The organism is Kribbella sp. NPDC023972, assembly GCF_040639075.1.
Lineage (GTDB): Bacteria > Actinomycetota > Actinomycetes > Propionibacteriales > Kribbellaceae > Kribbella.
Map to the genome: position 1 here is coordinate 112301 of NZ_JBEZZH010000011.1, position 54520 is coordinate 166820.

The 54520-nt window shown below is 68.2% G+C and carries 58 protein-coding genes and 3 tRNA genes (1 of these 61 only partly in view); 22 read left to right on the top strand and 39 right to left on the bottom strand.

What is annotated here, in order from left to right; translation table 11 throughout:
- The 6 genes in view from AB0F43_RS32660 to AB0F43_RS32685 are tightly spaced (at most 4 nt apart) and all read right to left on the bottom strand, a layout consistent with a single transcriptional unit that may run on beyond the window.
- On the bottom strand, positions 1 to 649 hold the 5' portion of the coding sequence (locus AB0F43_RS32660) for an MCE family protein (protein WP_360485716.1). The gene continues 365 nt to the left of window position 1, outside the view; 649 of the gene's 1014 nt are visible here — the first part of the coding sequence; it begins with the start codon at positions 647 to 649; its stop codon lies off the left edge, out of view.
- A complete protein-coding gene (locus AB0F43_RS32665; RefSeq protein ID WP_360485719.1) occupies positions 646 to 1680 on the bottom strand; it encodes an MCE family protein in 1035 nt (344 codons plus the stop codon). Before AB0F43_RS32665 ends, AB0F43_RS32660 begins: the two co-directional genes overlap by 4 nt.
- The gene (locus tag AB0F43_RS32670; RefSeq protein ID WP_360485722.1) at positions 1677 to 3005 is read right to left on the bottom strand and encodes an MCE family protein; all 1329 of its coding nucleotides are present in this window, start codon (positions 3003 to 3005) and stop codon (positions 1677 to 1679) included. The genes AB0F43_RS32665 and AB0F43_RS32670 overlap by 4 nt, the downstream gene beginning before the upstream one ends.
- A 4-nt stretch (positions 3006 to 3009) precedes the next feature.
- Positions 3010 to 3840: an ABC transporter permease gene (locus AB0F43_RS32675; protein WP_360485725.1), complete on the bottom strand. Its 831-nt coding sequence runs from the start codon at positions 3838 to 3840 to the stop codon at positions 3010 to 3012.
- Between the two features lie 2 nt (positions 3841 to 3842).
- Positions 3843 to 4616 (bottom strand): ABC transporter permease, encoded by a 774-nt coding sequence (locus AB0F43_RS32680; protein ID WP_360485728.1) that lies wholly within the window; start codon positions 4614 to 4616, stop codon positions 3843 to 3845.
- Positions 4613 to 5560 (bottom strand): ABC transporter ATP-binding protein, encoded by a 948-nt coding sequence (locus tag AB0F43_RS32685; protein WP_360485731.1) that lies wholly within the window; start codon positions 5558 to 5560, stop codon positions 4613 to 4615. The genes AB0F43_RS32680 and AB0F43_RS32685 overlap by 4 nt, the downstream gene beginning before the upstream one ends.
- Positions 5561 to 5955: 395 nt before the next feature.
- Between AB0F43_RS32685 and AB0F43_RS32690 the strand changes: the two genes are divergently transcribed.
- On the top strand, positions 5956 to 7413 hold the full coding sequence (locus AB0F43_RS32690; RefSeq protein WP_360485733.1) for an alkaline phosphatase PhoX: 1458 nt from the start codon (positions 5956 to 5958) through the stop codon (positions 7411 to 7413).
- On the top strand, positions 7392 to 7916 hold the full coding sequence (locus tag AB0F43_RS32695; RefSeq protein WP_360485736.1) for a phosphatase PAP2 family protein: 525 nt from the start codon (positions 7392 to 7394) through the stop codon (positions 7914 to 7916). The genes AB0F43_RS32690 and AB0F43_RS32695 overlap by 22 nt, the downstream gene beginning before the upstream one ends.
- 49 nt (positions 7917 to 7965) lie before the next feature.
- On the opposite strand, the gene rplL is transcribed toward AB0F43_RS32695, so the two are convergent.
- From rplL to AB0F43_RS32715, 4 genes are all read right to left on the bottom strand, one after another.
- Positions 7966 to 8352, bottom strand: a complete 387-nt coding sequence (gene rplL, locus AB0F43_RS32700) for a 50S ribosomal protein L7/L12 (RefSeq protein ID WP_360485739.1) — start codon at positions 8350 to 8352, stop codon at positions 7966 to 7968.
- A gap of 66 nt (positions 8353 to 8418) precedes the next feature.
- Entirely contained in the window at positions 8419 to 9042 is a 624-nt protein-coding gene (rplJ, locus tag AB0F43_RS32705) for a 50S ribosomal protein L10 (protein WP_360485742.1), read from the bottom strand.
- A gap of 251 nt (positions 9043 to 9293) precedes the next feature.
- Positions 9294 to 10487: an MFS transporter gene (locus AB0F43_RS32710; protein WP_360485745.1), complete on the bottom strand. Its 1194-nt coding sequence runs from the start codon at positions 10485 to 10487 to the stop codon at positions 9294 to 9296.
- The gene (locus tag AB0F43_RS32715; RefSeq protein ID WP_360485748.1) at positions 10487 to 11305 is read right to left on the bottom strand and encodes an IclR family transcriptional regulator; all 819 of its coding nucleotides are present in this window, start codon (positions 11303 to 11305) and stop codon (positions 10487 to 10489) included. The genes AB0F43_RS32710 and AB0F43_RS32715 overlap by 1 nt, the downstream gene beginning before the upstream one ends.
- Positions 11306 to 11324: 19 nt before the next feature.
- Between AB0F43_RS32715 and AB0F43_RS32720 the strand changes: the two genes are divergently transcribed.
- Positions 11325 to 11531 carry a fumarylacetoacetate hydrolase family protein gene (locus tag AB0F43_RS32720; RefSeq protein ID WP_360485752.1) on the top strand — a complete coding sequence of 69 codons (207 nt, stop codon included), beginning with the start codon at positions 11325 to 11327 and terminating at the stop codon, positions 11529 to 11531.
- Between the two features lie 49 nt (positions 11532 to 11580).
- Positions 11581 to 12192, top strand: a complete 612-nt coding sequence (locus AB0F43_RS32725; RefSeq protein WP_360485755.1) for an SMI1/KNR4 family protein — start codon at positions 11581 to 11583, stop codon at positions 12190 to 12192.
- Here the strand turns inward: AB0F43_RS32725 and AB0F43_RS32730 are convergent.
- The 5 genes from AB0F43_RS32730 to AB0F43_RS32750 form a co-directional block, all read right to left on the bottom strand.
- Positions 12149 to 12619: a type II toxin-antitoxin system VapC family toxin gene (locus AB0F43_RS32730; protein ID WP_360485757.1), complete on the bottom strand. Its 471-nt coding sequence runs from the start codon at positions 12617 to 12619 to the stop codon at positions 12149 to 12151. The genes AB0F43_RS32725 and AB0F43_RS32730 overlap by 44 nt on opposite strands.
- On the bottom strand, positions 12609 to 12878 hold the full coding sequence (locus AB0F43_RS32735; RefSeq protein ID WP_360485760.1) for a type II toxin-antitoxin system prevent-host-death family antitoxin: 270 nt from the start codon (positions 12876 to 12878) through the stop codon (positions 12609 to 12611). The genes AB0F43_RS32730 and AB0F43_RS32735 overlap by 11 nt, the downstream gene beginning before the upstream one ends.
- Before the next feature lie 62 nt (positions 12879 to 12940).
- A complete protein-coding gene (locus AB0F43_RS32740; RefSeq protein ID WP_360485763.1) occupies positions 12941 to 13345 on the bottom strand; it encodes a Rid family detoxifying hydrolase in 405 nt (134 codons plus the stop codon).
- Positions 13346 to 13359: 14 nt separating this feature from the next.
- Complete coding sequence (locus AB0F43_RS32745; RefSeq protein WP_360485766.1) at positions 13360 to 14094, bottom strand: IclR family transcriptional regulator; 735 nt, start codon at positions 14092 to 14094, stop codon at positions 13360 to 13362.
- Positions 14091 to 15089 carry a sugar kinase gene (locus AB0F43_RS32750; RefSeq protein ID WP_360485769.1) on the bottom strand — a complete coding sequence of 333 codons (999 nt, stop codon included), beginning with the start codon at positions 15087 to 15089 and terminating at the stop codon, positions 14091 to 14093. The genes AB0F43_RS32745 and AB0F43_RS32750 overlap by 4 nt, the downstream gene beginning before the upstream one ends.
- A gap of 117 nt (positions 15090 to 15206) precedes the next feature.
- Between AB0F43_RS32750 and AB0F43_RS32755 the strand changes: the two genes are divergently transcribed.
- Genes AB0F43_RS32755 through AB0F43_RS32765 form a run of 3 tightly spaced genes read left to right on the top strand, consistent with a single transcriptional unit; the run spans position 15207 to position 18740 of the window.
- The gene (locus AB0F43_RS32755) at positions 15207 to 16511 is read left to right on the top strand and encodes an amino acid deaminase (RefSeq protein ID WP_360485772.1); all 1305 of its coding nucleotides are present in this window, start codon (positions 15207 to 15209) and stop codon (positions 16509 to 16511) included.
- A 1-nt stretch (position 16512) separates the two neighbouring features.
- Positions 16513 to 18099, top strand: coding sequence for a D-aminoacylase (locus AB0F43_RS32760; RefSeq protein ID WP_360485775.1), 1587 nt, complete (start codon positions 16513 to 16515; stop codon positions 18097 to 18099).
- An 11-nt stretch (positions 18100 to 18110) separates the two neighbouring features.
- The gene (locus AB0F43_RS32765) at positions 18111 to 18740 is read left to right on the top strand and encodes a bifunctional 4-hydroxy-2-oxoglutarate aldolase/2-dehydro-3-deoxy-phosphogluconate aldolase (protein WP_360485778.1); all 630 of its coding nucleotides are present in this window, start codon (positions 18111 to 18113) and stop codon (positions 18738 to 18740) included.
- Positions 18741 to 18751: 11 nt separating this feature from the next.
- On the opposite strand, the gene AB0F43_RS32770 is transcribed toward AB0F43_RS32765, so the two are convergent.
- A complete protein-coding gene (locus AB0F43_RS32770; protein WP_360485781.1) occupies positions 18752 to 19867 on the bottom strand; it encodes a hypothetical protein in 1116 nt (371 codons plus the stop codon).
- Positions 19868 to 20176: 309 nt separating this feature from the next.
- Between AB0F43_RS32770 and AB0F43_RS32775 the strand changes: the two genes are divergently transcribed.
- Both AB0F43_RS32775 and AB0F43_RS32780 read left to right on the top strand, forming a co-directional pair.
- Complete coding sequence (locus tag AB0F43_RS32775) at positions 20177 to 21220, top strand: alpha-hydroxy acid oxidase (protein WP_360485784.1); 1044 nt, start codon at positions 20177 to 20179, stop codon at positions 21218 to 21220.
- A 110-nt stretch (positions 21221 to 21330) separates the two neighbouring features.
- Complete coding sequence (locus AB0F43_RS32780; protein ID WP_360485787.1) at positions 21331 to 22209, top strand: formyltransferase family protein; 879 nt, start codon at positions 21331 to 21333, stop codon at positions 22207 to 22209.
- A gap of 195 nt (positions 22210 to 22404) precedes the next feature.
- Here the strand turns inward: AB0F43_RS32780 and rplA are convergent, their stop codons facing one another.
- The 5 genes from rplA to AB0F43_RS32805 form a co-directional block, all read right to left on the bottom strand.
- A complete protein-coding gene (gene rplA, locus AB0F43_RS32785; RefSeq protein WP_360485790.1) occupies positions 22405 to 23127 on the bottom strand; it encodes a 50S ribosomal protein L1 in 723 nt (240 codons plus the stop codon).
- 139 nt (positions 23128 to 23266) lie between these two features.
- Entirely contained in the window at positions 23267 to 23698 is a 432-nt protein-coding gene (rplK, locus tag AB0F43_RS32790; RefSeq protein WP_355699415.1) for a 50S ribosomal protein L11, read from the bottom strand.
- 12 nt (positions 23699 to 23710) lie between these two features.
- Positions 23711 to 24547 carry a transcription termination/antitermination protein NusG gene (nusG, locus tag AB0F43_RS32795; protein WP_360486065.1) on the bottom strand — a complete coding sequence of 279 codons (837 nt, stop codon included), beginning with the start codon at positions 24545 to 24547 and terminating at the stop codon, positions 23711 to 23713.
- Between the two features lie 401 nt (positions 24548 to 24948).
- Positions 24949 to 25191 carry a preprotein translocase subunit SecE gene (gene secE / locus AB0F43_RS32800; protein WP_360485793.1) on the bottom strand — a complete coding sequence of 81 codons (243 nt, stop codon included), beginning with the start codon at positions 25189 to 25191 and terminating at the stop codon, positions 24949 to 24951.
- Between the two features lie 55 nt (positions 25192 to 25246).
- Positions 25247 to 25319, bottom strand: a tRNA-Trp gene (locus tag AB0F43_RS32805).
- A gap of 350 nt (positions 25320 to 25669) precedes the next feature.
- Here AB0F43_RS32805 and AB0F43_RS32810 point away from each other — a divergent pair.
- The 3 genes from AB0F43_RS32810 to AB0F43_RS32820 all read left to right on the top strand — a co-directional run bounded on the left by AB0F43_RS32810 (position 25670) and on the right by AB0F43_RS32820 (position 29429).
- A complete protein-coding gene (locus tag AB0F43_RS32810) occupies positions 25670 to 26863 on the top strand; it encodes a pyridoxal phosphate-dependent aminotransferase (protein ID WP_360485797.1) in 1194 nt (397 codons plus the stop codon).
- Positions 26864 to 26936: 73 nt separating this feature from the next.
- A complete protein-coding gene (locus tag AB0F43_RS32815) occupies positions 26937 to 27980 on the top strand; it encodes an adenosine deaminase (RefSeq protein ID WP_360485800.1) in 1044 nt (347 codons plus the stop codon).
- Positions 27981 to 28058: 78 nt separating this feature from the next.
- On the top strand, positions 28059 to 29429 hold the full coding sequence (locus AB0F43_RS32820) for a TrpB-like pyridoxal phosphate-dependent enzyme (protein WP_360485803.1): 1371 nt from the start codon (positions 28059 to 28061) through the stop codon (positions 29427 to 29429).
- Here AB0F43_RS32820 and AB0F43_RS32825 read toward each other — a convergent pair.
- Entirely contained in the window at positions 29422 to 29937 is a 516-nt protein-coding gene (locus AB0F43_RS32825) for a hypothetical protein (protein ID WP_360485806.1), read from the bottom strand. The genes AB0F43_RS32820 and AB0F43_RS32825 overlap by 8 nt on opposite strands.
- Positions 29938 to 30255: 318 nt before the next feature.
- On the opposite strand from AB0F43_RS32825, the gene AB0F43_RS32830 reads away from it, so the two are divergent.
- From AB0F43_RS32830 to AB0F43_RS32840, 3 genes are read left to right on the top strand one after another with little or no spacing between them, the layout of a single operon-like run.
- Complete coding sequence (locus AB0F43_RS32830; protein ID WP_360485809.1) at positions 30256 to 31572, top strand: hypothetical protein; 1317 nt, start codon at positions 30256 to 30258, stop codon at positions 31570 to 31572.
- 11 nt (positions 31573 to 31583) lie between these two features.
- On the top strand, positions 31584 to 32198 hold the full coding sequence (locus AB0F43_RS32835; RefSeq protein ID WP_360485812.1) for a 2'-5' RNA ligase family protein: 615 nt from the start codon (positions 31584 to 31586) through the stop codon (positions 32196 to 32198).
- A gap of 21 nt (positions 32199 to 32219) precedes the next feature.
- Entirely contained in the window at positions 32220 to 32753 is a 534-nt protein-coding gene (locus tag AB0F43_RS32840; RefSeq protein ID WP_360485815.1) for a hypothetical protein, read from the top strand.
- 508 nt (positions 32754 to 33261) lie between these two features.
- Here AB0F43_RS32840 and AB0F43_RS32845 read toward each other — a convergent pair.
- From AB0F43_RS32845 to AB0F43_RS32860, 4 genes are all read right to left on the bottom strand, one after another.
- Positions 33262 to 34824: an alkaline phosphatase D family protein gene (locus AB0F43_RS32845; RefSeq protein ID WP_360485818.1), complete on the bottom strand. Its 1563-nt coding sequence runs from the start codon at positions 34822 to 34824 to the stop codon at positions 33262 to 33264.
- A gap of 86 nt (positions 34825 to 34910) precedes the next feature.
- Positions 34911 to 35936, bottom strand: coding sequence for a UDP-N-acetylmuramate dehydrogenase (locus tag AB0F43_RS32850; RefSeq protein ID WP_360485821.1), 1026 nt, complete (start codon positions 35934 to 35936; stop codon positions 34911 to 34913).
- Positions 35933 to 36340 carry a MaoC family dehydratase gene (locus AB0F43_RS32855; protein ID WP_360485824.1) on the bottom strand — a complete coding sequence of 136 codons (408 nt, stop codon included), beginning with the start codon at positions 36338 to 36340 and terminating at the stop codon, positions 35933 to 35935. The genes AB0F43_RS32850 and AB0F43_RS32855 overlap by 4 nt, the downstream gene beginning before the upstream one ends.
- Positions 36337 to 36759, bottom strand: a complete 423-nt coding sequence (locus tag AB0F43_RS32860) for a MaoC family dehydratase N-terminal domain-containing protein (RefSeq protein ID WP_360485827.1) — start codon at positions 36757 to 36759, stop codon at positions 36337 to 36339. Before AB0F43_RS32860 ends, AB0F43_RS32855 begins: the two co-directional genes overlap by 4 nt.
- Before the next feature lie 83 nt (positions 36760 to 36842).
- Between AB0F43_RS32860 and AB0F43_RS32865 the strand changes: the two genes are divergently transcribed.
- A complete protein-coding gene (locus AB0F43_RS32865; protein WP_360486068.1) occupies positions 36843 to 37589 on the top strand; it encodes a (2Fe-2S)-binding protein in 747 nt (248 codons plus the stop codon).
- A 96-nt stretch (positions 37590 to 37685) separates the two neighbouring features.
- Here AB0F43_RS32865 and rpmG read toward each other — a convergent pair whose 3' ends face one another.
- The 4 genes from rpmG to AB0F43_RS32885 all read right to left on the bottom strand — a co-directional run bounded on the left by rpmG (position 37686) and on the right by AB0F43_RS32885 (position 39179).
- A complete protein-coding gene (rpmG, locus tag AB0F43_RS32870; RefSeq protein WP_133800754.1) occupies positions 37686 to 37853 on the bottom strand; it encodes a 50S ribosomal protein L33 in 168 nt (55 codons plus the stop codon).
- 61 nt (positions 37854 to 37914) lie between these two features.
- A tRNA-Met gene (locus tag AB0F43_RS32875) sits at positions 37915 to 37988 on the bottom strand.
- A gap of 50 nt (positions 37989 to 38038) precedes the next feature.
- Positions 38039 to 38111 (bottom strand) — tRNA-Thr (locus AB0F43_RS32880).
- A gap of 123 nt (positions 38112 to 38234) precedes the next feature.
- Positions 38235 to 39179 (bottom strand): NAD-dependent epimerase/dehydratase family protein, encoded by a 945-nt coding sequence (locus tag AB0F43_RS32885; protein ID WP_360485830.1) that lies wholly within the window; start codon positions 39177 to 39179, stop codon positions 38235 to 38237.
- A gap of 308 nt (positions 39180 to 39487) precedes the next feature.
- Between AB0F43_RS32885 and AB0F43_RS32890 the strand changes: the two genes are divergently transcribed.
- The gene (locus tag AB0F43_RS32890) at positions 39488 to 40366 is read left to right on the top strand and encodes a M23 family metallopeptidase (RefSeq protein WP_360485833.1); all 879 of its coding nucleotides are present in this window, start codon (positions 39488 to 39490) and stop codon (positions 40364 to 40366) included.
- On the opposite strand, the gene AB0F43_RS32895 is transcribed toward AB0F43_RS32890, so the two are convergent.
- From AB0F43_RS32895 to AB0F43_RS32905, 3 genes are all read right to left on the bottom strand, one after another.
- Complete coding sequence (locus AB0F43_RS32895; protein WP_360485836.1) at positions 40356 to 41195, bottom strand: alpha/beta hydrolase; 840 nt, start codon at positions 41193 to 41195, stop codon at positions 40356 to 40358. The two genes, AB0F43_RS32890 and AB0F43_RS32895, sit on opposite strands and share 11 nt — an antisense overlap.
- Positions 41196 to 41242: 47 nt before the next feature.
- A complete protein-coding gene (locus AB0F43_RS32900) occupies positions 41243 to 41734 on the bottom strand; it encodes a GNAT family N-acetyltransferase (RefSeq protein ID WP_360485839.1) in 492 nt (163 codons plus the stop codon).
- A gap of 162 nt (positions 41735 to 41896) precedes the next feature.
- Positions 41897 to 42418, bottom strand: coding sequence for an N-acetyltransferase family protein (locus AB0F43_RS32905; protein ID WP_360485842.1), 522 nt, complete (start codon positions 42416 to 42418; stop codon positions 41897 to 41899).
- A 39-nt stretch (positions 42419 to 42457) separates the two neighbouring features.
- On the opposite strand from AB0F43_RS32905, the gene AB0F43_RS32910 reads away from it, so the two are divergent.
- The 3 genes from AB0F43_RS32910 (at position 42458) to AB0F43_RS32920 (ending at position 44761) form a co-directional block, all read left to right on the top strand.
- A complete protein-coding gene (locus AB0F43_RS32910) occupies positions 42458 to 43021 on the top strand; it encodes an XRE family transcriptional regulator (protein ID WP_360485845.1) in 564 nt (187 codons plus the stop codon).
- Between the two features lie 50 nt (positions 43022 to 43071).
- Positions 43072 to 43443, top strand: coding sequence for a VOC family protein (locus AB0F43_RS32915; protein ID WP_360485848.1), 372 nt, complete (start codon positions 43072 to 43074; stop codon positions 43441 to 43443).
- A 109-nt stretch (positions 43444 to 43552) separates the two neighbouring features.
- Complete coding sequence (locus AB0F43_RS32920; RefSeq protein WP_360485851.1) at positions 43553 to 44761, top strand: TerC family protein; 1209 nt, start codon at positions 43553 to 43555, stop codon at positions 44759 to 44761.
- A gap of 501 nt (positions 44762 to 45262) precedes the next feature.
- On the opposite strand, the gene AB0F43_RS32925 is transcribed toward AB0F43_RS32920, so the two are convergent.
- The 4 genes from AB0F43_RS32925 to AB0F43_RS32940 form a co-directional block, all read right to left on the bottom strand.
- Complete coding sequence (locus AB0F43_RS32925) at positions 45263 to 46093, bottom strand: carbohydrate ABC transporter permease (protein WP_360485854.1); 831 nt, start codon at positions 46091 to 46093, stop codon at positions 45263 to 45265.
- Positions 46094 to 46096: 3 nt separating this feature from the next.
- Complete coding sequence (locus AB0F43_RS32930; RefSeq protein ID WP_360485857.1) at positions 46097 to 46927, bottom strand: sugar ABC transporter permease; 831 nt, start codon at positions 46925 to 46927, stop codon at positions 46097 to 46099.
- A gap of 193 nt (positions 46928 to 47120) precedes the next feature.
- Positions 47121 to 48434, bottom strand: coding sequence for an extracellular solute-binding protein (locus AB0F43_RS32935; protein ID WP_360485860.1), 1314 nt, complete (start codon positions 48432 to 48434; stop codon positions 47121 to 47123).
- Positions 48434 to 50299, bottom strand: a complete 1866-nt coding sequence (locus AB0F43_RS32940; protein WP_360485863.1) for a beta-L-arabinofuranosidase domain-containing protein — start codon at positions 50297 to 50299, stop codon at positions 48434 to 48436. The genes AB0F43_RS32935 and AB0F43_RS32940 overlap by 1 nt, the downstream gene beginning before the upstream one ends.
- 158 nt (positions 50300 to 50457) lie before the next feature.
- Between AB0F43_RS32940 and AB0F43_RS32945 the strand changes: the two genes are divergently transcribed.
- On the top strand, positions 50458 to 51456 hold the full coding sequence (locus AB0F43_RS32945; RefSeq protein WP_360485866.1) for a LacI family DNA-binding transcriptional regulator: 999 nt from the start codon (positions 50458 to 50460) through the stop codon (positions 51454 to 51456).
- A gap of 54 nt (positions 51457 to 51510) precedes the next feature.
- Here the strand turns inward: AB0F43_RS32945 and AB0F43_RS32950 are convergent, their stop codons facing one another.
- Both AB0F43_RS32950 and AB0F43_RS32955 read right to left on the bottom strand, forming a co-directional pair.
- On the bottom strand, positions 51511 to 52011 hold the full coding sequence (locus tag AB0F43_RS32950; protein WP_360485869.1) for a class F sortase: 501 nt from the start codon (positions 52009 to 52011) through the stop codon (positions 51511 to 51513).
- A gap of 140 nt (positions 52012 to 52151) precedes the next feature.
- Positions 52152 to 53219 carry an ice-binding family protein gene (locus AB0F43_RS32955; RefSeq protein ID WP_360485872.1) on the bottom strand — a complete coding sequence of 356 codons (1068 nt, stop codon included), beginning with the start codon at positions 53217 to 53219 and terminating at the stop codon, positions 52152 to 52154.
- A 477-nt stretch (positions 53220 to 53696) separates the two neighbouring features.
- Here AB0F43_RS32955 and AB0F43_RS32960 point away from each other — a divergent pair, with 477 nt between their 5' ends.
- A complete protein-coding gene (locus AB0F43_RS32960) occupies positions 53697 to 54512 on the top strand; it encodes a TrmH family RNA methyltransferase (protein ID WP_360485875.1) in 816 nt (271 codons plus the stop codon).
- Positions 54513 to 54520: the final 8 nt, after the last annotated feature.

Consider the following 54520-nt stretch of genomic DNA (forward strand, 5'->3'; position numbering starts at 1 on the left):
TGATCAGCTGCTGGTTGCGGTCGGCAAGGACTTTGGTGACCACGTTCGAGTGCTGCAGCAACAGCTTCAGCTGCTCGTCGCGCTTGGCCACGTTCCGGGACAGCCGGGACAGGCCGGTCAGCGACGCCTGCACCTCTTCGGGCGTGTTCTGGAAGGTGGTCGACAGCGTGTCCAGGGCCTTGGCCAGCTGGGCGGTGTCGATCCGCTCGGTGGTGTTCGCGAGATCGCTGAACGCGTCCACCACGTCGTACGCCGAGATGGTCCGGGCCAGCGGGATCTCGGCGCCGGCCTTGAGCTGACCGGAGCCGGCCGGGTTCAGCTTGAGGTACTTCTGCCCGAGCAAGGTCTTGATCTTCATCTCCGCGCCGGTCTGGTCGCCGAGTTTCACACCCTTGTCCACCACGAAGTCGACCCGGACATGGGTGCCATCGAGCTCGACCTTGCGGACCTGCCCGACCCGGACGCCGGCCACCCGGATCTCGTCATTCGGCTTCAGCCCGCCGGCCTCGGAGAACTGCGCGGAGTACTTCGTCCCGCCACCGATCAGCGGCAGGTCCTGCGCCTTGAACGCGGCCAGCATGATCAGGCCGAGCACCGTCAGGCCGATCACGCCGACGGTCACCTGGTTCTGTTCGCGGAACGGCTTCACGGCTTCCTGCACCTCGCCGAGTTGTTGTCGTAGGCGACCGGGACGCGGGTCCCGGTCGGCAGCGTGACGTTGCCGTCGAAGTTGCACAGGTAGAAGTTGAACCAGGAGCCGTACGTCGCGGTCCGGGTCATCGTGTTCAGCTTTTCCGGCATGTTCTGCAGCGTCTTCACCCAGATCCCCTGGGTGTCGTCCAGCGTGGTCGCGACCGTGCGGAGCCGGGCCAGGTCGGCCTTGAGCGGCACCCGGGTCTGCTGCAGCAGGCCGGCCGTCTTGGTGTTCAGCGAGTTGATCGAGCCGACCGAGTTCAGGATCGGGTTGATGTCCTGGCTGAGCCCGGTGATGAACTGCTGCAGGTTCACCAGCAGCTGGGAGAAGTTCTGCTGCCGCTGGGAGACGATCTGCAGGGTCGAGGTCAGGTTGGTGATCAGGTCGCCGATCACCTGGTCCGCGTCGGCCAGGGTCGTGGTCAGCGACGCCGTCTTGGCCAGCAGCGACTCGATCGTGCCGCCTTCGCCTTGCAGCACCTTGATCACCTCGAACGCGAACTGGTTCACGTCCGCCGGGGTGAGCGCGGTGAACAGCGGCTTGAACCCGTTGAACAGCACGGACAGATCCAGCGCCGGCGCGGTCCGCTCCTTCGGGATCACGCCATTCGCCTTCAGCCGCTCACCGCCACCGACACCGTCGGTGAGCGCGATGTAGCGGTTGCCGACCAGGTTCCGGTACCGCAGCGTGGCGCGGGTCGACGTGTCCAGGACCTGGTCGGAGTCGACGCTGAACGTCACCATCGCCAAGGTGTCCTGGTAGAGCGCGATCTTGTCGACCTGGCCGACCTTCACACCGGCGATCCGGATGTCGTCACCCTTGTTCAGCCCGACCGCGTCGGTGAAGACGGCCTTGTACTTCGTCGTCGGGTTGAAACTGATGTTCCCGATCGTCACCGCCAGCAGCGCGGTCGCGACCGTGGTGACCACGATGAAGATCGCCAGCCGCACGGTGTCGAACGTCGTCTTCCGGTCCAGGATCTTCACTTCAGGTTCACCTGTCCTCCGCGAAGCAGCGGGCCGACCATCAGGGTGGTCAGATCCGGTACGTCGGACGGCGCCACGCCCAGCTCCGGAGCGACGACCGAGTCGATCACCTTCTGCTCGGCCGGCGTACCGACGCCTTGGGTGTCCATGTCGAAGCCTGGCATCGCGCGGTTCAGCTGCAGGTTCAGCGGGAATCGCTCGTTCTTGTTGTGATCGCCGATCACGCCGTCCTCACCGGTGATGTACGGCGCCGGGTTCTGCTGGTTGTACGGACCCGGCTTCGCGCCCGGGTGGCTGTAGTTCTTCCCAACACAGACGGGCCCGCGGCGGTCCTTGTACGCCGGCAGCTCGTTCGGCTGGTACGGCGTCGGCTGGTTGGTGATCAGCTCCAGGTTGATGTTCAGCCGGCCGTCGCGGAACGTGTCGTTCAGGATCGGCGCGGTGTCGGTCATCACCTTGAGGAAGCACGGGAACTCCGGCGAGTACCGCTCCAGCAGGTCGAGCACCGGCCGGCTCACCTCGCCGAGCCGGATCACCCGGTCCTCGTTCTCCTTCAGGAACGTGTTCGTCGTCCCCGACAAGGTCTGGACGTCGACGAAGAACTTCTGGAGTTGCACCTCCTTCTCCACCACCGTGTTGCCGGTGATGGTCAGGTTGCGCAGCGCCCGGACCAGGTCGGGTGTCGCGTCGCCGTACAGCTGGGAGACCTGGGTGAGCTTGGTCAGCGCGGCCATCAGCTTCGGGACGTTCGGGTTCAGCTTCTTCAGGTACGCGTCCAGCTGGGTCAGCGTGCCGGCGATCTCGGCACCACGGCCCTCGAGTGCGGTGGCCAGCGTGTTCAGGGTGGCGTTCAGGTCGGCCGGGTCGACCGCCTGCAGCAGCGGCAGCGCGTCGTTCAGCACCTTCTCGATCTCGATGCCGACCGCGGTCTTGTCCCGCGAGATCACGTCACCGGCCTTGATGTGCCGGCCCCGCGGTCCGGTCGGCGGGACCAGCGAGACGTACTTCTCGCCGAACAGCGTCTTCGGCAGGATCCGGGCGCTGACCGCGCTGGAGATCTCGTCCACCTGGTCCGGCTTGAGCGCCAGCTCGACCGTCGCCTCGTTGCCGTCGGTGGACACGCTGCGCACCTCGCCGACGATGATGCCGCGCAGCTTCACGTCGGCATGCCTGTTCAGCTGCAGGCCGATGTGGCTGGTCTTCAGCTTCACGTCGACGGTGTCGGTGAAGACCTTGGCGTAGAAGGCGTAGGTCAGCCAGAGCAGGAAGCACAGTACGCCGATGAACGCGACGCCCAGCACCTTGTGCGGCATGGCTCTCCTCATGGCGCTACCCCGCCAGCCTGACCGTGGTCGTCGTACCCCAGATCGCCATCGACAGCAGCAGGTCGACGACGTTGATGACGACGATGGAGGTCCGGACCGCACGGCCGACCGCGACGCCCACACCGGCCGGGCCGCCGGTCGCGTGGTAGCCGTGGTAGCAGTGAACCAGGATCACCAGGACGGAGAAGACGAGGACCTTCCCGAACGACCACAGCACGTCCCCGGGTGGCAGGAAGAGATGGAAGTAGTGGTCGTACGTGCCGGTGCTCTGGCCGTAGAACATGGTCACGGTGAGCCGGGTGGCGAAGTACGACGCGAGCAGGCCGACGACGTACAGCGGGATGACGGCGACCAGGCCGGCGATGATCCGGGTGGTGACCAGGAACGGCAGCGACGGGATCGCCATCACCTCGAGGGCGTCGATCTCCTCGCTGATCCGCATCGCGCCGAGCTGGGCGGTGAAGCCGCAGCCGACCGTCGCGGCCAGCGCGATGCCGGCGATCAGCGGGCCGATCTCGCGGGTGTTGATGTACGCGCTGACGAACCCCGCGAAGGCCGAGGTGCCGATCTGGTTCAGTGCCGAGTAGCCCTGCAGGCCGACCTCGGTGCCGGTGAAGAAGGCCAGGAAGGTGATCACGCCGACGGTCCCGCCGATCACCGCGAGGGCACCGGTGCCGAGCGTCACCTCGGCCAGCAGCCGGAGGATCTCCTTGCGGTACCGGGTGATCGACTTGCCGGACCAGGCAAGTGCCTTGAGATAGAAGGCGAGCTGCTCGCCGAGCCGATCGAGTGAGTTGAGCGGCTTCTTGACGAAGGTGTCGACGAGGGCTGACACGGTCAGGCCCCCTTCGGCGGGACGAGCTGGAAGTAGATCGCCGTCATCGCGAAGTTCGCGACGAACAGCAGCATGAAGGTGATGACGACGGACTGGTTCACCGCGTCGCCGACCCCCTTCGGCCCGCCACCGGCGTTCACACCCTTGTACGACGCCACGACCGCGGCGATGAACCCGAACACCAGGGCCTTCGCCTGTCCCTGCCACAGATCGGGCAGATGGGCGAGCGCGGTGAAGGACGCTATGTAACTGCCTGGCGTCCCGTCCTGGAGTACGACGTTGAAGACGTAGCCCCCCATCACGCCTACGACGCTGACGAAGCCGTTCAGGAAGAACGCGACCAGCATCGTCGCCAGCACCCGCGGCACCACCAGCCGCTGGATCGGGTCGATGCCGAGCACCATCATCGCGTCCAGTTCCTCGCGGATCTTGCGCGCGCCCAGGTCGGCACAGATCGCCGAGCCTCCGGCGCCCGCGATCAGCAGCGCGGTCGCGATCGGCGACGCCTCCCGGACCACGGCCAGCACGGCGGCCGAGCCGGTGAACGCCTGGGCGCCGAACTGCTTGATCAGGCCGCCGACCTGCAGCGCGATCACCGCGCCGAACGGAATGGCGACCAGCGCGGTCGGGATGATGGTCACGCTGGCGACGAACCAGGCCTGCTGCAGGAACTCCCGCAGCTGGAACGGCCGCCGGACCGACGCCCGGGCGGTGTCGAGGGCGAAGGAAAACAGCGAGCCGGCATGCTTCAGCGGGGCGGTTGCGGAAGCTGTCACGTTACCCCCACCACATCTGCGGCGAAGGAACCGGGCGGCGGGGTGACCCCGTTCTCACGGCACCACTCGCCGGGCGGGCGCTGGGTCGGCCGGATCACGCCGCTGCTCGGCAGTTGCTGCAGCGGGATCGGCGGCAGCGGCGGCAGCTCCTGGTCCGCCTCGCGGGCCAGTTCGTCGGCGTCCTTCTCCTCGGACATGCCGATCGGGCCGACCCGCTGCGCGTTCAGGAACTGGCGGACCACCGGCTCCTCGCTGGACAGCAGCATCTCCCGCGGGCCGAACATCGCCAGGTGGCGGTGGTACAGCAGGCCGATGTTGTCCGGCACCGTCCGCGCGGTGTTGATGTCGTGGGTCACGATCAGGCAGGTCGCCTGGGTCATCTCGTTCAGGTCGATGATCAGCTGGTTCAGGAACGCCGTACGCACCGGGTCCAGACCGGAGTCCGGCTCGTCGAACAGCAGGATCTCGGGCTCGAGCACCAGCGCGCGGGCCAGCCCGGCCCGCTTGCGCATCCCGCCGGAGATCTCGCCCGGCAGCTTCCGCTCCGCGCCGACCAGGCCGACCATCTCCATCTTCTCCATCACGATGGAGCGGATCTCGGCCTCGGACTTCTTGGTGTGCTCGCGCAGCGGGAAGGCGACGTTGTCGTAGAGGTTCATCGAGCCGAACATCGCGCCGTCCTGGAACAGCACGCCGAACAGTTTGCGGATCTCGTACAGCTGCCGCTCGCTGCAGGTGGCGATATCGGTGCCCTCGATGTGGACGTGACCCTTGTCCGGCTTGAGCAGGCCGATCAGCGTCTTCAGGAAGACGGACTTCCCGGTTCCGGACGGGCCGAGCATCACGCAGATCTCACCGGCCGGCAGCGTCAGGGACACGTCGCCCCAGATCAGCTGGCTGCCGAAGGACTTGGTGAGACCTTCGACGCGGACTTCTACGCCCACCTGGCCCTCCTGATCGGTCTGCCTCACGGGATGTCTGACTGCCCCCGACCGACGACGTTCTGCCGTTTCAACGACGGGACGGTTGCCTAGGTTACGCACGAGTACGGTTTTGCGTAACCCCCGGATGTCAAGCGACGGTGACCGATGCGTCACGCTCCGGTCACGCCGATCACGGTGTGCTGATCGGTGCGACACATTGTGCTGATCCGCACGCGGCTCCGGGTGATCCTAGCGGCTGTCCAGGGTTGGGGTACGCCGCCCGCCAATCCAGGACTGAACTGGTATCGCAGCGCAAACGACTCGACACAGATCGCGACCGAAGGCCCGAGATCTGTCCGGAAACCGGGCCGAAAGCTAGCGTCAGTGAAGGGATTCGACGCCGAGAGGGGACCCGGATGAGCATCGAACGACGGACGTTCCTGCGAGGAAGCGCGGCGGTCGCGGGCGGTGTGCTCGCGGGCGGGCCGTTCCAGGGATTCGTGGCGCAGCAGGCCACGGCGGCGCCGAGCGGCCGGATGCCGGTGCTGCAAGCGATTCCGGACCAGCGCGATGGCAAGGTCCGCCTGCACCTACCGGAGGGGTTCGCCTACCGGTCCTTCCACGACACGGAGTTCCCGGTCGTGCTGAACGACGGCACCAGGCTGCCCGGCCGGCACGACGGCATGGGCGCCTTCAAGCGGCGCAACGGCAACGTCATCCTCGTCCGCAACCACGAGCTGAACAACCCGGGCGCTCCGTTCGGGCCTGGTACGCCGTACGACGCGATGGCACAGGGCGGTACGACGACGATCGAGGTGACGCGGTTCGGTCACGTGGTCCATGCCTTCACCAGCCTGAACGGGACGATGATGAACTGCAGCGGCGGGATCATGCCGTGGGGCAGCTGGGTCACCTGCGAGGAAACGGTGAACGGGCCCGACGTCGGACCGGACTTCACCGGGGTGTCGAACGTGCCGCTGACCAAGCCGCACGGCTACGTCTTCGAGGTCCCTGTCCGCGGTCAGTCCGACCGGCAGCCGATCACCCATGCCGGGCGGTTCGCGCACGAGGCCGTCTCCTTCGATCCGCGCGACGGGATCCTCTACTTGACCGAGGACAACTTCGCCTTCCCGTCCGGGTTCTTCCGCTACCGCCCGCCGAAGAACCCGATGAAGTGCGGCCGGCTGCTGGACGGTGGCCGGCTCCAGATGCTCGCCGTCAAAGGCCGGCCGAACCTGAACCTGGCCGCCGAGCAGCCCCGGCGAGCGACGTACGACGTGGAGTGGGTCGACATCGACGACCCGGCTCCGACGTTCCCGTACACGCCCGGCCAGACCGCGCCGACGACGAACGACGAGGCCCTCGTGTACGTCGGTGACCAGGGCCGGGACCAGGGAGCGGCGTACTTCTCCCGGCTGGAAGGCCAGGTGTACGACAACAACGTCGTGTACTTCTGCTCGACCCAGGGTGGTGGCCCGGCGGAGACCGGCCCGGATTCGGTCAACGGTTACGGCAACGGCTTCGGCCAGGTCTGGGCGTACCACACCCGGGCGCGGAAGCTGCAGCTGATCTACCAGTCGCCGAACCGGGAGACGCTCGACTTCCCGGACAACGTGACGACCAGCAAGCGCGGCACCCTGGTGCTCTGCGAGGACAACGTTGACGACAACTACCTGCGCGGCCTGTCCCGGGGCGGTCGGCTGTGGGACATCGCGCTGAACCGGCTCACCAGCAGCACCGGCGCGCCACGCTTCAACGACGAGTTCGCCGGCTCGACCTTCAGCCCTGACGGGCACACGCTGTTCGTGAACATCCAGGCCAGTCGCGGTATGACGTTCGCCATCTGGGGACCATGGCATCGGATTGGCGTCTGAGGGGCGAGGAGGACGTCCTCGTCTGGCTGCATGACGACGACGCGTCGGCTGCCCAGGTGGTCAGTGACCTGACCGAGCTGGCGCCGCTCGCAGCCGTCGCCGTCGTCGTTCTGCTGGCGCTCCTCGTCCTGCGCCGGTGGCGCGACGCACTCTTCGTCACGACCGGTGTCGGGGTGGTGTGGGCGGTGAATCCACTCCTGAAGCAACTCGTGGGCCGGTCGCGGCCGGATCTCTGGCCGCTGCCGGCGGACGTGTCCGAGTACAGCTTTCCGAGCGGTCACGCGGCAAACACGACGGCCCTCATCGGTGCGCTGGTGCTGATCCTGCGAAAGCGCTGGCCGGCGGTTGCCGGAGTGGTCGTCGTGGTGGCGGCCGGATGGGCTCAGCTGGCCCTCGGGCGGCACTACCCGACCGACGTACTCGCCGGGTGGTTGTGGGCGCTGGCCTGGGTCGGCTTGCTCCAGAACGTGCTCCGAAACATGACGAAGGGCGGCCCTGGATAGGACCGCCCTTCGGCGTACTGCTGGGTTGTGCGGTCGGAGACCGCACAGGTCACTTCAGGGTGACGGTGGCGCCGGCGCCCTCGAGGGCCTCCTTGGCCTTCTCCGCGGCAGCCTTGTCGACCTTCTCCAGGATCGCCTTCGGAGCCGACTCGACCAGGTCCTTGGCCTCCTTCAGCCCAAGGCTGGTGAGACCGCGCACCTCCTTGATGACCTGGATCTTCTTGTCGCCGGCGCTCTCGAGAACGACGTCGAACTCGTCCTGCTCCGCAACCTCTTCGGCAGCGGCAGCCGGCGCGCCCGGGGCGGCGGCAACGGCGACCGGGGCGGCGGCGGTGACGCCGAACTCCTCCTCGAACGCCTTAACGAACTCCGACAGCTCCAGCAGGGTCAGTTCCTTGAACTGGCCGAGGAGCTCTTCGGTGCTGAGCTTCGCCATGGTGGCGGTCCTTCCTAACTGTGGTGCTTCGTGATCACTGATGGGGTACTACGGGTGAGATTCGCTTCAGCTGTCCGCTGCAGCGGTCTCCTCGGTGCTCGCCTCGGCAGGTGCCTCGACCGTGTCCTGCACGGCCGGCGCCTCGTCCGCCCCTTGATCCTGCGCTGGGGCGGCCTCGGCCGGCAGCTTCTCCTGCAGCGCCGCGAACAGGCGCGCGGCCTGCGACAGCGGAGCAGCGAACAGCGACACCGCTTGCTGCGGAGCCGCCTTCATCGCACCTGCGAGCTTCGCGAGGAGAACCTCACGCGACTCCAGGTCAGCGAGTTTGTTGATCTCGTCAGAGCCGAGTGCCTTGCCGTCCAGCACTCCACCCTTGATGACGAGCATGGGGTTCGCCTTGGCGAAGTCACGCAGTCCCTTGGCCGCAACCACCGGGTCGCCCTTGATGAAGGCGATGGCCGACGGACCCTCGAGCAGCGAGTCGAACGACTCGACACCCGCGTCCTTGGCCGCGATCTTGGTCAGCGTGTTCTTCACCACGGCGTAGTTCACTTCGTCACCGAGCGCAGTGCGCAGTTGCCGCAGCTGCGCCACGGTGAGCCCGCGGTACTCGGTCAGCACGGCGCCGTTCGAGCTACGGAACTCGTCCGTGAGCTCGGCGACAGCGGCTGCCTTGTCCGGCCTCGCCATGGGGTCTCCTTCCGCCCTGCGTACACAGGGTTTGCCTGGTTCACCTCGACCCCGGGCCGCCCCACTCAAAAGAAAACGCCCCTGCGCAGGCGCAAGGGCGTGAACATTCGTACTGCTGTCACACTGTCCAAGTCACCTACGCGGGCCGCCCACTCAAGCGTGGGACCTTCAGTCACTCGAAAGTGACGACCAGCGGTCTTCGGCAGCATTCAGTGTGCCTGATCTTGACGCGGGAACCAAATCGGTCCCCATCAGGCCGGCCGGTCCGGGACCGGATGTGGCGGAATCCATCGGTGCATCGCGGTAGCGGCCGCCCAGCCGGTGGCCGCCATGATCACGATCGCCGGCGCCAGCCCGAGGACGGCGGTCGCCCCGGCCACCAACAACGGCCCGGCCCCGTTCCCGGTATCGGCGAACAACCTGAAAGCACCCAGGAACTGCGCCCGCCCGACCGTTGGAGACGCATCGGCTCCCAGCGTCATGATCACCCCGGAGCCGAGCCCGTTCCCCACCCCCATCAGCAACGCGACCGCGGTCAACGTGACGGTCGAATGCGTCAGCGGCAGCAACAGATGAGCGAGCCCGAGGACGAGCATCGACGGTACGGCGACCCACTTCCGGCCGAGGCGGTCCATCACCGACCCGGCCGGATAGAACAGCAGCATGTCCACCGCGCCGGACAGCCCGAAGATGATGCTGGTGGTCTGCGGATCGAGCCCGATGTGCAATGCCCACAGCGGAATCACCACCTGTCGCGACGCCCGGACCGCACCGACCAGCAGCGCGCCGACGCCAAGGGTCCGCAGCACCGGCAGGTGGTCCCGGATCACGGCCCACGTCGACTGGGCCGCGACCGGCCGGCTCCCGCGCGTACGCCGTACCGACTCGAGGTCAGGCAGGCTCAGCAGGACCCCGCAGGCCAGGACCGCGGCCACGAGGTGGACCCAGTAGGCGCCGTCGGTGCCGAGGAACTTCATCGCGAACGCGCCCAGGAACGGGCCGATGAACGAACCGATCCGCTGCACACCACCGAGCGTGGACAGCGCCCGGGCCCGCAGCTCGATCGGCACGGCCTCGCTCAGGTAGGCCTGGCGGGCCAGTCCCCAGACCGCTCCGGCCAGTCCGGTGGCGCCGATCGCGATCGCGAGACCCCAGACCGTCGGAACGAGCAGGCAGGCGACCAAGGCCAGTGCGACCAGGCCGGTCGCGAGCAGCATCGCGTGTCGTTCACCGATCTTGTTGGTGAGCGCACCGGCGGGGATGTCACCGATCACCTGGCCGAGCCCCGCGGCCGCCACGACCAGCCCGGCGACCGCGACCGAAGCGCCGAGATGCGTTGCGGACACGGCCACGACCGGCGCGATCGCCCCTTGCCCGATGCCGTAGAGCAGGGCAGGAAGGTAGACCGACGGAGCGATGCGCCAAAGACTTGACCGCTCGGCCATCAGCGGCCACCTGCTCTCGTCGTACAGCGGTCACGCTCGGCCGATGTCGCCCCCAGCAACTCCGACACCGACCACGCCGCCGGGACGATCAGCTCGCCGAACTCCTCCAGCCGCTCCGCGGGCAGCCGCAGCTCCGGCCCGGAGATCGACAGACAGCCGACGACCTGGCCGGAGAAGTCGAAGACCGGCGCCGCGACCGACCTGATTCCCGGTGTCCGCTCGGACATCGACTTGGCGAAGCCCTTGGTCCGGATCTCGGCCAGCTGAGCGGCCAGGACGACGGGATCCGTGATGGTCTGCGGGAGCACCTGCTCGAGCGGAGCGGCCAGCACCTCGGCCTGCCGCTCCCACGGCGAGAACGCGAGCAGCACCTTGCCCGGAGCCCCGAGCGGCAGCGGCACCGGAATTCCGAACTCCGTGTAGGTACGACGCAACTGGTGCCGGCTCTCGACCTGGTCCAGGACGACGCGCTGCCCGGTCGGCAGCAACTCGTGCACCGCCGCGGTCTCCTCGGTCTCGTCCCGGAGCGCGCGCAGGACTGGCATCGCGGCGTCGCGCAGACCGGCCGGGATCCCGCCGCTGTGAGCCAACTGGGCGACCAGCGGACCGATCGCGTAGCGGCGGTGTGCCGTCTGACGGATCAGGCCGTTCTCCTGCATCGCCAGCAGGAGCCGGTGCACGGTGCTGGTGGACAGACCGGTGGCACGGGCCAGGTCACTGATGCCCAGGTCAGGGGTGCGGGCGTCGAAGCACCGCAGGATCGCCACCGCCCGGTCGATGGATTGCACCGATCCCCGGCGGATCTCGTGTTCCTGCATGGCGAAAGATTATCCCACGATGCGGGAACAGATCCGGATCGCGGGGTGGTGCTCGCCGCCGGGCTGGGGTTCGACGACGAGGCGCTCGACTACGGTGTCGAACATGGCCTTCAGCCCGGCGTTCCTGATCAGCTTCCACAGCAAGGTGATACCGCTCCACCCCGGCGACGTCATCTCCACCGGCACCCCGGGTGCGGTCCACATCAACCCGGGCGACGTGGCGTGATCCGCATCCCGGGTGTCGGCGTACTGACCAACCCGGTGACCGCAGGCCGATGACCATCAGCGAGTCCTGGCAGCAGATCGACGCGTGGCTGGCGCGGCATGCAGCGGCGACGTACGCCGTACTCGCCGCACCAGCCACCGACGCGGACCTCCAAGCCTGCAACGCCGTGGTCGAGTTGCCGCCCGAGCTGGTCGAGTCGCTGCGCTGCCACAACGGCCTCACCGACTGGGCCAACATCCTCCCCGAGGGCGCACCGTCCAGCACGACCGAGATCGCCGCCAACTGGCAACTCCGGATGGAGCTGGCCGCCGACTTCGACGGCTTCACCGTCCACCCACCCAACGCCGAGCCCTACTGGCACTCATCCTGGATCCCGTACGCCGACTCCGAGGGCGACCTCCAGATCATCGACCTCCGCCCGGGCCGGGCCTACGGCCGCGTCGGCATCGCCTACCACGACGGCACCGCCGACTTCACCGAGTCGTTCCCCGACCTCACGACGTACCTGGAAGCCGTAGCCCACGCCCTCAGCCACGGCACCGGCGTCAACAACTGGTACCCCTACCTCACCACCCACCAGGAACTCTGGTGGGACCAGGGCCCCGACAAGACCTCGGTCAACGATGAACCCCTGGTCTCGGCCTTCCGTCGGGATGGCTGACCGGGACCAAGGTCAGGAGGTCCTCGAGGCCCTTGAAGTCGTCGGGGTTGATCGTGAAGAGGGGCAGACCTTCGGCGATGGCGGTGCTGGCGATCATCAGGTCGGCGATGCGACCTCGCGGCGACCGACCGGCAGCAACGACAGCGGCGCACAGCCGCCCGTAGATCCGGGCGGCGTCGGCACCGAACGGGATCGGATCGAATTCATTCTCCGCACGCTGAAGGACGTCCATCCGCAGGGCGCGCTCCAAGTGCTCGTCGTACTCGTTCTGCTCGCCGTTGCTCCGCACCTGATGCGGTCCCGCAGACAGTTCGGCCAAAGTGACGGCGGTGATGGCCATCTCGTCCGGCAGTTCGGCAGGGTCGATCTCCGCCCGAAGGATGACCACGTTCGTGTCGAGCAGTCCCTGCCGGCGCTCACCGGGCATACGGGTCGTCCAACTGGTGATCAGCGAAGGCGTCCTGATCGGCCCGGAAGCTGTCCAGCGACATCTTCGGGGCCGTGCGAGACATGGCGGCGAACTCCTCACGCGGAACGAACCGACGCCGGTGGCGCAGCGGGATCAGCTCACCGATGCGGTGACCATCCCTTGTGACCGTGAAGGACTGACCGTTCTGCACGGCGTCCATGATCTCCTTCGACCGAGTGCGCAGGTCGCGTTGAGTGATCTCAGGTTGCCCGTTCATAGGACCAGGATAGCCATGGCGCGGCACCGGGTGCTACCGCGTAGCACCGGGTGGCGACAGAGTCAGTCGAGGACGGCGAGGGCGTCTATCTCTACCAGCATGTCTTCACGGGGCAGGCCGATGAAGACGGTGGTGCGGGAGGGGAGGACGCCGCTGGGGGTGCGGGTGGAGAGGTACTCGGCGTAGGCCTCGTTCATGGCCGCGAAGTCGTCGCGGGTGGTGAGGTAGACGCGCATCATCACCACGTCGTCGAAGCTGCCGCCGCCGGCGGTCAGGATCGCCTCGACGTTCTGCAGGACCCGGGTGGTCTGGCCCTTCACGTCACCGACGCAGACGAACTCGCCGGTGGCCGGGTCGACGGAGCCCTGGCCGGACACCTGCAGGATGTTGCCCTTGCGGACGCCCTGCGAGTACACCGGCATCGGCGCGGGCGCGTCAGTGGTGGAGACAGCGGTCTTGTCGGACATCAGGGTCATACCTCTCAGTTGTAATCAGTACTGATCGCTCGAGTGGCGGCGAGCAGGTCCGGCAGGAGCTCGAGCACCTGCTCGTAGTTCAGCAGTACGTCGGGCACCGAGACGGACACGGCCCCGACGACCCGGCCGTCGTGATCGGTCACCGGTGCGCCGATGCAGTTGATGAAGGACTCGTGCTCGGCCCGGTCCTGCGCCCAGCCTTGAGTCCGTACGCCGTCCAGCTCGTCACGCAATACGTCGGGATCGGTGATCGTCTGCGGCGTGTACGCGTGGTAGTCGATCGACGCCAGCAACGCCTCCCGCTGTCGCTTCGGCTGAGCCGCCAGCAACACCTTTCCGACCGCGGTGCAGTGCAGAGCCGCCGGTACGCCGACCTGCGAGTACATCCGCACCGACCGCACACTGTCGAGCTTATCGACGTAGATGACCTCACCGTTCTCCCACGCAGCGAGGTGCACGGTCTGCCCTGTCTTCTGGTTCAGCTGCCGCAGGTGCGGTGCAGCAACCGCCCGTACGACGTGCTGCTCGCGAGCCGCATCCGCCAACGCGAACAGGCGCGACCCCAACCGGTAGCGATGCGACTCGTCACGTCGTACGAACCTGTCCGCTTCCATGGTCCGCAGCAGTCGCAGGACAGTGGTCTTGTGCACGCCGAGCTCCGTCGCAAGCTGATCCAGCGACCGCTCCCCCTCGCCCAGTCTGGCGAGGATCTGCAGCGCCCTGGCAAGGCTCTGACTCATGACAACTTCACACCCGCTGGACCGATCTGCGCGGCGGCCCATTCCTCATCAGAGCAGTTCAACAGGGTCTGACGGACGGCAACGTCCAGCGGAGCCGCGTGGTCCTCCGGCACAGCCAGCACCGCGGCCGCAGCCAGGTGCCCCAGCCGCAACCTCTGCTCCATCGGCAACCCCTGCAACGTCCCGGCAAGGAAACCGGCCGCGAAGGCGTCGCCGGCGCCTACCGGCTCGACCACCTCGACAGTGAGCGCAGGAACCTCAGTACAACGACCATCCGGCTCCAGCACGAGCGCCGTATGCGCGTCGTTCTTCATCACCAGCGTGGACCGCGGCCCGAGCAGCTTGCGCAGCTCAGTGGGGTCATTGGTGCCAGCAAAGACCTGAGCCTCGTCCGCACCGATCAGCACGACGTCTGCCGCCCGCAGCAACCGCCACAGCGGCTCGGGGTCCTTGCCGCGCCACAGCGCCGGACGCCAGTTGAGGTCCACACTGAGCTTGAAGCCGAAGCCCTCCCGCAGCGTCGCCAGCCGCTCCAGCATGTCCGCAGCGGTCTCCGAGATGGCCGCGGTGATACCTGTGGTGTGCACCAACTCAGCACCAGCCAGACGCTCGCGGACTGCGGGCCGATCCAGGAACGCCGGGTCCATGGCGGAGGCAGCCGAGCCGGAGCGGTAGTAGTGCATCCGTGACCGGCCATCCATGGAGTGCTTCACATACAGGCCCGTCGGCCGGTCCGGGTCCTCCTCCACACCCCCGATCTCAACCCCACGCTGTCGAAGGTCACGCAGTACGTGCCGGCCGAATCCGTCATCACCCAGCCGCGAGATCCAGCTCGTCACGACCCCCAGGGCAGCCAGCCCGCCGGCCACATTGCACTCGGCGCCGCCCACCGACCGCCGGAAAGTCTCCACATCCTCCAGGGGCCCACCAGTGTCCCCGGCGAACATGATCATCGCCTCACCGAGACACACTGCACGTGAGACGACATCCGCCATCGGCGCTCTCCCGGAATGCTTGTCTTTGACTGGAGTTCGGCGCGATGCTACAACCGAGAAGACAGAATGTGCAATCACCGTTGCGCATTCTGCAATCAGCGATCAGCAGAGGGACAGATGCCCGCTTCTTACGATGCCGCCGCCATCGCCGCTCTCGCGGACCGGGAGGTGAGCTGGCAGGACAAGGCACTGCCACCCGCGTTCTGGGGAAGGACCGTCGCCGAGGTGCTGGCGGACAAGCCCAGGCTGTCCCAGCTGCCCACTCCCCTGCTGACCCTGTCCGCGCCCGGCCTGCGGCACAACGTCGACACCCTGGCCCGCTGGTGCTCCAACCACGGTGTCGAGCTGGCACCGCACGGCAAGACGACGATGGCGCCCGCACTCTGGGCCATGCAGCTCGAGGCCGGCTCCTGGGCGATCACCCTCGCGAACGGCTTCCAGCTCGGCGTCGCCCGCGCGTACGGCGTGAGCCGGGTGCTGATCGCCAATGCGATCGTCTCCCCATTGCAACTGCGCTGGATCTCCGATGAGCTCGCGGCAGACCCGACGTTCGAGGTGCTGGTCTGGGCCGACTCGGTCCGGACGGTCCAGATCATGGAGGCGGCCCGGTCGGCGTACGTCGGACCGGCCGCGCGACCGCTCGACGTACTGGTGGAGGTCGGCGGGCTCGACGGCCGGACCGGCGCCCGGGACGCCGACACCGCAGTGGCAGTCGGCCAGGCCATCGCGGACGCGTCGACACTCCGGCTGGCCGGAGTCGCCGGGTACGAAGGCGCGATCGGCCACGGCGTCGACGAGGCCGACCTCGAGACCGTGCGGTCGTACCTGCGGGAGCTGGCCGGGATCCACACCCAGCTGAAGGGCTTGTACGACGCCGATGTCGTGCCGGTCGTGAGTGCCGGCGGCAGTCAGTACTTCGACGACGTCGCGCGGGTGCTGGCGCCACTCGGCGAGGACGGTGCACGGGTGGTCCTGCGGTCGGGCGCCTACATCACGCATGACGACGGCATGTATCGCCGGCTGTCCCCGCTCGGTGAGACGCCGCGGACCGACGGGGACCGACTGGTTTCCGCGATGCACGGCTGGGTCCGGATCACCTCACAACCCGAGCCGGGGCTGGCGATCTTCGATGCGGGCCGGCGCGACCTGCCGTTCGACCAGGATCTGCCCGAACCGCAGCTGATCCGGCCGCGCGCGGACGGTGAGCCGGTACTGAAGGCCGATGGGATGACCGTCACCAAGCTGAACGACCAGCACGGGTTCCTGCGCTTCGACGGCGACCCGGTCGTGATCGGCGACGAGCTCCGGGTCGGTCTGTCCCACCCGTGTACGGCGTTCGACAAGTGGGGACTGATCCCGGTCGTGGACGATCCGGACGCCGCCGACCCCGTCGTCGTCGACCTGATCAGAACGTTCTTCTGACATGCCCGAGTTGCTGATCAAGGGTGCCACCGTGCTGGACGGTTCCGGCGCGGCCGGCGTTCCGGCCGACGTGGCCGTCGACGGCGCCCGCATTGTGGCCATCGGCAACGATCTTCCGGCCGGCCGCCGGACGATCGACGCGGACGGGCTGGTGCTGTCTCCCGGCTTCATCGACATGCACGCGCACTCCGACCTGCAGATCCTGGCGAATCCGGACCACACGGCGAAGGTCAGCCAGGGCGTCACGCTGGAGGTGCTCGGCCAGGACGGCCTGTCGTTCGCGCCGATCGACGACCAGACCCGGGCCGTGCTCCGGCGCCAGATCGCCGGCTGGAACGGCGAGCCGGACGACTTCGACTTCGACTGGTCCACGGTAGGCGGGTACTTGGACCGGCTCGACCAGGGCATCGCGTGCAACGCGGCGTACCTGGTCCCGCAGGGCACGCTGCGGATGATGGTCGTCGGCACCGAGAACCGCCCGGCCACCCGGGCCGAGCTGGACGAGATGAAGCGACTGCTCGCCGACGGGCTCCGGCAGGGAGCGGTCGGCATGAGCAGCGGCCTCACCTACACCCCCGGCATGTTCGCGACCACCGGCGAACTGATCGAGCTGTGCACGGTCGTCGCCGAGTACGGCGGTTACTACAGCCCGCACCAACGCTCGTACGGCGAAGGCGCCTTGGACGCGTACGGCGAGATGATCGACATCGCCCGTCAGTCCGGCTGCGCCCTGCACCTCACCCACGCGGTGATGAACTTCGAGCCGAACCGCGGCCGCGGCGCCGAGCTGGTGGCGATGATCGACAAGGCCGACGCGAACGGTGTCGACGTCACCACCGACACCTACCCGTACTTGCCTGGGGCAACGACATTGGCGGCGATCCTGCCGAGCTGGACGGCCGAGGGCGGGCCGGACGCACAGCTGGCGCGACTCCATGATCCGGCGTCTCGCCGACGGATCGCCTACGAGATGGAGCAGCTCGGCTCGGACGGCTGCCACGGTTGCGTGACGGACTGGAACACCATCGAGATCGGCGGCGTGAAGAACCCGACGCTGAACGGCGTTGTGGGCAAGACGATCGCCGCGCTCGCCGCGTCGGCGGGCGAGGCACCGGCCGACGTGTTCTTCGACCTGCTGATCCGGGACAATCTGGCGACCTCGATCCTGCAGCACGTCGGCCACGAGGACAACGTCCAGACGATCATGCGGCACTCGAGTCACACCGGTGGCTCGGACGCGATCCTGGTCGGGGCGAAACCGCATCCCCGGTCGTGGGGTACGTTCCCGCGCTATCTCGGCCGATATGTGCGCGAGCTCGGGGTACTGGAACTTGCCGACTGCATCCATCACCTCACTGGCCGCCCGGCCCGGCGGCTGCGGCTGACGGATCGCGGGCTGATCCGGGAGGGGTACTACGCCGACCTCGTGCTGTTCGACCCGGCCACCGTCCGCGACACCGCGACCTTCGACAGCCCCCGGCAGCAGGCCGAAGGGATTCCGTACGTCGTCGTCAACGGCGTACCCGTGATCGACGAAGGCCATCGCACCGACGCACTCCCCGGCGGCGCTGTCCGTCGTACCGTCTAGAGAGGAAACTCATGCTGGATTTGCTGCGCGCCGACCGCGTCCTGACCGTCGTCCGGGCGCCGGAGATCGGTGATGCCCGCGACCTGTGCGCGGCGTTGGTTGCCGGCGGCATCCACGTCGTGGAGCTCACCTACACCACGCCCGACCTGCCCCGGCACCTCGAGCGCGCCGCCTCGACCGCTGGTGAGACCGGTGCTGTGGTCGGCGCCGGCACCGTGCAGACCGGCGCACAGGCGAAGCAGGCGATCGATGCCGGCGCGCAGTTCCTCGTCACGCCGGGCCAAGGTCCCGAGGCGGCCGCGATCGCCGAGGCCGCCCGGGCCGCTCAGGTCCCGGTCGTGCTCGGTGCGTTCACGCCCTCCGAAGTCATGACCGCCCTCGCCCTGGGCTCCGACGCGGTCAAGATCTTCCCGGCGCACCAGCTCGGGCCGAAGTACTTCAAGGACCTCAACGGCCCGTTCCCCGGCGTACCGCTGATCCCCTCCGGCGGCGTCAACGCCGGCAACGCCCGCGACTTCCTCGCTGCCGGCGCACTCGCTGTCAGCGCCGGCACCGATGTCGTCGCCCCGGCCGACGTGGCGGCCGGGAACTGGCAGGAGATCACCTCCAAGGCCGCCACCTTCTGCAAAGCCCTGCAATAGAGCCCTGCGTGCTATGGAGTCAGCTCTAGTACCGGCCCTTCGTGGAGCGCTCGGTAGACCTTGTCGCGCAGCGAGTTGGCCTCCGCATCCGTGAGAGTTCTGTCCACCGGCCTGAGTACCAGTCTGACCAGCGCGTTTCGCTGGTCCGGCTGGAGCTGGAGGCGATCGCGGGCCGACTGCGGCAGATCGTCGTACGACGTCTCGCTGACGACCTCAACGGACTCCGCGGCATCAGCGTCGGCACCGAGCGCATGGCGGACCCTGTCACCGAGCACCTCCGGCGAGAGGTCGGCAGACGCGTCGACGACGACAGAGAGGTCGCGGCGGACCGGTGGCATCGACGAGACCGGCTTGTACGGCGTCAGGTCGAGCATCTGGTCGGCGACCCGGGGATCCGTTGACCTGAGCAACCGGATGTCGCGGATGCCCTTGCGGAGCATCAGAAGCCGGTCCAAACCCGGCCCCATGGCCAGGCCGGTCCAGCTGTCGTCCAGTCCGGCTTTCCTGAGCACGTGAGGTGCAGCGACACCACACTCACCGATCTCGATCCACTGATCGTCCAGCAGTATGTCGATCTGACGGCCATGGATCGTGTACGGGTGCACCGCCGGCACTGTCCGGTACGTCTGGCCAGGCAGCACTGTCTCGACGAGTCGAGCGATCATGTCTTCCAGCTCGGGCTCTCCGAGGGTGACGTTCCGGCTGATCCGCCAGAGGTCCAGCTGATGCGGCGTACCGGTGTGCTGCCAGTCCACCGAGTCGCGGCGGTAGCAGATGCCGGCACAGATCATCAGTACGTCGGACGACGTCGAGCCGGCCAGTTCACGCAGTGCCGGTGGGATCATCGCGGACGTGTGGCTGCGCAGGACCTGGCCTTCTGATGCGTAGCGGGTGTAACGGGCCTCCCGGGTCACGGCGTCGGCGGCGTACCCGAGGTTGTCGTAGTTGTCGGCCAGGGTGACGACCGGGTGGTCGCGTCTGGTCCAGATCTCGGTGTACGGCCAGGCGTGGCTGAGCGCCGTACGGATGGAGTCGACGATCAGCTGGATGGCGTGAGGCCCCTGGGCCGGGTCGGTCAGGTCGCGCAGGTCCAGGGCAGCGTGCAGTTCTTCGGTGGAAATCGACATGGGAGTTCTCTCCAAGGTGACGGTCTCGACGGGGATCCACCCCGGTCGGCCGCGGTCACCTCAGGAGAGAGCGCAGCAACGGCTCACCCCGTCGGCACCGTCGTGCCGGCCGGGGCGCTGAAATCGCCGCCCGTACTGCGTCATGCCTCCACTGTACCGGGCAGGTCCGGCGCTGCCGACCGGAATTCTGCGTACCGGGCATGTCCGGCGCTGCTGACCGGAATTGTGCCTGCACTCGGTCGGCATTCTCCCGGCACTCTGCCGGAGTTTCGGGCCGAGAGCGCCGAAGCGGGTGCGACGATGGGGCGCATGCGATGGATCGACACCCTCGAAGCCGCGGCCGCGGAGAATCTGCCCGAAGCCGTGCACCGGTATTTCCGGCAGGGCTCGGCCGGGGGGATCAGTGTGAGCGAGGCCGTCGCGGCGTGGTCGGCGTACCGCTTCCGCCCTCGCGTGCTGAACGATGTGTCCACCGTGGAGATCGGGACGACAGCGCTCGGGACGCCGGTCGACGTACCGGTGCTGGTCGCGCCGTCGACCATGCATCGGATGGCGGATCCGGACGGCGAGGTCGCGATGGCGAAGGGCGTCGGCGCGGCGAACTCGATCATCGGGATCTCGAGCAACGCGGGCACGACGTTCGCCGACCTCGGGGCAACCGGTGTGCCGTGGTGGCTGCAGATCTACATCGTCCGGAATCGCCAGATCACCGAACGGATGCTGGACGCCGCGGTCGAGGGCGGCGCGCGAGCCGTCGTGCTGACCGTCGACACCCCGGTGGTCGGCCGCAAGGAGGACGTCGGTGAGACGGTGTGGGATCTCGTCCAGCCGGGCCACCTGCTGGCGAACCTGCCCAAAGGCGACTGGGCCGAGGCCGACTTGGCCAAGGCGGACGACCTGAATCCTGACGTGATCGGCTGGCTCGCCGAGCGCACCGGGCTGCCCGTGGTGGTGAAGGGCGTGCTGCGCGGGGACGACGCCAAACGCTGCGCGGACGCGGGCGCCGCCGGCGTGATCGTGTCGAACCACGGCGGTCGCCAGCTCGACGGATCCATCCCGACCGCGCAAGCTCTGCCAGAGGTCGCCGAGGTGCTCGCGGGCACCAGCACCGAGGTGTACGTCGACGGCGGCATCCGCCGCGGCGAACACATCCTGGCCGCCCTCGCCCTAGGCGCCCGAGCCGTCTTCATCGGCCGCCCCGCCCTCTGGGCCCTCACCGTCGCCGGCTCCTCCGGCGTAACCCGCCTCCTCACCGACCTAGCCACCGAACTGGACCACTGCCTCCGTCTAGCCGGCTACCGCCACCCCACCGCCCTCACCCCCGACCTCATCACCCGCCGCTTCGCGGACTGACCCTCCCCTTGCCGCGCTTCGCGCACTGACCTCGCCCCCTACCGCACTTCACTTACTGGCCTCTCCGTCTTGTCGGCCGAGGTGACCGGGGTGGCTCGTACGGTGTGGTGGTGGAGAGCTTGACGGAGGTACGAGCGGCGACGGCGCCACTGCGGATCGTCACGTTGAACGCGTTCCTGCCGGGATACCAACTGCTGCACGATTTCGCGGAGCGGAACGGGCACGAGATCGTGCTCGTCGTGACGCTGCCGCAGACCGACCGGTACGGCGATTCGGCTCCGCTCGCGATCGACCTCCCGGAGCGGAGCAACGTGCTGATCACCAGCAAACTGCGGACCGTCGCGGCTCCGGTGATCGAGGCATTGCGACCGGACGTGATCATCTCGGCCGCGTTCCCCCGGCTGATCCCGCCGGAAATCCTCGAGATCCCAAAGTACGGCGCGCTCAACTGCCACCCGTCGCCGCTGCCCGCCGGGCGCGGGCCGACGCCGCAACGGTTGATCTACGAGGGTGACGACCGGGTCGGCGCGACCGTGCACCGGACCGCCGCCGAGTTCGACACCGGCGCGATCCTGGCACAACGCATCGCACCCCTGCCGGACGACCTCAACGGCCCAGCCATCATGGCCACCTGGCGCACTCTCCTCACCGAATGCCTCGACGAAGCCGTCCCCCGCCTTGTCTCCGGCGACCCCGGCGACCCCCAAGACCCGGCCAAGGCATCCGAAGCCCCCTTCTTCACCGAGTCAGAACGCCTACTGGACCTCACCGAACCCTCAGCCGTCATCCGCCGCAAGGCAGCGGCCCTCAACGTCACGTCCCCCTCAGCCAAGCTCCACCTGAACGGCACCACCCACACCATCACGCGAACAGACCCCGCCCCAACCCGGTCACCCGCACCCCCAGGCACCATCCTCGAAACCCACCCCACCGGCTGGGCCGTCCAAACCGCCGACCACCCCCTCCATCTAACCCGCCAAACCCCCTGACCCCACCCAGCCGCTCCAACCAACCAGGCCTTCCTGAGCAGCCCTTCCCGAGCCGGCGTTTCAGGGGCAGACGTCCCGACCGGCCACCTGCCCCGCTCACCCAAGCACCGCCGTCGCCAAGGTGCTCCCAAGCCGAGGTGGAGATGCAGAAAGGCCCCGGTCGAGGACCGGGGCCTTTCTGGGGTGATCGCCTGGTCAGGCGTCAGCGTTGTCTTCGGTGAGGTTGCGGGTGAGGTTGGGGTCAACCTGGACACCCGGGCCCATCGTGGTCGAGAAGACCGCCTTCTTGATGTAGCGGCCCTTCGAGCTGGCCGGCTTGAGACGGAGGATCTCCTCCAGCGCGGCGCTGTAGTTCTCCACCAGCTGGGCCTCGTCGAAGGAGGCCTTGCCGATGATGAAGTGCAGGTTCGCGTGCCGGTCGACCCGGAACTCGATCTTGCCGCCCTTGATCTCGGTCACGGCCTTGGCCACGTCCGGGGTGACCGTACCCGTCTTCGGGTTCGGCATCAGACCACGCGGGCCGAGGACGCGGCCGAGGCGGCCGACCTTGCCCATCAGGTCGGGGGTGGCGACGACGGCGTCGAAGTCGAGCCAGCCGTCGGTCACCTTCTTGATCAGGTCGTCGTCGCCGACGAAGTCGGCGCCGGCGGCCTTGGCGGCCTCGGCCTTGTCACCGGTGGCGAAGACGAGGACCCGTGCCGTCTTGCCAGTACCGTGCGGAAGGTTGACGGTGCCGCGCACCATCTGGTCGGCCTTGCGGGGGTCGACCCCGAGGCGCATCGCGACGTCGACGGTGGAGTTGAACTTCTTGCTGCCGGCGGCCTCCTTGGCCAGCCGGATCGCCTCGAGCGGCGTGTACAGCTTGTCGAAGTCGATCTTCTCCGCGATCGTGCGGTAGGCCTTGCTGCGCTGTGCCATAACTGTTCCTCTCTGGGGTGTGGTCCACGGGCGGCGCTTCGCCCTGCCACAACTGCGTAGTTGTTGTCGGTACGGCGACCGATCGCTCAGCCGGCCGCGATCGTCGTACCGAGCTCTGTCCTGCCGGTCAGGGAAGGACTCAGCCGTCGACGGTGACGCCCATCGAGCGGGCGGTGCCCTCGATGATCTTCATCGCGGCGTCGATGTCGCGGGCGTTCAGGTCCGGCATCTTGGTGGTGGCGATCTCGCGGACCTGGTCCTTGGTGATCTTGCCGACCTTGTCCTTGTGCGGGACCGGCGAGCCCTTCTGCAGACCGGCGGCCTTCTTGATCATCTCCGGCGCCGGCGGCGTCTTGGTGACGAAGGTGAAGGAACGGTCTTCGTAGATGGTGATCTCGACCGGTACCACGTTGCCGCGCATGGACTCCGTCTGGGCGTTGTACGCCTTGCAGAACTCCATGATGTTGACGCCGTGCGGACCGAGCGCGGTACCGACCGGCGGGGCCGGCGTCGCGGCACCGGCCTGGAGCTGCACCTTGACCAGGGCAGCGATCTTCTTCTTGGGAGGCATTCTGTCGGGTCCTTAGACTTTCTGGATCTGGCTGAAGCTGAGTTCCACCGGGGTCTCCCGGCCGAAGATCTCGACCAGCGCCTTGATCCGCTGGGCGTCGGCGTTGATCTCCGTGATCGTGGCGTGCAGGGTCGCGAACGGCCCGTCGACCACCATGACCGAGTCGCCGACACCGAAGTCCGCGACCTCGACCTTCTTCTTGGCCGCGGTTTTGGTCGGTGCGGCGCCGGCTTCGGCAGCCGCCGCCTCGGCCGCCGCCACGACGGCCGGAGCGAGCATCTTCTCAACCTCTTCGAGGCTGAGCGGGACGGGCTTCTGGCTGTTCCCGACGAAGCCGGTCACCGACGGCGTGTGCCGCACGGTCGACCAGGACTCGTCGGTCAGGTCCATCCGGACCAGCACGTAGCCGGGGAGCACAGTGCGCTTCACCATCCGGCGCTGCCCGTTCTTGATCTCGGCGACCTCTTCGGTCGGCACGATGATCTCGAAGATGTAGTCCTCCATGTTCAGGGAGTTGATCCGGTTCTCCAGGTTGCCCTTGACCCGGTTCTCCATCCCCGAATACGTGTGGACGACGTACCAGTCGCCGATCTGCGAGCGGAGCCGGCTGCGCAGCTCCTCGAGCGGGTCGCCCGGCTCCTCGGGCTCGTCCTCGTCGGCCGTGGCCGCCGCGAACGCGTCCACATCGGCGTCGTCGTCAGCCGCCGTACCGGCGTCGTCGTCGGAGTCGGCAGAGGAGAACACCAGCTCGTCGACGGCCGGCTCCTCCCCGATGTCCTCGGACGCCGTCTCGGCGGTCTCGGCAGCCAGCTCGTCGGCGGCGTCCTCGACATCGGACGCGGTCACCACTTCGTCGGCCTCCGCGGCGTCGGCGGCGGCGACCACCACGACCGGCTCGTCGTCGGAGTCGTCGGCGTCCGCGGGGCCGTCCTCGGCCTCGTCGTCGGCGGAGTACTCCTCGGCTTCGTACTCGAGCTCGATGTCGTCATCCTCGTCGTCGTCCTCGTCGAGATCCGCGAACAGGTCCTCGTCGTCGTCGGAGTCGTCCAGGTCGAGATCGAGGTCCAGGTCGAGCTCGTCGTCGGAGTCAGCGGATACGTCGAACTCGTCCTCGTAGTCGAGGACCTCGTCGTCGCGCTCGGACACGTTGTACTCCGTCATCTCTGCATCGGTCTTGTCTGGTTCTCTGCTTCGGGTCGGGCCGCGGCCCGGGACCCCCGGCGAGCTGCGTTCGGTGGGCGGCTGCGAACTCAGCCGAAGATCTTGAACATCGCCCAGCCGAAGGCGAGGTCGAGGAGCGAGACGATCGCGATGACGAACACCACGAAGGTCAGGACGACCATGAAGTAGGTGGACAGCTGCTTGCGAGTCGGCCAGACGACCTTGCGGAGCTCGGCAACCACCTGGCGGTAGAAGCGCAGCAGGCGGTTGCCCGACTTGCTCTCCGCAGGCTTGCCGGCGCCGGAAGGTGCCGGGGTGCGCGTCTCCGTCACGACCTACCTCTTTCGCTAGCGGCGGCCTGACCGGCCCTGCGCCGGTCAGGATTTGCAGGGCACGAGGGACTTGAACCCCCAACCTTCGGTTTTGGAGACCGATGCTCTGCCAGTTGAGCTAGTGCCCTCTGCAATCCTCCGGACGCCGCGGGACCTGATCTCGGGCATGCCGATTCAGGGCCACCAACGCCCGGACTAGAAGAGTGTACGGGGTCGGAGCCACCTGGTCGAACTCAGCCCTCTTCCGGCTTCACCGACCTGGCCCGGCCCGTACGACCCATCCGGGCGCCGTACCGCGACCAGAACCATACAGCCTCCACCGGGTCCCAACGGACCAGACCCCCCGTGTGTTCCGATGCGGACCGCCAGGCCATCACAATCGACGCCCGCGGCCGGGCGCACGCCTGGGCCGAGCCGGATCGCGCGATTGTGATGGCCTGGCGGTCCGGCCCCTGCCGACCAGTGCCAGGATGGGCCCATGGGTTCCAGAGTTTCGGCGCGGATCGGCGCCATCAGCGAATCGGCGACGCTCGCGGTCGACAGCAAGGCGAAGGCGCTCAAGGCGGCTGGCCGGCCGGTGATCGGGTTCGGGGCCGGCGAGCCGGACTTCCCGACGCCGGACTACATCGTCGAGGCGGCGGTCGAGGCAGCGCGCGATCCGAAGAACCACCGCTACAGCCCGGCGGGCGGCCTGCCGGAGCTGAAGCAGGCCATCGTCGACAAGACCAAGCGCGACTCAGGGTACGAGATCGAGGCGGCCCAGGTGCTGGTCACCAACGGCGGCAAGCACGCGGTCTACAACACGTTCGCCACGCTGCTCGACCCGGGTGACGAGGTGCTGCTGCCGGCGCCGTACTGGACGACGTACCCGGAGGCGATCCAGCTGGCCGGCGGCGTACCGGTCGAGGTGCTCGCCGACGAGACCCAGAACTACCTGGTCACCGTCGAGCAGCTCGAGGCGGCCCGGACCGAGAAGACCAAGGCGCTGCTGTTCTGCTCCCCGTCGAACCCGACCGGCGCGGTCGACAGCCCGGAAGCGGTCGAGGCAATCGGCCGCTGGGCGCTCGAGCACGGCATCTGGGTGGTCACCGACGAGATCTACGAGCACCTGACGTACGGCGAGACGAAGTCGACGTCGATCCCGGTCGCCGTACCGGAGCTGGCCGACAGGACCGTCGTACTGAACGGTGTCGCCAAGACCTACGCGATGACCGGCTGGCGGGTCGGCTGGATGATCGCCCCGTTGGACGTGACCAAGGCCGCGACGAACCTGCAGTCGCACCAGACCTCGAATGTCTGCAACGTCGCGCAGCGGGCCGCGATCGCCGCGCTGACCGGCGACCTGAGCGCGGTCGACGAGATGAAGAAGGCGTTCGACCGTCGCCGGCAGACGATGGTGAAGCTGCTGAACGAGATCCCCGGCGTCGAGTGCCCCGAGCCGACCGGCGCGTTCTACGCCTACCCGTCGGTGAAGGGTGTGCTCGGGAAGGAGATCAACGGGCGGACGCCGAACTCGTCGGCGGAGCTGGCCGAGATCATCCTGGACGAGGCCGAGGTGGCCGTCGTACCCGGTGAGGCGTTCGGCGCGCCCGGGTACCTGCGGCTGTCGTACGCGCTCGGCGACGCGGACCTGGCCGAAGGCGTCGGGCGGATCGCGAAACTCCTCAGCTGAGGCAACGGGCCGTTCATCCACAGGGTGGACGGCCCGATTTCTGTCAGGCGCGGCGCGTCGGTAACCTTCTGTGATGACGCATCGGGATCTGCGGGTGCTGCCGAAGGCGCATCTGCATCTTCACTTCTCGGGCTCGATGCGGCACCTGACGCTGGTCGAGCTGGCGGACAAGCACGGCGTCCGGTTGCCCGACGCGCTGCGCACCGACTGGCCGCCGGACCTGTCCGCGGCCGACGAGCGCGGGTGGTTCCGGTTCCAGCGGCTCTACGACATCGCCCGCTCGGTGCTGCGCACGGAGGACGACGTACGGCGCCTGGTCCGGGAGGCGGCCGAGGACGACCGGGCCGACGGATCCCGCTGGCTGGAGATCCAGGTGGACCCGTCGGGGTACGCGAACCGGTTCCACGGCATCACCGAGTTCACCGACCTGGTGCTGGACGCTGCCCGGGACGCGGCGGCCTCGACCGGGATCGCGGTCCAGGTGGTCATCGCCGCGAATCGCACCCGCCATCCACTCGACGCCCGGACGCTGGCTCGGCTCGCTTCGCAGTACGTCGGACGCGGTGTGGTCGGGTTCGGCCTGTCGAACGACGAGCGCCGCGGTACGACGTCCGAGTTCGCGGCGGCCTTCCGGATCGCCCGCAACGCCGGACTGCTCGCTGCACCGCATGGTGGTGAGCTGTGCGGCCCCGCGACCGTCCGCACGTGCCTGGACGAGCTGGGAGCCGGCCGCATCGGTCATGGCGTGCGCTCTGTGGAGGATCCTGACCTCCTGAAGCGTCTGGTCGACGCACAGGTCGCTCTGGAGGTGTGCCCGGCCTCCAACGTCTCCCTCGGCGTCTACCACCGCGCCGAGGACGTGCCACTGCGGCAGCTGTACGAGTCCGGTGCCCGCATCGCCCTCGGCGCCGACGACCCCCTGTTGTTCGGCTCCCGCCTGGCCGAGCAGTACGAGACAGCGCGGTCGGTCCACGCCTTCACCGACGAGGAACTGGCCGACCTGGCCCGAGGCTCGATCCTGGCCTCGACCGCGCCGGCCGAGGTCCAGAAGGCTCTCCTGGCCGACATCGACGACTGGCTCGGTGTCAGTACGCCGGCCCCTGTCCCGGCGTACTAGCGAGATTGCCGGAAGAGTGCCGGCTCGGTTCCTAGCCAGGTCATTGTCGGGGGCTTGGCCGAGGATTACGTTGCGTACATGAGCCCGACGAAGATCCTGTTGCCTGAGGATGAGCTGCCGACGCGGTGGTACAACGTGCTGCACGATCTGCCGACGCCACCACCACCGGTGCTGCACCCGGGGACGGGGCAGCCGGTGGGGCCTGACGACCTGGCACCGCTGTTCCCGATGGACCTGATCCTGCAGGAGGTGTCGCAGGAGCAGTACGTCGACATCCCCGGCGAGGTGCTCGACGTCTACAAGCTCTGGCGGCCCAGCCCGCTCTACCGGGCCTACCGGCTGGAGAAGGCGCTCGACACTCCCGCACGGATCTATTACAAGTACGAGGGCGTCTCCCCGGCTGGGTCGCACAAGCCGAACACCGCGGTGCCACAGGCCTACTACAACGCCAAGTCCGGTGTCCGGAAGCTCACCACCGAGACCGGTGCGGGCCAGTGGGGGACGGCGCTCGCCTTTGCCTGCGCGCAGTTCGGGCTGGAGTGCGAGGTCTGGCAGGTGCGGGCGTCGTACGACCAGAAGCCGTACCGCCGGACGATGATGGAGGTCTTCGGCGCGACCGTTCACCCGAGCCCGTCGGAGCTGACCGAGGCGGGGCGGAAGATCCTGGCCGAGGATCCGTCGTCGACCGGTTCACTCGGTATCGCGATCAGCGAGGCGGTCGAGGCCGCCGTCCGGGATCCCGAGGTGCACTACGCCCTCGGCTCGGTGCTCAACCACGTGCTGATGCACCAGACGATCATCGGCGAGGAGGCGTTGATCCAGCTCGCCATGGTCGGTGAGACGCCGGACCTGCTGGTCGGCTGCACCGGCGGCGGGTCGAACTTCGGCGGTCTCGCGTTCCCGTTCCTGCGGGAGAAGTGGGCCGGCCGGATGGCGCCGGTCGTCCGCGCCGTCGAGCCGGCCGCCTGCCCGTCCCTGACGCAGGGGACGTACGCGTACGACTTCGGCGACACGATCGGGATGACGCCGCTGATGAAGATGCACACCCTCGGCCACGACTTCGTCCCCGATCCGATCCACGCCGGTGGGCTGCGGTACCACGGGATGAGCCCGCTGATCAGCCACCTCTACGAGACCGGAGAGATCGAGGCGGTCGCCAAACCGCAGTCGGAATGCTTCGCCGCCGGTCTCCAGTTCGCCCGCACCGAAGGCATCGTGCCGGCGCCCGAGCCCACGCACGCCCTGGCCGCCGCGATCGAGGAAGCCCAACGCTGCAAGGAATCCGGCGAGGAGAAGGTCATCCTCACCGCCCTCTGCGGCCACGGCCACCTGGACCTTGCCGCGTACGACGCCTACCTCACCGGGACCATGACCGACCGCTCCTGGGACGACGCCGACATCCAAGCCGCCGTCTCACAAGCCCTGACCCGATTGCCCGTGCTCAGCTAGCGCCCCCACGCCTCCACCAGGGCTTGGGCCGCTTGGCGACCGCTGCCAACCAGTCCGCCGGGATGGCCCAACCCCTGGCCTCCAACGCCTCGAAGTACTGCGCCTTGAGACTGTCCGGCAACCAGTACGACGCACTGCTTTGGTCAGCCACCTCGAAGTACGTCGTGCGATGCCCAACACTCCACACCGTCGCCAGATTGGAGCAGTACGCCAGGCGCACGTAGTCCCACCGTGCCTGCTCGTCTGACAGGTCGTACGCCCGCTCGGTGACCTGCAACAGCCGCCGTTTCGGCCGGGGCTCCTGCTCGATGCCTTCGATCAGTCCCTGCACCAGCGCCCGGTCCTCGGTCAGCTCATCCGGTAGCCGCATCCCCACCGGGTCCAGCACCGCCGCGCCCACTCGAGGCTCCGCAACCTCCAGAAACACCTCCAGCAGAGCCAGCCCCTCCTCGGCCCGCGTGAACCGCGAGAGCTCCGCATGCAACGTCGTCACTGCTTCGTCGGCCACCCGCCCCAGCCTAGGACGAGGTCTGGGACTCGACGGCCCGGGCATTGGCCGGGCCGCATTGGACCACGGTTGTCCCGATCTGCCCCGATCTGCCCCGATCTGCCCCGGGATGCCCCGCCTGCTCACGCTCAGCTAACCCGCCCGCGGCGGCGATCTGCCCGAGGCGGCGGTCACCACGGGCCGGTCGGGGGCCGGAAACCCCTTTTGCAGTGAGGATTCCGGGGCATCCTGGGGCATTCCGGGGCAGCTGGGGGCAGATCGTCCACAGACCCCGTTTTCGTGGTCGCGGACGGTGTTCGGGCACCTACACTTACCGCCATGCCAGAGCCCAACGAACTGCTGCGAGCCGCCCGGGAGCGGACGCCCTCGCGGCGCGCGCCCGGTGAGCAGATGTCCCGGGCCGAGCTCGCGGAGGCGGTCTGCAGCTGGCTGTGGGAGACCACCGAGACGAAGTACGAACTCGACGGGCACTACATCGCCAAGCTCGAACGCGGCGCGGTCCGCTGGCCGGGAGCGGCGTACCGCTCGGGGCTGCGGTATGTGCTGAACGTCGCCGACGACAGCGAGCTCGGGTTCGTGCCACCGGGCGGTCCCGGCGGCGGCGACCCCGAGCCCGGCACGAGTTCGATGCTCGGCCAGGAGGACGACCTGGTGCAGGCCGGCGACGAGTCGGTCGCGCTGCTCGCCCTCGCCGAGGAGTCGAATGTCGGCGACCTGACCGTCGAACAACTGCACGCGGACATCCTGCGGATCACGCAGAACTACCTCCGCACGCCGACCAAGGCGCTGTTCGTCCGCAGCCGCGCCGTCCGGGACCGCGCCTTCCGCCTGCTCTCCGGACGCCAGCCGCCGAACCAGACCCGCGACCTGTACGCGACGGCCGGCTGGGCGCTGGCCCTGCTCGGCTGGATGGCGGTGGACCTCGGCCGTCCGGACGTCGCCGAGAGCCATACCCGGACGGCCTGGGCCTGCGCCGAGGCCGCCGATCTCGACGACCTCCGCGCCTGGGTCCGCGCCACCCAGCACACGGCCGCGTTCTGGCAGGACGACTTCGCCCGGGCCGCGTCGTACGCGCAGGACGGGCTGCAGTTCGCCCGCGGCAGCTCGACACTGTTCCTCGCGAGTGCGTCGGCCGTCGACCTGGCCCGGTCCGGGCATCATGCCGAGGCCCGCGAAGCCCTCGCGATAGCGAAGCGCACCACGGTCCGCACCGACGTGCCGGAGCTCGGCGGCCCGTTCCTGTGTACGCCGGAACGCGCCGAGGGCATCTGGTCCGACGCGCACCTGGCGCTCGGCGAAGCGGCCGAGACGCTGAAACATGCCGACCTCGGCGTCGCGCTGTTCGAGGCGGCGCCGCACGCGCTTCGCAACTTCGGCTCCGAGCGCATGGTCCGGCTGCAACTGGCCAAGGCCCATCTGCAGCTCGGTGAGCTGGACGGCGCGACCGAAGCGGTCTCGGCGGTCCTCAGCACACCGGTCGAGTACCGCGTCCGTCCGCTGATCCACCGTATCGGCGAGGTCGCCGCCCTGACCCGGCTCAGCCGGCACGCGACCGATCCGAAGGCCCTCGCGTTGCACGACTCGATCCGCGTCTTCATCCGTCACCCGGCCAGCCGGGCGACGCCCAGTAAGTAGGAGGAGCACCGATGTTCGACCAGGTCCGGGATCATTGGGCCTCGCGGCCGGCCTGGCGTGACGGCCGTTCGTTCTACAGCTGGGGCGTCACCTTCACCAATCGACCAGAGATCGCCGCGCTCCATGCGTCGTACGCCGATCTGCTCAACGACGTGCACGGCTTCACGCCCGTACCAGTCGAGTGGCTCCATCTCACCCTGCAGGGCGTCGGCTTCACCGACCGCGTACCCATTGCGGACCTGGCCGACATCGTCGAGGCCACCCGACGCCGCATTACCACGGTCGAGTCCTTCCCGGTCACCGTCGGCCCCGCGGTCCTCGACCCCGAGACCTTCCAGCTCCCAGTCCGCCCGATCGAATCCTTCCAGCACCTCCGCGACCTCACCCGCGCCGCCATCACCGACGTCTGGGGCGACGACGCCGTACCCGAGCTGCCCGAGCTCAACCCCCACATCGCCCTCGCCTACTGCAACCACAACGCCCCCGCCGCCCCACTCACCACCCGCCTCCTAGCCCACGAACCCCACTCCACAGCCCTCTCCATCACCACCCTCAACCTCATCTCCCTCACCCGAACCCACCACCTCTACCACTGGACACCCACCCTCGACCTGCCCCTCCCCTGAGCGCTGGCCGATCACCTCGCAATGCCGCCCCGCCCTGGCCTCCGCCTCCCCACCTTCGTCGACGAGAACAAGGCCCGCGGCCTGCTGATGGCCGCAGCAACATGCCCCGCCGCTTCCGTGATGACCAACCGGAAAGCACTCACGAGTATGCTGCTCGCCGGCCAGCGCAGAATCCACTTCCAGAAGGAATCTCCTGCCCGTCAGCGCAAAAGCCTCGCCGCAATCAGTGAGCTCGACTTCGAGGTGAAGATGTACGCCGCGCTCCGCGCCGACGTGGAGAGCAGACATCGCTGCCTGTCCGCGATCGTCCAGGACGCCGCACCAGCGACCGAGCGACTGGTGGTGGAACGTGACGAGTCGACACTCGACTTCGACCGCCAGGTCCTCTACCGCGCGGTCCGCAGCTACGGCTGCGTCGACAGCCTGCAGTACGAGCTGCTCGCGCCGCACCTGGATGCACTGTTGTGGGTGCCGGACGCCGTTGTCTGGGCGTGGGCCAAGGGTGGCGAGTGGCGTGAGCAGGTGCGGGAGTACTGCGAGATCCAGGTGGTCTGAACGCGCAGAACCCGGCTCACCAACCGTCCGGATGGCTGCCGGGTTCACTTCCCACAAGCTATTGCTCTGGGCATCAACAACTATACCCACCCACCAGCGCGCCTGCTACTGGCCCTGTGGGGGTTGTTCTGGGTGCAGCTTCTCCTCACCCGGCCACCCAGTGGACGGGGACTCCGTCGACGTCGGTCACCTGAGCGCATCAGCAGCCATCCGCCACCCTCCCCAGATGTCCGGCGGATGACGACACCTCGGCCGGACATCTGGGAACTGCTGTGCACCAAGTTGCAGTCAGGCGTCGTACGCCCGGAGGGAGACGACGCAAGAGTGGATCTTGCCTAGGCGGTGTCTGACGGTTCAGCGCCGTAGCGAGCAGGTGCTCGGTGCGGTAGCTCGGCGTGCTGGAGCGAAGGTCTCGATGTGGTTCCATCGTGGCCTTTGCTCCAGTGCGGCGAGATGCCGTGCCGAGTGCCGCGCAGTAGGCGGGGGAACCGTCAGACACCGCCTAGGTTCAGGAGACGTCGGCGATTCCCGGTCGGCCCGCCTCGACGGTGACGCCGGCCCGGGTGATCACCGGGCCGCCGGGCACGGTCACCTCCGGTACGACGCGGTAGTCGGTGCGCCATCCGGTCCGCGTCACCACGCAGCGCTGGTAGCCGCGCTGGCTGTTGTGGAAGCGCATGTGTGGGTTCTCCGCGAGCCAGGTGACGCCCAGGCTGTCCATGTCGACCCCGTTGCCGCCCGAGCTGATCGACGTACCGAGGAACTCCGTGCCGACGGTCCACGAGGCGGGGTCGGAGAAGTTCAGCTTGAGGTCGGCGGCCACGCTGCGGTGCGCGTCGCCGGTGATCATCACGAAGTTGTCGACCCCGCGCTGGACCACCCCGTCGAACAGTCGCTGCCGGGCGGCGGCGTACCCGTCCCAGGGGTCCATCCCGTAGCGCTCCGACGGGCCGGCGTCGTGGTCGGCCTCGAACGCGAAGACCTGGTTGCCGAGCACGTTCCAGCGGGCGGAGGAACGACCCAGCCCGTCGAGCAACCACTTCTCCTGCTGGGCGCCGAGCATCGTCCGGGCCGGGTCCCAACGGCCCTCGCAGTCCTGGGCGCACTGCTCCAGCTGGTCCGAGCGGAACCTGCGGGTGTCGAGCACGTTCAGCTGGAGCAGATTGCCGAAGGTCAGCCGCCGGTACACCTGCATCTCGGGTCCGCGCGGCATCGACGTACGGCGCAGTGGCAGGTTCTCGTAGTACGCCTGGTACGCCGCCGCCCGGCGCTGACGGAACACGGCCGGGTCCTGATCCGGTTCGTTGTCGAGCTGGGAGATGTCGCCGGCCCAGTTGTTCTCGACGTCGTGGTCGTCGGGCGCGACCACCCACGGCGCCGAGGCGTGCGCGGCCCGCAGGTCGGGGTCGGACTTGTACTGCCCGTACCGGACCCGGTAGTCGGCCAGGCTGAACACCTCGGCGGCCGGGATGTGCCCTCGGCCGATGGTGCCCTGGCCGCCGCCTTCGTAGATGTAGTCGCCGAGGTGAACGACGAGATCCAGGTCTTCGTCAGCCATGTGCCGGTACGCCGTGAAGTAGCCCTCGTGGAAGGCCTGGCAGCTGGCAAACGCGAACGTCAGCTCGTTGAGCCGGCTGTAGAACGCCGGGGCGGTGCGGGTCCGGCCGACCGGGCTGACCTGGTCGCCGACGATGAACCGGTACCAATACTCGCGGTCGGGCCGCAGCCCGTGCACCTCGGCGTGAACCGAGTGGCCCCAGTCCCGCACCGCGTGCTCCATCCCACGACGGACTACGCGGCGGAAAGGGGGATCCTCGGCAACCTCCCACTTCACCTGGAACCGCTTGTCGGGCATACCGCCGTACCCGTCCGGTGCCGTTGGCTCCGGTGCCAGCCGGGTCCACAGCACGACGCCGTCCGGCTGCGGATCACCGGAGGCGACCCCCAGCGTGAACAGGTCACCGAGCCGGGAGGTCGCCTTCGCCTCCGGAACGAGGGCGGTGGCAACGGCAGCAGCGCCGGCCAGGGTCAGAAAATGTCGACGGCCAAGATGGGCGGGCAACTCTCGCATGAATCCTCCAGCGACGGGTCGGAAGCCGTAAGTCATTCACAGCTACCGGACCTCGAGCCGAAGAGCAAGAGAACAGCAGGTTGCGGTCAGAGCGTGCAGTTCACCAGGACGGGTTCGTTGACCAGGGTGATGCCGAAGGCCTGCTGGACCTGGGCGCGGATGTGAGCGGCCAGGGCGAGGATCTCCTTGGCCGTGGCGCTGCCGCGGTTGGTGATCGCCAGCGTGTGCTTGGTCGACACCGACGCGGCCCCGATCGCGAAGCCCTTCGGGATGCCGGCGTGCTCGATCAGCCAGGCGGCGCTGGTCTTCACCCGGCCGTCCGGTTGCGGCCATTGCGGCGCCCCGGCCGGTACGTCGGCGGCCGCGTCGAGGATCGGGTTGGTGAAGAACGATCCGGCGCTCCACGTGTCGTGGTCGGCCTGGTCCAGCACCATGCCCTTGCCCCGGCGCAGGCTCAGCACGGCCTCGCGTACGTCGGTCATCGGCGCGCGCGAGCCTGGATCGACCCCGAGTACCCGCGCCAGTTCGGCGTACCCGACCGGTGCGGACAGGTCGCCGAGCTTCAACTGGAACGCCACCTCGAGGACGACGTACCGCGAAGGGTCGGCCTTGAAGCGCGAGTTCCGGTAGCTGAAGCCACAGTCGGCGGCGAAGATCGTCCGGACCTTGTCGTCGACGCGATCCCAGACCCGCACCGACGCGATCGTCTCGGCCACCTCGTGACCGTAGGCGCCGACGTTCTGCACCGGGGTCGATCCGGTCAGCCCGGGGATACCGGACATCGACTCCAGGCCGCTCCACTCCTCGGCGATCGCGCGCTGGACCACCGCATCCCAGTCCTCGCCGGCCTGGATGTGGACCATCGCGCCGGAGCACATGTCCGCGTCGACCCGGATCCCGCGGGTGGCGATCCTGATCACGGTGCCGCGGAACCCGTCGTCGCCGATCACCACGTTGCTGCCGCCGGACAGCAGCAGGACCGGCTCCCCAGCGGCGTCGGCGTCGCGGACCGCGGTGACCAGGTCGTCCTCGGTGGTGACCTCGATCAGCTTGTCGGCCAGCCCTCCGATCCGCAGGGTGGTGAAGTCGGCAAGACGTACGTGGGTCTTCACTGGACGCGCACTACCGCCCTGGCCCGGCCGAGCACCTTCTCCTCACCGGCGATCGCGGTGATGTCGACCTCGGCCAGGCCGTCCGAGACCTTGTCGACCTTGGCCGAGAAGGTCACGCTCGTGCCCTTGTCGTCATCCGGTACGACGACCGGCTTGGTGAACCGTACGCCGTACTCGACCAGATCAGCCGGGTCGTCCAGCCAGTCGGTGACGACGCGGGCCGCGGAGGCCATCGTGAGCATGCCGTGCGCGATCACTCCGGGCAGGCCGAGCGCGGCCGCCATCCGGTCGCTCCAGTGGATCGGGTTGAAGTCCCCGCTGGCACCGGCGTACCGGACCAGATCCTCACGCCGGAAGGTGACGGTGAGCGGCGGCAGCTCGGTGCCTACCTCGGCCGTCTTCATGCGTTCGCCCGGTTGTGCGAGATCGTGGAGGTCGAGGTGGCGATCGGCTCGCCGTCGACGGTGCTCAGGGCGGTCTCGTACATGATCACCTCGACGTCACCGGCCTTGCGGACGGTGGTGATGGTCGCGGTCGCGGCGATGTCGTCGCCGGCCTTGATCGGGCGGGTGTAGGTGAACTTCTGCGCGCCGTGCACGATCCGGTCCAGCCGCAGGCCGAGCTCCTCGTCACTCAGCAACTGCTCCAGGGCCCGGCTGCCGAGCATGAAGGCGAAGGTGGGCGGTGCGATCGCGTCAGCCCCCCGGTACGCCGGATTCGGGTCGCCGATAGCGTCGGCGAACTCGCGAATCTTCTCCCGGCCGACCTGGTAGGACTCGGCGGCCGTGTAACTCCGGCCGACCATCGTGGCGTCGATCGTCATGTCTGATAACCCTACTGGCACACTGGGACGCTGAGTGCCGCCACCCACTCTTGGTGAGACCTACTGGGGAAGGTGGACCTGTGATGGGAGCTGTGGCCGCGTTGGCCAGGTATGCCCCGCGCTACAAGCTCGAGATCGGGGAGCCATCCGGGTCGGAGTGGCTCCGGGTGGACCGCATCCTGGAGCAGGACGGGCCGGAGCTCACCGAGCTGCTCAAGCGCGACCATGACGCCAGCGGTCACGCCTCGGCTCACGCGAACGCGCTCAGCCTGATGTCCTTCTATGCCGGCCGCGCACCCGCGACCGCGCTGCTGCTGTGGGCGCTGGAGGGGCATGTCCTCGACATCCGCCCGCACAACCTCTGGGTCCGCCCTCACGACGGCCACGGCCTCGCGGCGGTCGCCGTCCGTTCCGCGACCTTCCTGCCCGGCGGGCTGGAGACCCTGTACGACGTGGTCCTCCGGCAGCACCTGCTACCACTCGCGGCCGAGCTGCACCGCCGTACCCGAGCCGGACTCCGTCAGCTCCAAGGCGGCGTAGCGGCCGGTTGCGCCATGGCCTTCTGTGCCGCCACCCGCGAGCAGGAAACGGTCGAGCCCCGGTACTTGCTCGAACGCTGGCACACCTTCGCCGCCAAGGCTCCGGGCGACCTCGCCCGTCTGGGCGACGTGGAACAGGCGGCCGGGAAACTCGTCTACCTCCGCAACACCTGCTGCCTCTACTACACCAGCGAATCCGGCACCGGAACCCTGTGCGGCTCCTGCTGCCTGACCCCCCGCGACGAGCGTCTCGCCGCCTACGAACGCGGCCGCCCGATCCTCACGATTTAGGCCGCGTCTGGCAATTCAGCGCCGTCGCGGGGCACAGCGAAAGGCCGCTTCGGGGATCCGAAGCGGCCTCGCGAGAAGGATGCTGAAGAGACTGGGTCAGCGGGTTTCGCGGTGGTCGGTGTGGTCGTTGCAGCGCGCGCAGTACTTCTTCAGCTCAAGACGATCCGGGTCGTTACGCCGGTTCTTCTTGGTGATGTAGTTGCGCTCCTTGCAGACGGTGCACGCCAGCGTGATCTTCGGGCGGATGTCGGTTGCCTTGGCCACTGCTGCCTCTTCTTGTCAGGACTGCGCAGGTACGCGCACTCTCGTAGTACTGGTCGGTGGGTAGCGGGGGCGGGAGTCGAACCCGCGACACCACGATTATGAGCCGTGTGCTCTAACCACCTGAGCTACCCCGCCGGGAGAGTTCGTCACCCCACCCGGCGGACCGGGTGAGATGCCGTGCTCAGAGCCCCTTTACGGAATCGAACCGTAGACCTTCTCCTTACCATGGAGACGCTCTGCCGACTGAGCTAAAGGGGCGGGCCGAGGAGAGAGATTACACGGTCCGCAGCCTCGATGTGAAATCGAGCCAGGCGCACCCTGTGGCCCCCTCTGTCCGACCCGGAAAGCATACCGGTTCCCCAGAGTGCTTCTGACCAAATTTCACCCCAGTACGGCGTCATCCGCGGAAAAGTCGTCCGAGGCGTCCACCGGCGGGTTCTCCAGGTGCCAGCGCACCGACTCACGCAGGCTGCGAGCCGGATCGGCAGGCGCCCACCCCAGCACCGTGCGCGCCTTCCAGGAGTCCATCAGCAGGTGCTGATCCAGCGCACCCGTCAACGAGAGATCCTCCGGCAGCAGGTCGTCCCGCACCCGGACGAGCTCGACCTCCGAGGCCCCGGCGGCGGCCAGGATCTGCTCGGCCAGCAACCGGTACGGCGCCGTGACCGGCTCCACGATGTTGAACGCCTCACCCTGGTGATCGCCGGCCAGCGCCAACGACACCGCCGCGGCCACGTCTCCGACGTACACGCGACTGAACAGGAACTGCCCCGACCCGATCGGGATCCGCTTCCGCCCGGCCCGGACGCGCCGCAGGATGAACTCGAACCGTCGCTGGTAGTCGTGCTCGCCATACACCGCCCCCAGCCGCAGCACCGTCGCTCCCCGTGGCAGGTAGCGCTCCTCCATCTCCAGGTTCTCGTACTGCGACCCGTCGACGAACCGCCGTTCTCGCAACGGTGCGTCCTCCGTCAGCGGGAGTGCGTCGGTCGTCCGGTCGGCGTGCAGACCGTCGTACGCGCGGTAGACATCCCCACTGGAGATCGCCACCAGCTTCGCCGACGGCCCGACCGCGCCCAGCGCAGCGTCGGCCGCCGCCGCGTTCATCCCTGAGATGTCGACCAGCGCCTCCGGTCCGAACGGCTCCAGAGCGGCCGCCAGGGCCGGCCCGTCGTGGCGATCCAGGTGGCCGTGCGCTACGGCGGGAAATTCGGCAGGTTCATGCTCGCCGCGGTGCACGACCAGCAGCTCGTGTCCCTCCGCCACCAGCCGCTCGACCACGGCCCGCCCGATGAACTGTGTCCCGCCCAGAATCGCGATCCGCATGCACCAGTCCTACCGACCACTGCCACCCCGGCGCACCATCGTCTGCGCTCGGCAGACAGCGCTTATACCGGTCTGCGAGGGCTACTATGCGCCATTTTGTGAGTGATCTACATCACGCCTACATTCAACTATCCAGCCGCCCGGTTCACGCGTGAGCGTCTACGCCGCGCCAGGAATCCTTCACGATCCGTGTGCGATTTTGTGCGTCTGCGAACAATCCACGTTTGAGGGCTTCGTGACCTTCTCGTTATGGTCTTTGGGCCGCTGTACCCCTCGCAGTGGCTGCCCCTCCCTGGAAGGCCCTCCCTGTGTCACCTCAGCACGACCTCCCGGCTGCTCCACGCCGGGTCGCCAAACATCGTTTGTCCCGTCGAAGTCTCAGCCGCCGGACCCAGCTGATCGGCATCACCGCCGTTCTCGCCGCCGCGGCCGGCACCACGGCAGTCGGTGTCGCCTCCTCCGCCACCGGCCCCTCCACGGCAAGCACCGGCCTGAGCCCCTCACAGGCCGACGCTCTGACCGCGGCGCGGGTCGAGCGCCGTGACCTCGGCTCCCGGGACGCGTCCCGGGTCGACCTGACCGCCGAGGCGAACCGTAAGGCGCGGGCGCAGCAGGCCGCGAAGCTGCGGTCCGCGCGGCTGGCCGCGAACGCGACCCTGACGCAGCGCCGCGCCCTCGCGCTCGCCGCGGCCAAGGCAGCCGCCGCCAAGAAGGCCGCCGCCCAGGCCCGCGCGCTGGCCGCGGCGAAGGCGGCCGAGGCCAAGGCGGAGGCCGAAGAGAAGGCCAAGGTCAAGGTCGTCCTGCCGACCACCGGCTACCGCCTGACCGCGCGCTTCGGCCAGGCCGGCGGCCGGTGGGCCCGCAACCACACCGGCCTCGACTTTGCCGCTCCGCTCGGTACGCCGGTTCGTTCGGTGATGGCCGGCGAGGTCATCCAGGCCGCGTACGCCGGTGCCTACGGCCGCCAGGTGAAGGTCCGGCACGCGGACGGCACGGTCACGTCGTACAGCCACATGTCCGAGTTCGACGTCTCGGTCGGCGACACGGTGACCGCCGGCCAACAGGTCGGAGCCATCGGCATGACCGGTAACACCACCGGACCGCACGTCCACTTCGAGGTTCTGCCCGGCGGCGGCGACCCGATCGACCCAGAGCCGTGGCTCCGCGAGCACGGCGTCAATCCGTAGTACTCAGGAACCTCACCACCATCGCCACAAAGGCGTCGGCGTCATCCAGCCACGGATGATGGGCGACACCCGGCAGTACGACGGACTGCACGTTGGGGAACACTCCGGCGAACTGCTCGGCGGCGATGGTGTCGGTACCCCAGTCGAGAGCCCCGGCCAGCACCAAGGCCGGGGCTTCGACCTTTGCCAACGCGGCTCGCGTCGCCGGCGGGTCGAAGGCGTCCGGGGCGTTGAAGATGCCGAGAGCCTCGTAGTTCGCGAGGCTGTCCTCGAAGGCTTGCTGGGCTTGCGTCTCCGTGTCCCAGCGCGCGTAGGACATCGGGTCGAGGGCCGACCAGTCTGCCCCGTCGCCGGTCTGGATCGCCTCGAAGGCCGCCGACACCTGCGGGTACCAGGGCTCGTCCTTCCGACGCTCGAGCACAGCTCGACGCCGCTCCGCCGTCACTTCGATCCCCACCGACCGGGTCCCGGGAGTAATCAGCAGCAACTTCTCGACCCGCTCCGGATGTGCCTCGGCGTACCGGGTGACGAGGCTTGCCCCGGCAGAGTGGCCGAGCAACGTGACCTTCTCCAACCCCAGGTGCTGCCGCAACGCCTCCACGTCCGGCACCAACCGGTCACACCGCCAGTTCGCGGGTTCCCCCGGCCCACCCGACTCCCCAGTTCCGCGCAAGTCCACCATCACCAACTGCCGGTGCCGCGCGAGCCCACCCAGATCCCCCAGGTAAGCACTCGCCAGCATCCCGCCCGGCACGCACACCACCGGCTCCCCCTCCCCCACCACGCGATAAGCCAGCTCAACCCCATCAGGCGCAGCGAAAGCAGGCATACACCGATACTTCCACTGCCTGAGGTCCTTCCAGACGCTTCTTGGTGCTAGAGGAGTTTGGCCATGTCGATGCAGTCGATGTAGGTGCCTTCGATCAGGAACTCCCGGGGGTGGGTGCCTTCGACGACGTAGCCGTGGCGTTCGTAGAGCCGGCGGGCGACGGTGTTGGTGCCGTGGACGTGCAGGCTGATCTTGCGGGCGCCGCGGAGTCGTCCCTCGGTAGCGGCCGCTTCCAGCAGGGCATTGGCAACGCCTTGACCGCGTGACTCCTGGGCGACTGCCAGACCGTTGATGGTCAGGACACCGGCGCCTTCAGGGAACGAGTACTTGTCCTGCAGCCGGAGGTATCCGATCACCTGGCCGTCGTACTCGGCGACCAGGTGGGCCTCCGGACCGCTGCGGGCGAAGAAGCTGTCCCGGGTGTTCTCCTGGTACGACGGGAATCCCGAGGTGGCGTCCCAGGAGGTCTGGTCGATCCGGAGGAGTACGGCGTCGTCGGACTCGACGGCACGGCGTACGGTCAGGCGGTTGGCGGTCACCCGACAATGGTCACCCGCCGACCAAATCAGCCCCCGGCAGGGTCACGGTCGCGCGGTCAGCCCATGGTGGGTACGACGAGGCGCCCCGGACCGACCGTGATCGAGACCGACCCTGGCACTCGAGCTCGTCACCACATCCAGCGGCGAGTGCCCACCGATGACCTAACGCGGCTCTTCCGGCGGGTCCGGGAGTACGGCGAGGGGCCGTTGTCGCCAGTGGACGTCGTGCCAGGCGTCCAGCTTCCAGCCGATGCGCCGATAGGTGCCGATCTCCTCGAAGCCCATCGCCTTGTGCAGGCCCACGCTGGCGTCGTTCGGCAGCGTCATCCCGGCGATCGCCGTCCGGAAGCCGCGCTCGGTCAACCGCTCGAACAGGGCCTGGTAGAGCGCCCGGCCGCCACCTGTCCGGCGCCGGCCGAGCTGCAGGTAGACGCTCACCTCACAGGACCAGCGGTACGCCGCACGCGGCTTCATCGGACCGCCGTACGCGTACCCGACCACCTGGCCCTCGTCCTCCAGCACCAGCCAGGCGTGCGTCGCCTGGGCGTCAGCGATCCGCTGCGCCATCTCAGCCGCGGAGGGCGGCTCGATCTCGAAGGTGATCGCCGTGTCGGTGACATACGGCGCGTAGATCGCCGCGCAGGCCTCACCGTCCAGCGGCGAGGCGTCTCTTACCTTTGCCATGTCACGATAGTAGCCGCTGCTGTCGCTATAGTGGCAACCATGTTGGATGAACTGTCCGCCTCGCTCGCGGCGACGGTGCAGGCTGCCCGCATCGCGCAGGACCTGTCTGTCAACGCCCTCGCCGAGCGTTCGGGGGTGTCCCGGGCGATGATCGGCAAGATCGAGCGCGGCGAGGCCCAGCCGACCGCGGTTCTGCTCGGCCGGCTCTCCGGCGCCCTCGGCATGACGCTGTCCGAGCTGGTCGCCCGGGCAGAGACAACAGGCGAGCTGCTTCGCCGCCGGGCCGACCAGCCGGTGTGGACCGACCCCGTCACCGGCTACCGACGCCGAGCGGTCTCGCCGGTCACGGACGGCCCGCTGGAGCTGGTCGAGGTCGAGCTCCCGCCCGGCGCCTCGGTTTCGTACCCGGCCGACGCCTACATCTTCAAGTACCAACAGTTGTGGATCCTCGACGGCCACCTCCGCTTCCACGAGGGCCCGGTCGTGCACGATCTGCACACCGGCGACTGCCTCCAACTCGGCCCGCCATCGGCCACCACCTTCCACAACCCGGCGAACCCCCCCTGCCGCTACCTCGTCGCCCTGGTCAAGGGCCGTTCTTGAGCCTTGTCCCGTCCAACCCAGGTGTCCGACCATCGACCTACGATGTCCGAATGCAGCCACGCTTCACCGGCACCGCCCTGATCACCGATGATGTTTCGGCCCTCGCTGCCTTCTACGCCGCGGTCCTGGACGCAGGTGTCGAAGGTAGCGATCCTTTCATCCGGGTGACGGTCCCCGGTGCCGTCCTGTCGTTCTTCTCCACCCAGGGCATGGAGTCGATGGTGCCCGGGTCGATGGCCGCCGCCCTGAGCGGAGGCTTCACGCTGGAGTTCCAGGTCACCGACGTGGACGCACGGCACGAACGACTGTTGGCGCAGGGCGTTGAGATCCTCAAGCCGCCGACAACCCAGCCGTGGGGACGCCGATCGGTGTGGCTGCGTGACCCAGACGGCAACATCGTCAACCTCTACCAGGAAGCGTGACGTCTGGTCTCACGCCTCGATTCGGTCATTGCGGGACAGCCCTTCGCGGACACGGGCCGGTACGGCGTGATTGGGTGAGCCCAATGCCCCGCGCCGTACGGAGGGAACGATGACGGTGTCACCGCTGGTGTGGGTCCTGACGCTGGCCGGGATCCTCGCGCTGCTCGCGTTCGACTACTTCTTCCACGTCCGGTCCGCGCATGTGCCGGCGTTGCGCGAGGCGGCGATCTGGTCGGGTGTGTACGTCGGGATCGCGCTGCTGTTCGGACTGGGCTGCCTCGTCCTCGGCGGGACCGCGATGGGGTCGGAGTACTTCGCCGGTTACATCACCGAGAAGGCGTTGTCGGTCGACAACCTGTTCGTCTTCCTGATCATCATGACCAGCTTCCGGGTGCCGCGGGAGAACCAGCAGAAGGTGCTGCTGTTCGGGATCGCCTTCTCCCTGGTCGCCCGGGCCGGATTCATCTTCCTCGGGTCGGCGCTGCTGAACACCTTCTCCTGGGTGTTCTACCTGTTCGGGATCGCCTTGCTGCTGACCGCCGGCAACATGCTCAAACCGACCACCGAGGAGTCGCACTCGGCGCAGAACATCGTCGTCCGGCTGGCCCGGCGCTGGTTGCGCAGCAGCGACGACTTCGACGGCGACCGCCTCGTCACCGTCGTCGGCGGGCGCCGGGTGATGACCCCGATGGTGCTGGTGATGGCCGCGATCGGCGGCACCGACCTGATGTTCGCGCTGGACTCGATCCCGGCCATCTTCGGGCTGACCCAGAACGTGTTCATCGTGTTCACCGCGACCGCGTTCAGCCTGCTCGGCCTGCGACAGCTGTACTTCCTGCTCGACGGCCTGCTGGACCGGCTGATCTACCTGTCCTTCGGCCTGGCGGCGATCCTCGCCTTCATCGGCGCCAAACTGGTCCTGCACGCGCTGCACGAGAACAACCTGCCGTTCATCAACGGCGGTGACCACGTCGACGTGGCCGAGATCAGCACCGGCCTGTCGCTCGTGGTCATCATCGCGGTGCTGGTGATCACCGTTCTGACGTCCCTGTTCAGCACCCGCGGCCGGACCCAGACCGCGATGGCCCACATCCGCCGCGACGCCGTCGCCTACCTGGACTCCGAGTACACCGCCGACCCCGCCGAGCGGGAACGCATCTTCGTCCGGCTGCTGAAAGCCCGCGACCACATCACCGCCCTGGGCCCAGAAGCCAAACAGCAGGTCAAGAACGAGCCCGAACTCCTCGACCTCTGCCGCCAGGTAGCCGAAAGCCACGCCGCCGCCCACGCAGACCACGAAATCCGCCCCAGCCTGTAGTTCGCCCCCGCGCCGACTACGCCCGCTCCTTCGTCGCGTGCTACGCGCCGCTCCCACCCGCCCAGTTTCCTGGCGTGCTGCCGCCCGCGTTTGCGGGCTCCCGCCCACGCTCGACAGCAGCGGGATCACGGTCGACGTGGTCACCTGAGCGAGTGCGCTTCCGGGCCATGCACCACACGGCAACCCACGGACGAGTTCGGCGGCTCTGCCCCACGCGCCGACTAGCAACGTTACCTGCCAGTGGCGGGTGCAGGGGTTCGAATCTGCGTAGTCCCAGCGGCCTCGCAACATGTCGCGATCAGGTCGGCCACCTGGTCCTCCGCGTCACAGGCCACGCACCACATACGGATATCAATCGGTTGGCGCCTGCACACCGCGAGGGCGGGCGACAGCACGCAAATGCGGGCGGCAGCACGCAAGGGAGGGCTGGGTGGGCGGGAGCGGCCGCGTAGCGCGTGACGAAGGAGCGCGCGGAGTCGGGCGCGTGGGATAGAACCACCGTCAGCCTTTGACTGCTCCTGAGGCTAGGCCGGTTACGTAGAAGCGTTGGAGGCCGACGTAGAGCACTACGCAGGGGATCATCGCGATCACCGCGCCCGCGACCAGGGAGCCGAAGTTGACTTCGCCGTACGCGCCGGCCTGGACGTTCACCAGGGCGACGGGGAGGGTGTAGAGCTCGTCCTTGGTGAGGAAGGTCAGGGCGCCGAGGAACTCGGTCCATGCGGCCAGGAAGGCGTACAAGGCAACGGTTGCGGCACCGGGTGTCACCAGGGGACGGAGCACGGAGCCGATCATTCGTAGCGTGCCGCAGCCGTCGACGTGGGCGGAGTCTTCCAGTTCGACCGGCACCGACGCGAACGAGTTGCGCATCACGAACACACCGAACGGCAGGTTGACCGTGGTGTAGAACAGGACCAGCCCGAGGAGGCTGTCCGTCAGGCGCAGGACGTTCAGCTCGAGGTACAGCGGGGTCAGGATCGCCTGGAACGGGATCATCATCGACACCACCACCAGCGCGAACAGCAACGGCCCGCTCCGGAACCGGAATCGCGCGAACCCGTAGCCGGCGAGCGTCGCCAGTACGGCGGTCAGCGCCGCCGTGCTCAGGGCGACGACCAGACTGTTGCCGACGGCCCGGATCAGGTTGCCCGGGCCTTCGATCAGGGTGCGGAAGTTGTCCCAGGTCAGCTGGAAGAAGGTGGACCGGTCCGGGGCCGCGACGATGACGTCGTTCGGCTGCACCGACCGGAACAGTGCCCACAGCAACGGTACGGCGAAGACGAGGAAGGCGCCGCCACCGCCGACTACGTACAGGATGTTCTTCAGCCTCATCGCTCAGTCCCTCTCCCGGAGCAGCCAGAACTGGGCCGCGGTGACGAGTCCGACCACGACGACCAGCACGATCGACAACGCGGTCGCGGCACCGAGCTGCAGCTGGACGAAAGCCCGGTTGTAGATGTACTGAACCACCGTGGTGGTGTCCGTCCCCGGACCACCGCGGGTCAGGATGTAGAACTGGGTGAACGCGAGCAGCGAGCCGACCACCGAGATGATCACCGACATCGCGATCGTCGGACGCAGCACCGGGATCGTGATCTCCCACTCCTGCCGCCACCAACCGGCCCCGTCCAGCTCGGACGATTCGTAGTACTCCCGTGGGATCGCCTGCATCCCGGCCATCAGCAGCATCATGGTCAGCCCGGAAACACCCCAGATCACCAGCACACAGATCAGCCCGGTGGCGAGCGGGCCGTCCACCAGCCAGGCCGTCGTACCGTCGGTGATGCCGAGAGAGCGGAGGACGATGTTGATCGCGCCGCTGTCCGGCTGGGCCTCGAGCACGGTGACGAAGCTGAGCGTGGACAGGCCGACGACGAACGGCAGGAAGAAGACCGTCCGCAACAACGTCGAGCCGCGGCGCTTGCGGCGTACCAGAACCGCCAGAGCGTAGCCGAGCACCAGGATCGGCCCGGTCACGATGACCGTGTAGAGCAGGGTGTAGAGCACCGACTTCGCGAACGCGGCGTCGGAGACGATCGCGGTGTAGTTCTGCACCCCGGTGAACTTCACCGTGCCGATCAGCGGCCAGTTGGTCAGCGAGATCACCAGGGCGAACCCGAGCGGGACCAGGACGAAGACGGCGACGAACAGTACGGCGGGCGTCACCAGCAGCAGCCCGGTCCTGGACGGATGAGTGAGCGAACCTCGACGGCGCCGACGGCCGGCAGGAGCAGTCCGCTGAGTTTGCACGCGGGGCCTGAGCTCTGTACCTGCGGTACTCATCGGCGTCCTCGCTGCGCTCCGGGCGCCGATGAGGCACGAGGCGCACTGTGTTTGATGATGAACTCGCTTCGCTCGTTCATGCCTGCCCCTGCGCCAGGATGCGATCGAAGTTCTGTTGTGCTTCCTGCATGGCGGCCTCCAGCTCGCCGTCGAACACGGCCCGGCGGAACATCTGCAGCCACGGCCCGTCCGGCTGGTTGTAGAGCAGGTTGTAGGACAGCGTGGTCGGCGCGTACCCCTCGGAGATGCGCTCCAGCGGCAAGGTCGCGAGCGGGTACTTCCCGGCGAACTCGGTCGTGTTCGCGTCCGACCGGACCGGGGTGTAGCCGCCGGCCGGCAGGTCGATCTGCTGCGGCAGGTCGAGGGCGAACCGGACGAACTCCCAGGCGCCGGAGGCGTTGCGCGCACCCCGCGGGATGCACATGTTGTCGCCGCCGTCGAAGAAGGCCGCGCCACCGTCCGGGCCGGACAGCAGCCGGGGCGCCACCTTCTGGTGGAACGCCTCGTCGGAGGCGGACACGACCACGCTGTAGTTGGACGGGAAGATGCCGATCTTGCCGGCCCGGAAGTCACTCCCCCACCGCGACGCGTCGTCGGAGAAGTTTGCCCGCGGCACCAACCCGTCGACCCACAGCTGCCGGTGCAGCTCGAGCATCCGCTGGACCACGTCGTTGCCGACGATGTTCCCGGACTGCTCGCCGATGGTGCCCTTGATCAGGTCGGAGTCGGCGGCCCAGATCATCGGCTGTACGACGAACCCGAGCGCACCCGGGCTGTTGGCCGGGAAGCTCCACGCGTAGATGTCGTCGCCGAGCTTCCGCAGTTTGCGAGCCGCGTCGAGCAGGTTGTCGAACGACGTGATCGCCTGGTCCGGATCGACGTCCGCCCTGTCGCACAGCTCGGTGTTGAACCAGAACATCGAGTTGTCGGCCAGGTACGGTACGCCGTACACGCGGTCGTCCTTCGTCGCCAGCCGCAGGTGGCCGGGGCTGAGCTTGTCCCGGTAGTCCAGCGCCTGCAGGGGTTCGGTCAGGTCGGTGAACGCGTCCCGGTAGATGAACAGCATCGAGTTGATGTCGTCGATGTCCACCAGATCCGGCACCGACCGGCCGCGGATCGCGGTCGCCAGCTTGGTCACGTACTGCGCGTCCAGGACCGGCGTCAGCTCGACGGTGAGCCGGTCCTGCGACGCGTTGAACTTCTTGACCAGGTCGGTGAGACCGGTCTGGGTCGCTGCCCGGCACCACACCTGCACGGTGCCGGTGGCGTCCTGCCCGAACCCGGCCGCCCGGACATCGGGTTCGGGCAGGACGGAGCTGCAGGCCGGCACGGTGCCGGCCGCGGTCGCCGCGGCCGCCAGTCCGAGGAACTTCCGCCGGGTCAGCATCATCAGGCCCTGGGCAGCCAGACGCGCATGGCGCCGATCTCACGGTTGGCCCAGGCGTAGTACGGCACCGCGACCACGTCGACCTCGTCACCGATGGCGTCCGCGCTGTCGGGCGTGAACGGCCAGCCGGGCCGGTGACCGGTCCCTGCCTGGCCGCGGGTCTTCAGCACGGTCACGCCGTCCAGCAGTCCTTCGTCGTGACTCGCGGAGACTGATGCCTCCGGCAACAAGTGGAGATCGTCGACGTTCGCCTGCTGATCGGCCTGCTCGACCGCATAGACGAGCGGTCCACGTTCCAGCGCAACACACTCACGTACTGCGTCGATCCGCGGATCGGCGCCCACCACACGCGTTGCCATCGGCAACTGCAGCTCGATCTCCTCGGCCTCGACGCGTGCGTAGGTGCCGGCCTGTACCGGCTCACCGTTCACTGTTGCGCCTTCTGCCCAGGCCGGGATCCGAAGCTCCACCGCAGCGGGTGCACTGGCCGAGATGCGGACCGCGCCGTCCCACGGATAGGCGGTGTCCACGTGCAGCTCGAGGTCGTTCGCCTGGATGATGCCCGCGGCGTACTGATGGATCTGGACGGCGCCGTCGCTGCTGCTGCTCGCGAGGTAGCCGTCGAGGCTGGCCAGGGTGCGCATGATGTTCGGCGGGCAGCACGCGCAGTCGAACCAGCCACGCCGGCCGTGCGCCGGGCTGCGTCCGTTGTCGGGATGCGCGCCGCCGCGCAGCTGCAGCGGGTTGACGTAGAAGTACTCGGTCCCCTTGAGCGAGACACCGGCGAGGAAGCCGTTGTAGAGCATCCGCTCGATGGCATCCGCGTACGACGCCTCACCGGTGGCGAGCAGCATGCGCCAGGCCCACTGGATCCCACCGATCGCCGCACACGTCTCGGCGTACGCGCGGTCCGTCGGGAGCTCGTACTCGTCGCCGAAGGCCTCACCCTCCCAGCGAGCGCCGAGGCCGCCGGTGATGTAGGTCTTCGTCGACCACATGTGCTCGAACTGCACCTTCAGCGCGTCGAGCAACTCGGTGTCGCCGGTCTCGAGGGCGACGTCCGCGGCACCGGCCGCGAGGTACACGGCCCGGACCGAGTGGCCTTCCACCGTGGTCGCCTCCCGGACCGGGACGCGGTCGGAGAAGTACGTCGGCTCGTGGCCGTGTTCCTGGATGATCCCGTGACCGCGCGCCTCCACGAACCACTTGGCCAGGTCGAGGTAAGCCGCCGTACCGGTTTCTCGATACAGCTCCACCAGGGCCATCTCGATCACCGGGTGACCGTCGACATCAACGGTCTTGCCGTCACCGAAGGTCGCCACCAGATGGTCGGCGAGCTTGACCGCGACGTCGAGCAGCTCGCGGTCGCCGGTGCAGCGGACCTGGGCGACGGCCGCCTGGATCAGGTGACCGGCGCAGTAGTGCTCGTGGCTCCAGACCAGCTGCTGGTAGCGGCCCTCATCGCCGTACCGGAGCTGGACGACGGAGTCGAGGTAGCCGTCCTCACGCTGGGCGGCGGCGACGATCGCGGTGAGCTCGCGCTGACGCTTGAGCAGGTCCTCGTTCGGGTTGCGGCCGTACTCCCAGGCGGCAGCCTCGAGCCACTTGTAGACGTCGGAGTCGGCGAACACCGGGCCGATCGCCTCGCCCTCGCCGATGCCGGCGGCGAGCCGGAGGTTCTGCAGGTTGCCGGCGGTCTCCAGCTGGTCCTGGCCGCTCGGGATCGCGCTCTCGCCGTTCCGGGTCTGGCGCGGCGCCCAGAAACCGCCGGTGATCCTGGCCTGGCCCAGACCGACGGGTTGCCAGCGGCCGTTGCTGGTCGCGGCTGGACTGCGGGAGGACGTGACAGCGTCCGGGGAGGGACTCATAGGGGAAGCTCCTGGGGTCACGGAAAATCCAGAACACGTTTTCCTTGACGAAGCTAGAGATGCCGGACGATCTGGTCAACCCCTCAGAGCTGGCAAAATCCGGACAAGCCGAGAGCTGTGCTGTACTGTTTCCGGAAAGTTCGGAAAGGAGTTGCCGGATGGCGTCACGTGGTCCCTCGCTGCCCCGGATCACCGATGTGGCCGCACTTGCGGGCGTCTCCACGAGTACGGCGTCCAAGGCGCTGAACGACACCGGCCAGCTCCGCGATGAGACCAGAGACCGGGTACGGCGAGCCGCCGAGCAGCTCGGGTTCACCCCGGACAGCCGCGGCCGGGCGCTGTCGTCCGGGCGCAGCTTCACGGTCGGGCTGATCACGACTGACAGCTCCGGGCGGTTCAGCATCCCGATCATGCTCGGTGCCGAGGACGCGCTCAGCGCAGGCGAGATGGGGTTGCTGCTGTGCGACACCCGGGACGACCCGTTGCGCGAGCAGCACTACCTGCGGTCGCTGGTCTCCCGGCGGGTGGACGGGATCATCGTCACCGGGCGGCGGACCGAGCCGCGGGCGCCGATCGACGTGCCGATTCCCGTCGTCTACGCCTTCAGCCCGTCGACGGACCCATCCGACACCTCGGTGATCGCGGACGACCACGGCGGCGCGGCGTCCACCGTGCGCCATCTGCTCAGCCTCGGGCGCCGGCGGATCGCTCACGTCACCGGACCGGCATCTCACCACAGCGCGGAGGTTCGCGCCGCGGCGACGGTCGAGACCGCCGGCGACGCGCTGGCCGGCGAGCCGATGCACGGCGAGTGGAGCGAACGGTGGGGACGGCACGCGGTCGACGTCCTGCTGCGTACGTCGCCGGACCTTGACGCGATCTCCTGCGGTAGCGACCAGATCGCCCGCGGCGTCTGCGACCGGCTCCGCGAACTCGGCCGATCCGTGCCGGACGACATCGCCGTCACCGGCTACGACAACTGGTCCGTGATGGCGCTCGCCAGCCGCCCGCCCCTCACCACCGTCGACCTCGAGCTGGAAGAGCTCGGTCGCCGTACCGCGAACCTCCTCCTGGACGCGATCGGCGGATCGGTCCACCGCGGCCTGATGGAGCTCCCGACCCGGTTGGTCACCCGCGAATCCACCCTGGGGACCTAGACCTCCTGCGCGCTCGGTGACGGATGCGGAGTCGGTCGGGCGGACTGGACCTGCTCAGGTGACCAGGTCGGCGAACACCACGACGTTGGCCCGGTACTTCTCCGCGTCCTGATCCAGCCCGCCACAGGTGATCAAACGCAACCCGGCATGGTCGAGATCGCCGTACACCGCGGCCGTGGGGAAGACCGACTTGGGATATTGCCTGACCCGGGTCACCCGGAACACCGCGACCGAGCGGTCCTGGCGGGTCACCACGATTCTGTCTCCCGGCGTCAACCGAGCCAGTCGCGCGAAGACGCCCGCTCGCCCGGCCCAGCGGACGTGACCTGCCAGGACAGCTGGTCCTTTCTCACCCGGCGTGGGGCCGCCGCTGAACCAGCCGGCCGGGAAACCGTTCGGCGGGACCTGCAGACTGCCGTCGCGCTGGATGCCCAGGCGCATCAAGCCTGAATCCACCCCGATCGCCGGAATGGTGACCCGGATCGGGGTGGACTTCCGCATCAGCACCCTCGACCCTCGTCCCTGGCCGGCGGGCGGTACCTTCGGCGTGATCACGGTGGTAGGTGGCGCAGCGGTTCTCTCGGAACCTACGTCGGCCGCTGTGGGGCCGGGTCGAGTCGGCCCCGTGCCCGACTCTGGGGTGCACCCGGTGACGGCCAACGCGGTCGTGACGAGTAGAACCGCTGCGCCGGTCCTCATGTGGTGCCGGCAGATATCCAGCCGAACCACCGGTCGGTCGGATACTCGATCAGGAACATCGACTCACCAGTTGCGTCCCCTGTACCAACCGAACCTTCCGGGGTCCGGGTGACCTGCGGCGGCCTGGGCGTCGTCGGCGGCGTCGTGGGTGGGGTGGTCGGCGGCGTCGTGGGCGGGGTGGTCGGCGGCGTCGTCGGCGGCGTCGTCGGCGGCGTCGTCGGCGGCGTCGTCGGCGGGGTGGTCGGCGGCGTCGTCGGCGGGGTGGTCGGCGGCGTCGTCGGCGGCGTCGTCGGCGGGGTGGTCGGCGGCGTCGTCGGAGGGGCGACGCTGCAGGATGATCTGATGATGGTGTTGGTGTCGAGCGTCACGGCCCCGTTGCGAGCCAGCATCCGGCCGACGGCCGTTGCCCCGGTATTCATGGTGATGGACGTCAGCGCCATGATCGTGCCTTGGAACTGGGTCCCGGTACCGATCGTCGCCGAGCTGCCCACCTGCCAGAACACGTTGCACGCTTGGGCCCCGTTGACCAGCAGCACGCTGCTACTGCTCGCGGTGGTGAGCGTGGAGCCGGCCTGGAAAACGAAGACCGCCCCCGCGTCGCCCTCGGCGTCCAAGGTCAGTGCTCCGGTCAACCCGATCGAGGAGGCCGAGTTGTAGACCCCCTGGGTCAGCGTCTTGCCGCCCAGATCGTCGGTGATCGGCGACGGAGGCCCTTCCCCCGCGGCGACGTCGTAGGCGGTGACCAGGTCGTCCTTCGCTCCCTGGGTCACGCTGTCGCCGGCGTGGTTGGTGCCGATGATCGTCATCGTTCCGGTGCCGGTGATCGACGGATTGGGAAAACTGCCGATGTCCCCGGTCAACCCGGTGGGTCCGGTGTTGGTGATTCCCGAACCGGCAAGGACCACGAAGCTCTCGGCGGTTCCCAGCGGCACTGGCACGGCCGCCGCCCGGCCGGTGCCGTCGGTCGCCAGCAAACCTGCCGCAGAGACGGCAAACGCTGCCGCTACCACCAGCACGCTGAGGCGTATTCGAGCACCTGTCGGCAGGGACTTGGACGGCTTCATGAGTAATTCATCTCATCCTTCGATCAAGCCGCCTGACCCAATGGATCATCACGACTGTTTGCGCCGTTGACGGCGCTGGCACCAAAGGAGGCTCCGCGGTCACGTACGACCGACCCGTCAGCAAGGAACCCGATAAGCGCCCGGCTGGATCGAAGTCGCCAGTTCACCATCGGCAGCAGGACGGGTCCGGGCCCCACCGCCGGGAGATAACGTGTTCGCACCCCGTTCGACCGACGGCGGCCTCAAGCCTCTGTCAGCCGATCACGATTCGTAATCGGTCCTGACGCTAAGTCAAGGATCACCTACTGTCAATGGCTCGGTTGATGCCGTAATCAACTTTCCGCGCCAGTTGCTGTCATCAACTACCGTGCGGCAGACCGGCGCTCCCCGGAATCGTCGCTGTGGTCCACCAGAGGTCCGGGGTGCTGTAGCCCGCGTCGTAGTGTGGGGCTCTTCGGCTCAGCTCACGGAGGATTCATGGCAGTGCGGATCAGTAGCCGCAACGCCCGGTTTCAGGTGTGGCAGTCGTATCTGGCCAACCGGACCAAGCGTCACCGGGCCGGTGAGTTCCTGGTGCAGGGCGTCCGGCCGATTTCGGTTGCGGTCGACAACGGATGGCCGGTGCACACGGTGATCCACGACGCGTCCAGGCCGTTGTCGCGCTGGGCCCAGGAGTTGTACCAGCGGCTGCCCGGGGTCGAGCGGGTGGCGATGGAGCCGGATTTGCTGGCCGAGCTCGGCGAGAAGGACGCCGAGGTCGTCGCGGTGGTCGAGATGCCGCCGGACGACCTGGACCGGATCCCGGTCCGCCCAGACTTCCTCGGCGTGGTGTTCGACCGGCCGACCGGGCCCGGGAACATCGGGTCGATCATCAGGTCCGCGGACGCGTTCGGTGCGCACGGCGTGATCGTGACCGGTCACGCCGCGGACATCTACGACCCGAAGGCGGTGCGGGCGACCACCGGCTCACTCTTCGGCGTTCCCGCCGTACGCGTGCCGTCGCATCGCGAAGTGATCGACTGGGTACGGCGATCGACCGACGTACCGATCGTGATCGTGGGAACCGACGAACACGGCTCGGTGGACGTCTTCGACTTCGACCTGACCCAGCCGACGCTGCTGCTGATCGGCAACGAGACCAACGGCCTCAGCACCGCCTGGAAGGAAGCCGCCGACGCCTTGGTCCGCATCCCGATCGCCGGCTCGGCCAGTTCCCTCAATGCCGCCAACGCGGCCACCGCTGTCCTCTACGAGATCTCCCGCCAACGCTCCCATTCGTTCAAGACACGGTAGTTCTTCGC

Excerpts from the sequence above, each read along its gene's own strand:
- AB0F43_RS32885 (WP_360485830.1), bottom strand. The coding sequence starts at position 39,179 with ATGCGGATCGCGATTCTGGGCGGGACACAGTTCATCGGGCGGGCCGTG.
- AB0F43_RS32860 (WP_360485827.1), bottom strand. The coding sequence starts at position 36,759 with ATGACGATCGACGCCACGATGGTCGGCCGGAGTTACACGGCCGCCGAG.
- AB0F43_RS32720 (WP_360485752.1), top strand. The coding sequence starts at position 11,325 with ATGCGGGAACAGATCCGGATCGCGGGGTGGTGCTCGCCGCCGGGCTGG.
- AB0F43_RS32935 (WP_360485860.1), bottom strand. The coding sequence starts at position 48,434 with ATGATGCTGACCCGGCGGAAGTTCCTCGGACTGGCGGCCGCGGCGACC.
- AB0F43_RS32690 (WP_360485733.1), top strand. The coding sequence starts at position 5,956 with ATGAGCATCGAACGACGGACGTTCCTGCGAGGAAGCGCGGCGGTCGCG.
- AB0F43_RS32730 (WP_360485757.1), bottom strand. The coding sequence starts at position 12,619 with ATGCCCGGTGAGCGCCGGCAGGGACTGCTCGACACGAACGTGGTCATC.
- AB0F43_RS32925 (WP_360485854.1), bottom strand. The coding sequence starts at position 46,093 with ATGAGGCTGAAGAACATCCTGTACGTAGTCGGCGGTGGCGGCGCCTTC.
- AB0F43_RS32835 (WP_360485812.1), top strand. The coding sequence starts at position 31,584 with ATGTTCGACCAGGTCCGGGATCATTGGGCCTCGCGGCCGGCCTGGCGT.
- rplA (WP_360485790.1), bottom strand. The coding sequence starts at position 23,127 with ATGGCACAGCGCAGCAAGGCCTACCGCACGATCGCGGAGAAGATCGAC.
- AB0F43_RS32715 (WP_360485748.1), bottom strand. The coding sequence starts at position 11,305 with ATGCAGGAACACGAGATCCGCCGGGGATCGGTGCAATCCATCGACCGG.
- AB0F43_RS32750 (WP_360485769.1), bottom strand. The coding sequence starts at position 15,089 with ATGGCGGATGTCGTCTCACGTGCAGTGTGTCTCGGTGAGGCGATGATC.
- rplL (WP_360485739.1), bottom strand. The coding sequence starts at position 8,352 with ATGGCGAAGCTCAGCACCGAAGAGCTCCTCGGCCAGTTCAAGGAACTG.
- rplK (WP_355699415.1), bottom strand. The coding sequence starts at position 23,698 with ATGCCTCCCAAGAAGAAGATCGCTGCCCTGGTCAAGGTGCAGCTCCAG.
- AB0F43_RS32830 (WP_360485809.1), top strand. The coding sequence starts at position 30,256 with ATGCCAGAGCCCAACGAACTGCTGCGAGCCGCCCGGGAGCGGACGCCC.
- AB0F43_RS32670 (WP_360485722.1), bottom strand. The coding sequence starts at position 3,005 with ATGAGGAGAGCCATGCCGCACAAGGTGCTGGGCGTCGCGTTCATCGGC.
- AB0F43_RS32725 (WP_360485755.1), top strand. The coding sequence starts at position 11,581 with ATGACCATCAGCGAGTCCTGGCAGCAGATCGACGCGTGGCTGGCGCGG.
- AB0F43_RS32740 (WP_360485763.1), bottom strand. The coding sequence starts at position 13,345 with ATGTCCGACAAGACCGCTGTCTCCACCACTGACGCGCCCGCGCCGATG.
- AB0F43_RS32915 (WP_360485848.1), top strand. The coding sequence starts at position 43,072 with ATGCAGCCACGCTTCACCGGCACCGCCCTGATCACCGATGATGTTTCG.
- AB0F43_RS32755 (WP_360485772.1), top strand. The coding sequence starts at position 15,207 with ATGCCCGCTTCTTACGATGCCGCCGCCATCGCCGCTCTCGCGGACCGG.
- AB0F43_RS32845 (WP_360485818.1), bottom strand. The coding sequence starts at position 34,824 with ATGCGAGAGTTGCCCGCCCATCTTGGCCGTCGACATTTTCTGACCCTG.
- AB0F43_RS32770 (WP_360485781.1), bottom strand. The coding sequence starts at position 19,867 with ATGTCGATTTCCACCGAAGAACTGCACGCTGCCCTGGACCTGCGCGAC.
- AB0F43_RS32695 (WP_360485736.1), top strand. The coding sequence starts at position 7,392 with ATGGCATCGGATTGGCGTCTGAGGGGCGAGGAGGACGTCCTCGTCTGG.
- AB0F43_RS32905 (WP_360485842.1), bottom strand. The coding sequence starts at position 42,418 with ATGGCAAAGGTAAGAGACGCCTCGCCGCTGGACGGTGAGGCCTGCGCG.
- AB0F43_RS32735 (WP_360485760.1), bottom strand. The coding sequence starts at position 12,878 with ATGAACGGGCAACCTGAGATCACTCAACGCGACCTGCGCACTCGGTCG.
- AB0F43_RS32960 (WP_360485875.1), top strand. The coding sequence starts at position 53,697 with ATGGCAGTGCGGATCAGTAGCCGCAACGCCCGGTTTCAGGTGTGGCAG.
- AB0F43_RS32910 (WP_360485845.1), top strand. The coding sequence starts at position 42,458 with ATGTTGGATGAACTGTCCGCCTCGCTCGCGGCGACGGTGCAGGCTGCC.
- rplJ (WP_360485742.1), bottom strand. The coding sequence starts at position 9,042 with ATGGCGAGGCCGGACAAGGCAGCCGCTGTCGCCGAGCTCACGGACGAG.
- AB0F43_RS32920 (WP_360485851.1), top strand. The coding sequence starts at position 43,553 with ATGACGGTGTCACCGCTGGTGTGGGTCCTGACGCTGGCCGGGATCCTC.
- AB0F43_RS32955 (WP_360485872.1), bottom strand. The coding sequence starts at position 53,219 with ATGAAGCCGTCCAAGTCCCTGCCGACAGGTGCTCGAATACGCCTCAGC.
- AB0F43_RS32865 (WP_360486068.1), top strand. The coding sequence starts at position 36,843 with ATGGGAGCTGTGGCCGCGTTGGCCAGGTATGCCCCGCGCTACAAGCTC.
- AB0F43_RS32855 (WP_360485824.1), bottom strand. The coding sequence starts at position 36,340 with ATGAAGACGGCCGAGGTAGGCACCGAGCTGCCGCCGCTCACCGTCACC.
- AB0F43_RS32710 (WP_360485745.1), bottom strand. The coding sequence starts at position 10,487 with ATGGCCGAGCGGTCAAGTCTTTGGCGCATCGCTCCGTCGGTCTACCTT.
- AB0F43_RS32945 (WP_360485866.1), top strand. The coding sequence starts at position 50,458 with ATGGCGTCACGTGGTCCCTCGCTGCCCCGGATCACCGATGTGGCCGCA.
- AB0F43_RS32810 (WP_360485797.1), top strand. The coding sequence starts at position 25,670 with ATGGGTTCCAGAGTTTCGGCGCGGATCGGCGCCATCAGCGAATCGGCG.
- AB0F43_RS32820 (WP_360485803.1), top strand. The coding sequence starts at position 28,059 with ATGAGCCCGACGAAGATCCTGTTGCCTGAGGATGAGCTGCCGACGCGG.
- AB0F43_RS32940 (WP_360485863.1), bottom strand. The coding sequence starts at position 50,299 with ATGAGTCCCTCCCCGGACGCTGTCACGTCCTCCCGCAGTCCAGCCGCG.
- AB0F43_RS32815 (WP_360485800.1), top strand. The coding sequence starts at position 26,937 with ATGACGCATCGGGATCTGCGGGTGCTGCCGAAGGCGCATCTGCATCTT.
- AB0F43_RS32895 (WP_360485836.1), bottom strand. The coding sequence starts at position 41,195 with ATGCCTGCTTTCGCTGCGCCTGATGGGGTTGAGCTGGCTTATCGCGTG.
- AB0F43_RS32775 (WP_360485784.1), top strand. The coding sequence starts at position 20,177 with ATGCGATGGATCGACACCCTCGAAGCCGCGGCCGCGGAGAATCTGCCC.
- AB0F43_RS32745 (WP_360485766.1), bottom strand. The coding sequence starts at position 14,094 with ATGAGTCAGAGCCTTGCCAGGGCGCTGCAGATCCTCGCCAGACTGGGC.
- AB0F43_RS32840 (WP_360485815.1), top strand. The coding sequence starts at position 32,220 with ATGCCGCCCCGCCCTGGCCTCCGCCTCCCCACCTTCGTCGACGAGAAC.
- AB0F43_RS32760 (WP_360485775.1), top strand. The coding sequence starts at position 16,513 with ATGCCCGAGTTGCTGATCAAGGGTGCCACCGTGCTGGACGGTTCCGGC.
- AB0F43_RS32765 (WP_360485778.1), top strand. The coding sequence starts at position 18,111 with ATGCTGGATTTGCTGCGCGCCGACCGCGTCCTGACCGTCGTCCGGGCG.